This window comes from Streptomyces kurssanovii (assembly GCF_040677245.1).
In the GTDB taxonomy this organism is placed as follows: Bacteria; Actinomycetota; Actinomycetes; order Streptomycetales; family Streptomycetaceae; genus Streptomyces; species Streptomyces kurssanovii.
Genome location: NZ_JBFAQK010000025.1, coordinates 1 through 56,680 on the forward strand (window position 1 = coordinate 1; position 56,680 = coordinate 56,680).

The 56,680-nt window shown below is 72.5% G+C and carries 53 protein-coding genes (1 of these 53 cut by a window edge); 39 read left to right on the forward strand and 14 right to left on the reverse strand.

What is annotated here, in order from left to right:
• Positions 1-259 precede the first annotated feature (259 nt).
• The 5 genes from pcaDC (at position 260) to AB0K36_RS19040 (ending at position 4,398) form a co-directional block, all read left to right on the forward strand.
• Positions 260-1,555: a bifunctional 3-oxoadipate enol-lactonase/4-carboxymuconolactone decarboxylase PcaDC gene (pcaDC, locus tag AB0K36_RS19020; protein ID WP_364595465.1), complete on the forward strand. Its 1,296-nt coding sequence runs from the start codon at positions 260-262 to the stop codon at positions 1,553-1,555.
• Positions 1,556-1,567: 12 nt separating this feature from the next.
• The gene (locus AB0K36_RS19025) at positions 1,568-2,200 is read left to right on the forward strand and encodes an MBL fold metallo-hydrolase (RefSeq protein WP_364595468.1); all 633 of its coding nucleotides are present in this window, start codon (positions 1,568-1,570) and stop codon (positions 2,198-2,200) included.
• 54 nt (positions 2,201-2,254) lie between these two features.
• Entirely contained in the window at positions 2,255-3,034 is a 780-nt protein-coding gene (locus AB0K36_RS19030) for an exodeoxyribonuclease III (RefSeq protein ID WP_364595471.1), read from the forward strand.
• 58 nt (positions 3,035-3,092) lie between these two features.
• Positions 3,093-3,539 carry a DUF6278 family protein gene (locus AB0K36_RS19035; RefSeq protein ID WP_189464432.1) on the forward strand — a complete coding sequence of 149 codons (447 nt, stop codon included), beginning with the start codon at positions 3,093-3,095 and terminating at the stop codon, positions 3,537-3,539.
• A gap of 115 nt (positions 3,540-3,654) precedes the next feature.
• Positions 3,655-4,398, forward strand: coding sequence for an amino acid ABC transporter ATP-binding protein (locus tag AB0K36_RS19040; protein WP_189464433.1), 744 nt, complete (start codon positions 3,655-3,657; stop codon positions 4,396-4,398).
• A gap of 227 nt (positions 4,399-4,625) precedes the next feature.
• Here the strand turns inward: AB0K36_RS19040 and AB0K36_RS19045 are convergent, their stop codons facing one another.
• A complete protein-coding gene (locus tag AB0K36_RS19045) occupies positions 4,626-6,233 on the reverse strand; it encodes a CocE/NonD family hydrolase (protein WP_364595475.1) in 1,608 nt (535 codons plus the stop codon).
• A 187-nt stretch (positions 6,234-6,420) separates the two neighbouring features.
• On the opposite strand from AB0K36_RS19045, the gene AB0K36_RS19050 reads away from it, so the two are divergent.
• The 11 genes from AB0K36_RS19050 to AB0K36_RS19100 all read left to right on the forward strand — a co-directional run bounded on the left by AB0K36_RS19050 (position 6,421) and on the right by AB0K36_RS19100 (position 18,935).
• Complete coding sequence (locus AB0K36_RS19050) at positions 6,421-7,164, forward strand: hypothetical protein (RefSeq protein ID WP_364595478.1); 744 nt, start codon at positions 6,421-6,423, stop codon at positions 7,162-7,164.
• 83 nt (positions 7,165-7,247) lie between these two features.
• Positions 7,248-9,059, forward strand: a complete 1,812-nt coding sequence (gene ggt / locus AB0K36_RS19055) for a gamma-glutamyltransferase (protein WP_364595481.1) — start codon at positions 7,248-7,250, stop codon at positions 9,057-9,059.
• 100 nt (positions 9,060-9,159) lie between these two features.
• A complete protein-coding gene (locus tag AB0K36_RS19060) occupies positions 9,160-9,879 on the forward strand; it encodes a glycoside hydrolase family 75 protein (RefSeq protein ID WP_364595484.1) in 720 nt (239 codons plus the stop codon).
• Positions 9,880-10,006: 127 nt separating this feature from the next.
• On the forward strand, positions 10,007-10,297 hold the full coding sequence (locus AB0K36_RS19065; protein WP_364595487.1) for a helix-turn-helix domain-containing protein: 291 nt from the start codon (positions 10,007-10,009) through the stop codon (positions 10,295-10,297).
• A gap of 30 nt (positions 10,298-10,327) precedes the next feature.
• Positions 10,328-10,708: a PPOX class F420-dependent oxidoreductase gene (locus tag AB0K36_RS19070; RefSeq protein ID WP_364595490.1), complete on the forward strand. Its 381-nt coding sequence runs from the start codon at positions 10,328-10,330 to the stop codon at positions 10,706-10,708.
• Positions 10,709-10,804: 96 nt separating this feature from the next.
• Positions 10,805-12,634 (forward strand): hypothetical protein, encoded by a 1,830-nt coding sequence (locus AB0K36_RS19075; protein WP_364595493.1) that lies wholly within the window; start codon positions 10,805-10,807, stop codon positions 12,632-12,634.
• 158 nt (positions 12,635-12,792) lie between these two features.
• A complete protein-coding gene (locus AB0K36_RS19080; protein ID WP_364595496.1) occupies positions 12,793-13,635 on the forward strand; it encodes a nitrilase-related carbon-nitrogen hydrolase in 843 nt (280 codons plus the stop codon).
• Positions 13,632-14,912, forward strand: coding sequence for an aspartate aminotransferase family protein (locus tag AB0K36_RS19085; RefSeq protein ID WP_364595499.1), 1,281 nt, complete (start codon positions 13,632-13,634; stop codon positions 14,910-14,912). Before AB0K36_RS19080 ends, AB0K36_RS19085 begins: the two co-directional genes overlap by 4 nt.
• Positions 14,913-14,951: 39 nt before the next feature.
• Positions 14,952-16,355: a dihydropyrimidinase gene (hydA, locus tag AB0K36_RS19090; protein ID WP_364595502.1), complete on the forward strand. Its 1,404-nt coding sequence runs from the start codon at positions 14,952-14,954 to the stop codon at positions 16,353-16,355.
• An 11-nt stretch (positions 16,356-16,366) separates the two neighbouring features.
• On the forward strand, positions 16,367-17,368 hold the full coding sequence (locus AB0K36_RS19095; RefSeq protein WP_364595505.1) for a TIGR03842 family LLM class F420-dependent oxidoreductase: 1,002 nt from the start codon (positions 16,367-16,369) through the stop codon (positions 17,366-17,368).
• Positions 17,369-17,393: 25 nt separating this feature from the next.
• On the forward strand, positions 17,394-18,935 hold the full coding sequence (locus tag AB0K36_RS19100) for an NCS1 family nucleobase:cation symporter-1 (protein WP_364595508.1): 1,542 nt from the start codon (positions 17,394-17,396) through the stop codon (positions 18,933-18,935).
• A gap of 98 nt (positions 18,936-19,033) precedes the next feature.
• Here AB0K36_RS19100 and AB0K36_RS19105 read toward each other — a convergent pair whose 3' ends face one another.
• Positions 19,034-19,825: an SDR family NAD(P)-dependent oxidoreductase gene (locus tag AB0K36_RS19105; protein WP_364595510.1), complete on the reverse strand. Its 792-nt coding sequence runs from the start codon at positions 19,823-19,825 to the stop codon at positions 19,034-19,036.
• Between the two features lie 70 nt (positions 19,826-19,895).
• On the opposite strand from AB0K36_RS19105, the gene AB0K36_RS19110 reads away from it, so the two are divergent.
• Together AB0K36_RS19110 and AB0K36_RS19115 are read left to right on the forward strand one after the other, a co-directional pair.
• Entirely contained in the window at positions 19,896-21,311 is a 1,416-nt protein-coding gene (locus tag AB0K36_RS19110; protein WP_364595671.1) for an amidase, read from the forward strand.
• A 5-nt stretch (positions 21,312-21,316) separates the two neighbouring features.
• On the forward strand, positions 21,317-21,919 hold the full coding sequence (locus tag AB0K36_RS19115) for a TetR/AcrR family transcriptional regulator (RefSeq protein WP_364595513.1): 603 nt from the start codon (positions 21,317-21,319) through the stop codon (positions 21,917-21,919).
• On the opposite strand, the gene AB0K36_RS19120 is transcribed toward AB0K36_RS19115, so the two are convergent.
• Together AB0K36_RS19120 and AB0K36_RS19125 are read right to left on the reverse strand one after the other, a co-directional pair.
• Positions 21,897-22,742: a class I SAM-dependent methyltransferase gene (locus AB0K36_RS19120; protein ID WP_364595516.1), complete on the reverse strand. Its 846-nt coding sequence runs from the start codon at positions 22,740-22,742 to the stop codon at positions 21,897-21,899. The two genes, AB0K36_RS19115 and AB0K36_RS19120, sit on opposite strands and share 23 nt — an antisense overlap.
• Entirely contained in the window at positions 22,739-23,698 is a 960-nt protein-coding gene (locus AB0K36_RS19125) for a carboxymuconolactone decarboxylase family protein (RefSeq protein ID WP_364595519.1), read from the reverse strand. The genes AB0K36_RS19120 and AB0K36_RS19125 overlap by 4 nt, the downstream gene beginning before the upstream one ends.
• Positions 23,699-23,865: 167 nt before the next feature.
• Between AB0K36_RS19125 and AB0K36_RS19130 the strand changes: the two genes are divergently transcribed.
• From AB0K36_RS19130 to AB0K36_RS19150, 5 genes are all read left to right on the forward strand, one after another.
• Complete coding sequence (locus AB0K36_RS19130; RefSeq protein ID WP_364595522.1) at positions 23,866-25,077, forward strand: sensor histidine kinase; 1,212 nt, start codon at positions 23,866-23,868, stop codon at positions 25,075-25,077.
• Complete coding sequence (locus AB0K36_RS19135; RefSeq protein WP_364595525.1) at positions 25,074-25,742, forward strand: response regulator; 669 nt, start codon at positions 25,074-25,076, stop codon at positions 25,740-25,742. Before AB0K36_RS19130 ends, AB0K36_RS19135 begins: the two co-directional genes overlap by 4 nt.
• Positions 25,743-25,809: 67 nt before the next feature.
• Positions 25,810-27,501 (forward strand): FUSC family protein, encoded by a 1,692-nt coding sequence (locus AB0K36_RS19140; RefSeq protein WP_364595528.1) that lies wholly within the window; start codon positions 25,810-25,812, stop codon positions 27,499-27,501.
• On the forward strand, positions 27,498-28,004 hold the full coding sequence (locus AB0K36_RS19145) for a MarR family winged helix-turn-helix transcriptional regulator (protein ID WP_364595531.1): 507 nt from the start codon (positions 27,498-27,500) through the stop codon (positions 28,002-28,004). Before AB0K36_RS19140 ends, AB0K36_RS19145 begins: the two co-directional genes overlap by 4 nt.
• Before the next feature lie 55 nt (positions 28,005-28,059).
• Positions 28,060-28,716: a M15 family metallopeptidase gene (locus tag AB0K36_RS19150; RefSeq protein ID WP_364595534.1), complete on the forward strand. Its 657-nt coding sequence runs from the start codon at positions 28,060-28,062 to the stop codon at positions 28,714-28,716.
• Between the two features lie 63 nt (positions 28,717-28,779).
• Here the strand turns inward: AB0K36_RS19150 and AB0K36_RS19155 are convergent, their stop codons facing one another.
• Complete coding sequence (locus AB0K36_RS19155; RefSeq protein ID WP_364595537.1) at positions 28,780-29,691, reverse strand: oxidoreductase; 912 nt, start codon at positions 29,689-29,691, stop codon at positions 28,780-28,782.
• Positions 29,692-29,776: 85 nt separating this feature from the next.
• Here AB0K36_RS19155 and AB0K36_RS19160 point away from each other — a divergent pair, with 85 nt between their 5' ends.
• On the forward strand, positions 29,777-30,316 hold the full coding sequence (locus AB0K36_RS19160; protein WP_364595539.1) for a TetR/AcrR family transcriptional regulator: 540 nt from the start codon (positions 29,777-29,779) through the stop codon (positions 30,314-30,316).
• 117 nt (positions 30,317-30,433) lie between these two features.
• Here AB0K36_RS19160 and AB0K36_RS19165 read toward each other — a convergent pair whose 3' ends face one another.
• Positions 30,434-32,593, reverse strand: a complete 2,160-nt coding sequence (locus AB0K36_RS19165) for a DUF1996 domain-containing protein (protein ID WP_364595542.1) — start codon at positions 32,591-32,593, stop codon at positions 30,434-30,436.
• A gap of 170 nt (positions 32,594-32,763) precedes the next feature.
• Here AB0K36_RS19165 and AB0K36_RS19170 point away from each other — a divergent pair, with 170 nt between their 5' ends.
• The gene (locus AB0K36_RS19170) at positions 32,764-34,551 is read left to right on the forward strand and encodes a gamma-glutamyltransferase family protein (RefSeq protein ID WP_364595545.1); all 1,788 of its coding nucleotides are present in this window, start codon (positions 32,764-32,766) and stop codon (positions 34,549-34,551) included.
• Between the two features lie 41 nt (positions 34,552-34,592).
• Positions 34,593-35,411 (forward strand): inositol monophosphatase family protein, encoded by an 819-nt coding sequence (locus AB0K36_RS19175; protein WP_364595548.1) that lies wholly within the window; start codon positions 34,593-34,595, stop codon positions 35,409-35,411.
• 151 nt (positions 35,412-35,562) lie between these two features.
• Here AB0K36_RS19175 and AB0K36_RS19180 read toward each other — a convergent pair whose 3' ends face one another.
• On the reverse strand, positions 35,563-36,372 hold the full coding sequence (locus AB0K36_RS19180; protein WP_364595551.1) for a nucleotidyltransferase domain-containing protein: 810 nt from the start codon (positions 36,370-36,372) through the stop codon (positions 35,563-35,565).
• 87 nt (positions 36,373-36,459) lie between these two features.
• Here AB0K36_RS19180 and AB0K36_RS19185 point away from each other — a divergent pair, with 87 nt between their 5' ends.
• The 5 genes from AB0K36_RS19185 (at position 36,460) to AB0K36_RS19205 (ending at position 42,024) form a co-directional block, all read left to right on the forward strand.
• Entirely contained in the window at positions 36,460-37,875 is a 1,416-nt protein-coding gene (locus tag AB0K36_RS19185) for a phytoene desaturase family protein (RefSeq protein WP_364595554.1), read from the forward strand.
• Positions 37,876-38,015: 140 nt separating this feature from the next.
• Complete coding sequence (locus AB0K36_RS19190; RefSeq protein ID WP_364595557.1) at positions 38,016-39,299, forward strand: M48 family metallopeptidase; 1,284 nt, start codon at positions 38,016-38,018, stop codon at positions 39,297-39,299.
• A gap of 8 nt (positions 39,300-39,307) precedes the next feature.
• The gene (locus AB0K36_RS19195) at positions 39,308-39,841 is read left to right on the forward strand and encodes an O-acetyl-ADP-ribose deacetylase (protein ID WP_364595560.1); all 534 of its coding nucleotides are present in this window, start codon (positions 39,308-39,310) and stop codon (positions 39,839-39,841) included.
• A gap of 82 nt (positions 39,842-39,923) precedes the next feature.
• Positions 39,924-41,399 carry an AlkA N-terminal domain-containing protein gene (locus tag AB0K36_RS19200; RefSeq protein ID WP_364595563.1) on the forward strand — a complete coding sequence of 492 codons (1,476 nt, stop codon included), beginning with the start codon at positions 39,924-39,926 and terminating at the stop codon, positions 41,397-41,399.
• A 49-nt stretch (positions 41,400-41,448) separates the two neighbouring features.
• Entirely contained in the window at positions 41,449-42,024 is a 576-nt protein-coding gene (locus AB0K36_RS19205) for a methylated-DNA--[protein]-cysteine S-methyltransferase (protein WP_364595566.1), read from the forward strand.
• On the opposite strand, the gene AB0K36_RS19210 is transcribed toward AB0K36_RS19205, so the two are convergent.
• Positions 41,943-42,689, reverse strand: a complete 747-nt coding sequence (locus AB0K36_RS19210; RefSeq protein ID WP_364595569.1) for an SIR2 family NAD-dependent protein deacylase — start codon at positions 42,687-42,689, stop codon at positions 41,943-41,945. The genes AB0K36_RS19205 and AB0K36_RS19210 overlap by 82 nt on opposite strands.
• Before the next feature lie 147 nt (positions 42,690-42,836).
• On the opposite strand from AB0K36_RS19210, the gene AB0K36_RS19215 reads away from it, so the two are divergent.
• Positions 42,837-43,037 (forward strand): type II toxin-antitoxin system VapB family antitoxin, encoded by a 201-nt coding sequence (locus tag AB0K36_RS19215; protein ID WP_189464463.1) that lies wholly within the window; start codon positions 42,837-42,839, stop codon positions 43,035-43,037.
• Between the two features lie 16 nt (positions 43,038-43,053).
• On the opposite strand, the gene AB0K36_RS19220 is transcribed toward AB0K36_RS19215, so the two are convergent.
• On the reverse strand, positions 43,054-43,548 hold the full coding sequence (locus tag AB0K36_RS19220; protein WP_364595573.1) for an NUDIX domain-containing protein: 495 nt from the start codon (positions 43,546-43,548) through the stop codon (positions 43,054-43,056).
• A 119-nt stretch (positions 43,549-43,667) separates the two neighbouring features.
• Between AB0K36_RS19220 and AB0K36_RS19225 the strand changes: the two genes are divergently transcribed.
• From AB0K36_RS19225 to AB0K36_RS19255, 7 genes are all read left to right on the forward strand, one after another.
• Positions 43,668-44,801 (forward strand): glycerate kinase, encoded by a 1,134-nt coding sequence (locus AB0K36_RS19225; RefSeq protein WP_364595576.1) that lies wholly within the window; start codon positions 43,668-43,670, stop codon positions 44,799-44,801.
• 1,388 nt (positions 44,802-46,189) lie between these two features.
• Positions 46,190-46,990: an ABC transporter ATP-binding protein gene (locus AB0K36_RS19230; protein ID WP_364595579.1), complete on the forward strand. Its 801-nt coding sequence runs from the start codon at positions 46,190-46,192 to the stop codon at positions 46,988-46,990.
• Positions 46,987-47,781 (forward strand): ABC transporter ATP-binding protein, encoded by a 795-nt coding sequence (locus AB0K36_RS19235; protein WP_189464466.1) that lies wholly within the window; start codon positions 46,987-46,989, stop codon positions 47,779-47,781. The genes AB0K36_RS19230 and AB0K36_RS19235 overlap by 4 nt, the downstream gene beginning before the upstream one ends.
• Entirely contained in the window at positions 47,778-48,668 is an 891-nt protein-coding gene (locus AB0K36_RS19240; protein WP_005309543.1) for a branched-chain amino acid ABC transporter permease, read from the forward strand. Before AB0K36_RS19235 ends, AB0K36_RS19240 begins: the two co-directional genes overlap by 4 nt.
• 211 nt (positions 48,669-48,879) lie before the next feature.
• Entirely contained in the window at positions 48,880-49,953 is a 1,074-nt protein-coding gene (locus AB0K36_RS19245) for a branched-chain amino acid ABC transporter permease (RefSeq protein WP_364595674.1), read from the forward strand.
• Positions 49,950-51,209, forward strand: a complete 1,260-nt coding sequence (locus AB0K36_RS19250; protein WP_364595583.1) for an ABC transporter substrate-binding protein — start codon at positions 49,950-49,952, stop codon at positions 51,207-51,209. The genes AB0K36_RS19245 and AB0K36_RS19250 overlap by 4 nt, the downstream gene beginning before the upstream one ends.
• A 412-nt stretch (positions 51,210-51,621) precedes the next feature.
• A complete protein-coding gene (locus AB0K36_RS19255) occupies positions 51,622-52,458 on the forward strand; it encodes a helix-turn-helix transcriptional regulator (RefSeq protein WP_364595586.1) in 837 nt (278 codons plus the stop codon).
• Between the two features lie 101 nt (positions 52,459-52,559).
• Here the strand turns inward: AB0K36_RS19255 and pssA are convergent, their stop codons facing one another.
• From pssA to AB0K36_RS19280, 5 genes are all read right to left on the reverse strand, one after another.
• Complete coding sequence (gene pssA / locus AB0K36_RS19260) at positions 52,560-53,414, reverse strand: CDP-diacylglycerol--serine O-phosphatidyltransferase (RefSeq protein WP_364595589.1); 855 nt, start codon at positions 53,412-53,414, stop codon at positions 52,560-52,562.
• Entirely contained in the window at positions 53,401-54,057 is a 657-nt protein-coding gene (locus AB0K36_RS19265) for a phosphatidylserine decarboxylase (protein WP_189464470.1), read from the reverse strand. The genes pssA and AB0K36_RS19265 overlap by 14 nt, the downstream gene beginning before the upstream one ends.
• Positions 54,058-54,226: 169 nt before the next feature.
• Entirely contained in the window at positions 54,227-55,432 is a 1,206-nt protein-coding gene (locus tag AB0K36_RS19270) for an acyl-CoA dehydrogenase family protein (protein WP_005309527.1), read from the reverse strand.
• Positions 55,433-55,434: 2 nt separating this feature from the next.
• Entirely contained in the window at positions 55,435-55,947 is a 513-nt protein-coding gene (locus tag AB0K36_RS19275) for a MaoC family dehydratase (protein WP_189464471.1), read from the reverse strand.
• Between the two features lie 5 nt (positions 55,948-55,952).
• Positions 55,953-56,680: the 3' portion of an HpcH/HpaI aldolase/citrate lyase family protein gene (locus AB0K36_RS19280; protein WP_307709261.1), read on the reverse strand. 247 nt of this gene lie beyond the right edge of the window; the window shows 728 of its 975 coding nt (coding positions 248-975); the start codon falls outside the window, past its right edge — the gene reads right to left on this strand; it ends in the stop codon at positions 55,953-55,955.

A 56,680-nucleotide genomic window follows, 5' to 3' on the forward strand; every position in this document is an offset into this window, starting at 1 on the left:
CGGCATGGCTCCGCCATGCCTCCTTCCTCCGCCTTGCGATCGCACGCACCAGACCCCGCTCGCTGATCCGGCCTGATCCAAACGAAAGGCCCTAGCACCTTCACGAGAGCATGCAACCCCGGTCCACCGTGGGCCCGTACGCGTCCCTGAAGGGTGCCGACTGTGACCAGGGACGTGCCGGTCCCGCTGCTGTGTCCGGCGGCGGAAGCCTGGGGAGGTTCGGCCGGCGTCCCGACCCCCCTCGGTGGGAAATTGTGAGATGTGGGAGCGTGAGCGGGTGAGCACGACGACGACACACACCCTGCAATACCGCGTTGACGGGCCGGAAGACGCCCCGATCCTGGTCTTGGGACCATCTCTCGGTACGACTTGGCACATGTGGGACCGGCAGATCGCCGAGCTCTCCGAGCGGTGGCGGGTGATCCGGTACGACCTGCCCGGCCACGGCGGCGCGCCCGCGCACCCCGCCGCGTCCGTCGGCGACCTCGCGGAGCGGCTGCTCGCCACCCTGGACCAGCTCGGCGTGCAGCGGTTCGGCTACGCCGGCTGCTCGGTCGGCGGCGCGGTGGGCATCGAACTGGCGCTGCGCCACCCGCAGCGCGTGGCGACGCTGGCGCTCGTCGCGGCGTCCCCCCGGTTCGGTACCGCGGACGAGTTCCGCCAGCGCGGAGTCGTCGTCCGCACCAACGGGCTCGACCCGATCGCCCGCAGCGCGCCCGAGCGTTGGTTCACCCCGGCGTTCGCCGCCGCCCAGCCGGCGATCGTCGAGTGGGCCGTGCAGATGGTCCGCACCACCGACCCCGGCTGCTACATCGCCGCCTGCGAGGCACTGGCCGCTTTCGACGTCCGCGCCGGCCTCGGCCGTATCCAGGTCCCCACCCTCGTCGTGGTCGGCTCCGAGGACCAGGTCACCGGGCCCGCGGAGGCCCGCACCCTGGTCGCCGGGATACCGGACGCCCGGCTCGCGCTGGTCCCCGGCGCCTCCCACCTGGCGCCGGTCGAGCAGCCCGCCGCCGTCACGGATCTGCTCGCCCACCACTTCGCCACCGCCTGGCACGACACTCTCGCGGCCTTCCCGGCCCCGTCGGCTCCCGTGACCTCGCCGCCCGTCGCGCCGGTCGCCGAGATCGCGCCCGCCGCCACGGAGCAGCCGCAGGCCACCGGTCCGGGCAGGGCCGACCCGTACCAGGCGGGGATGAAGGTGCGCCGTGAGGTGCTCGGCGACGCGCATGTCGACGACGTGCTGGCCGACGGTGACGACTTCACCGGCGATTTCCAGGAGCTGATCACCCGCTTCGCCTGGGGCGAGGTGTGGACGCGTGAGGGCCTGGACAGACGCATGCGCAGTTGTGTGACGCTGACCGCGCTGGTGGCCGGGGGGCACCTGGAGGAACTGGCCTCGCACACCAGGGCGGCGCTGCGCAACGGCCTGACCCCCTCGGAGATCAGGGAGATCCTGATCCACACGGCCGTCTACTGCGGCGTCCCCGCGGCGAACTCCGCTTTCCGGGTGGCGCAGGCGGTGATACAGGAGGAGACGACGCCCCGGGCGTAGCAGGATGGTGGCATGAGGCTCACCAAGCGGATCCACGCCTGCGTCCAGCTCGAGAAGGACGGGCGGCGTCTGGTCATCGACCCCGGCGGCTTCAGTGAGCAGGACGCCGCCGTGGGGGCCGACATCCTGCTCGTCACGCACGAGCACCCCGACCACTTCGACGAGGGCAGACTGCGCGCGGCGCTCGAGGCGAACCCGTCCGCCCGGCTGTGGACCCTGCGCAGTGTCGCCGAGCGGCTGTCCGCCGCGTTTCCCGGGCGCGTGAGCACCGTGGGGCACGGCGACACCTTCACCGCGGCGGGCTTCGACGTCCAGGTGCACGGCGAGCTGCACGCGGTGATCCATCCGGACATCCCGCGGATCACCAATGTCGGCTACCTGGTGGACGGGTCCGTCTTCCACCCTGGCGACGCGCTCACCGTCCCGGGCCGGCCGGTGGACACGCTGATGCTGCCGGTGCACGCCCCGTGGAACAAGATCTCCGAGGTCATCGACTACGTCCGCGAAGTGGCGCCACGCCGGGCCGTCGACGTCCACGACGCCCTGCTCACGGACCTCGCCCGGCCGATCTACGACCGGCAGATCGGCGAGCTCGGCGGCGCCGGGCACGAGCGACTGGCCGCCGGGCAGACGCTGGAGCTGTGAGGGTCCCGCGGCGGGACCGGACGACTGTCACACCCCGCCGTTAGGCTTTGGGACATGCGTATCGCCACGTGGAACGTCAACTCGATCACCGCCCGGCTGCCCCGGCTGCTGGCCTGGCTGGAGAGCAGCGGCACGGACGTGCTGTGCCTCCAGGAGACCAAGTGCACCGAGGAGCAGTTCCCCGCCGCGGAGCTGCGTGAGCTCGGCTACGAGTCCGCGGTCAACGCCTCCGGCAGGTGGAACGGCGTGGCGGTGATCTCCCGGGTGGGCCTCGACGACATCGTGCGCGGGCTGCCCGGCGCCCCGGACTACGAGGGCGTGCAGGAGCCGAGGGCGATCTCCGCGACCTGCGGGCCCGCCCGCGTCTGGTCGGTCTATGTGCCCAACGGCCGCGAGGTCGCCCACGACCACTACGGCTACAAGCTGCGCTGGCTGGAGGCGTTGTCCGTCGCGGTGACCGAGGACGCCACCGCCGGGCGTCCGTTCGCCGTCCTCGGCGACTTCAACATCGCCCCGACCGACGACGACGTGTGGGACCCGTCCTTCTTCGACGGCATGACGCATGTGACGCCGCCCGAGCGCGCGGCCCTCGAGGCACTGCGCAAGCGCGGGCTGGCCGATGTGGTGCCGCGCCCGCTGAAGTACGAGCACGCCTTCACCTACTGGGACTACCGCCAGCTCTGCTTCCCCAAGAACCGCGGCATGCGCATCGACCTCGTCTACGGCAACGAGCCCTTCACCACGGCGGTCAAGGACAGCTTCGTCGATCGGGAGGAGCGCAAGGGCAAGGGTGCCTCCGACCACGCACCGGTTGTTGTCGATCTCGACATGTGATGTTGGTGGACGCGCGCCCTGTGGTGCGTTCGGGTGCAGGGATGCGAGGCTTTGCAGTATGAACATCCCCTTCTTGGATCACTGGCTGGGACGCCACGGCGAACGTGACAAGGGCGATGCGGCCGCCGCCGGGCACGACCCGGAGCGCGCGGCGGCCATTACCGAGCTGCTGTCGGAGTGCGAACTGCTGCGTTCCAGAGCGGCCCAGGCCGGACTGGAACTGGACGACTCCCCGGGGTCCTTGACCGCGCTGGACCAGCTTCCGCCGCGCTGGCGCGACGATCCGGAGGAGCTTCCCTGGCTGGGGAACGACGCGGGTCTCTACCTCGGCACGGTGATCGTGCGCACCGTGCCCGGGGCGGCCTGGCACATCTGGCCGGGCGGCCATCCGGTGGTGCGGCTCGCCTCCGGACGGGAGATCGGTGTGGTCGAGGCCGGTGTGGAGTGGGCGTTCAACGGGGCTCCGGAGCTTTCGCAGGTGTACGCGGAGGCGTCGGAGGCCTAGATTCCGTATTAGTACGGCTTTTGATCCGCCTGTGCGTGTCGGTTGTGAACCCCCTTGGCGGCCCGGTTAGTTTGCGCTGGCCACGACACACAGCTGAGAGTGGGTAGAGCAGCGTATGGCCGTCGATCCGTTGATCGAGCTGCGCGAGGTCAACAAGCACTTCGGGCAGTTGCACGTACTCCAGGACATCCACCTCACCGTCGGCCGCGGGGAGGTGGTGGTGGTCATCGGCCCGTCGGGCTCCGGGAAGTCGACGCTGTGCCGGGTCATCAACCGGCTGGAGACCGTCGAGTCGGGCGACATCCTGATCGACGGACAGCCCCTCCCGGCGGAAGGCCGTGAGCTCGCGAAGCTCCGGGCGGACGTCGGCATGGTCTTCCAGTCGTTCAACCTCTTCGCGCACAAGACCGTGCTGGCCAATGTCTCGCTCGGCCCGGTCAAGGCCCGAGGCCGCAAGAGGGAGGAGGCGGACCGCCGCTCCCGCGAACTGCTCGAGCGGGTCGGGCTCGCCGACCAGGCGGACAAGTATCCGGCCCAGCTCTCCGGCGGTCAGCAGCAGCGCGTGGCCATCGCCCGCGCGCTCGCCATGGATCCCAAGGTCATGCTCTTCGACGAACCGACCTCGGCCCTCGACCCTGAGATGATCAACGAGGTGCTGGAGGTGATGCAGCAGCTCGCCGCCGAGGGGATGACCATGGTCGTCGTCACCCACGAGATGGGCTTCGCCCGCTCCGCCGCGAACCGGGTCGTCTTCATGGCCGACGGCCGCATCCTCGAGGACCGGTCCCCGGACGACTTCTTCACGCGCCCGGAGACCGACCGCGCCAAGGACTTCCTCTCCAAGATCCTCAAGCACTGATGGGGCCGCCCGCACCGATGGGGCCGTTCACGGAACACAGGGAACACCGGGTCCGGACCCGTCCGCACGGCGCAAGGAGATGCCGCGTGCGGACGGGCTCGACCGGGAACGCCGCTGCCGAAAGCTCCCCGAGCCCCCTAGCGGGCGCGAGCGGGCCGGCGCAGTGGCGCATGGAGCACCACTCGGCCCCTGCTTGAGTGAGGGGCCCAGCCGGCAGCGGCCGGTGATCACTTCTGGCGCAGCGGGACCGAGAGGTACGACGGGTCGGCCGCGGGCGAGGAGAAGGTCAGCTGCGCGCCGGTCGGGTTGTGCTCGATGTAGAGCGGGTCGACGGTGTCGACGACCACGGCGAGACGGTGGCCGGCCGGTACGTCGTAGGCGGTGGAGTACAACTCCAGGTCGACGGCGAACGGCTGACCCGGCGTCCTGCCGTGGAACGTGTACGGCGCGTTCGCGACCAGCTTGCCGAGGCCGAGCGGGCCCACGTCGTAGAGGTACGCGACGAGGGTGCCGCTCCCCTTGGTGCTCGTGACCGTGGTGTGCAGCTTCGCGGTGCCGCGCACCTGCTGCTCGGTCCCGTACCGCTCGGACCGCCACACGGCTGTGACGGAGCGCGGCAGCAGCGGGATCGACGCCATGGGGGGCAGCTCGGCGAACTGGTCGAGCAGGCTGGAGAGGAAGATGAGCCCCCCGTTCGCCCCGGAGTCGACGCCGGTGCGGATCTGCTGCGTCCCGCCGAGACCGATCTTCTTCCGGTCCGCGCCCACCGACTTCCAGTCGGGGTAGTTCTCGTAGACGCCTCCCGAACGGGTCTTGATGCGTACGGGCTGCTCACGGTCCACGCCGTTGTCGGCGCCCTTGAGGTGGTGGTCCAGCCACCGGTGGGCGCTGGTCCAGGTGTCGTTGGGCAGCCCGAGCAGGCCGGTGCCCTCGGTCGTGGCGTGGTCGCCGGGGCGGAACTCCAGGCGCTTGGGGCCGCTGAGCCGCTCGTAGAAGTCGGCGTACTGGTTGGGCGGGAAGAGCGAGTCGCCCCACGCGTTGCCGAGCATGATCGCGGCGCCGTTGGCGTTGATCTCGTCGACGTAGCTCGCGGGGGAGCGCTTGCGCCCCCACTCGATCATCTCCTGCTCCTTGGCCAGATCGGAGGTCAGGAAGGCGGTCATGATCTGCTGGAGCTCGGCGCTGGGGCGGCCCGTGAGATGGCCGGCGCCGCTGAGCAGGGCAGCGGCCTGCAGATGCTGCGTGCGGCCGCTGTAGATGGAGTCGATGAGGTCCGCCCAGCCGCTGAGCGCGGCAACCGCCTTGATGCGCTTGTCCTTCGCGGAGGCGAGCAGACTGATGCCGGCGCCGTAGGAGACGCCCGCCATGCCCACCCTGTCCGGGTCGGCCGGGGTGTTGGCCAGCGCCCAGTCGATCACCTTGGACGCGTCGGCGATGTCGGGCGGTCCGGCAGTCTCGATCTCGCCGCCGGACTGCCAGAAGCCGCGGGAGTTGTAACTCACCACCACGTAGCCGGAGTCGGCGAGCTTCTTCGCCTGGGCGAGGTACTCGATCTGCGGCATCGCCCAGCTGGTGGGCAGCACGACGAGGGGATACGTCCGCCGGCCGTCGGCGCCGGCCGGTGTGACGACGTTGGCCTTCAGCACGATCCCGCCGTCACCCTCGATGTCGACGAAGCGGACGTCGGGGGAGGTGGTGGCGGCGCTGTTCCGCGGGGTCGCGGCCGGGGCGGCCGGGAGGGCGGAGGGGGCCGCGGCGGTGGCGGAACCGGCGAGCAGCGCGGCCGAGACCGTACCGATGGCGGTGGTGCGCAGAGCCTTGCGAGGAAGTCCCACAGGTCACTCCTGACTCATCTGTCCCAACGAAGTGACCCGACGGTAAGGTCGCGGAGCTACCCGAGGTAACTCCCCGGTAAGTTACGCCACCGTAACAATTGCTGGACGTTGTGTCAGCGGGATGCGCGGCAGTCTCCGAAGGGACCGGCTCGAACGGACGTCTGCGGCACCGCTAACATGCGCGCCCATGACTGACGACGTACGCAACATCGTGCTCGGTGTGCTGGCCGCGGGAATCAGTGCCGCGATCGGCTGGCTCGCCCGCACCTACCTCTGGCGCCGCCGGCTGCGGCGCAAGCAGGGCTTCTTCGGCCTGCCCGGGAACTCGGAGTCCCTGCTCGTCGTCAACCGCGAGGCGGGCCGCGACGGTTCGGTGCACCGCTTCGACGTCTTCGCGCTGCTGGAACTGTCCGCGCTCATCAAGGACTGCGGGGCGAACGCGCAGATCGTCTGGCACGACACGGCCCAGCAGGGTTTCGGCGAGCGCACGGAGTTCTGCGTGGGCGGGCCGGTGTCGAACCGCCGTATGGCAGCTCACCTGCACTCCATGCTGCCCGGGGTGAAGGTGAACACCGACCCCGAACCGGGGCCGGACCAGGGCGCGTTCCAGATCGGCTCCGAGCGCTACCGCATGGAGCCCGGCGCGGCCGAGTACGTGCTGCTCGCACGCCTGACCGCGGGTGAGGACGCCCGGCCCGTGTTCCTGTTCTGCGGGCAGCGCGCCATCACCAACCAGGCGGCCACCCGCTACCTGGCCCGGCACCACGAGAAGCTCGCCCGCAAGCACGGCAACGGTTCCTTCTGCCTGCTGCTCAAGGTGGTCAACTCGCAGGCGTACGGCCCCGATGTGGTCGAGCTGGTCGCCGACGTGACCAGGCCGGCCCGCACCGCCGTGCCGCAGGCGCGCAGCTCGCACCGGGCGGCCGGCTGAGCCGGCGACGCGCCCGTCGGCACCCACGACTCCCGCCCCGGGAACCGTTACGCTGCGCCGACACCGGCTGACTGGAGGTACGAATGCGTCGCTCCGCCGCACGGAAAGTATCGGTCGTGGCCCTTGCCGCGGCCGTCGTCTCGATCGGCGCCGCAGCACCGCCCACGCCCCCCACCGCCCCTCCCACGACACCACCCGCCAAGACCCCGGTGGCCGTCGGCCACGGCGGGGCGGTCGCGAGCGTCGACGCCGACGCCTCGGCGGCTGGCATCGAGGTGCTCCGCAACGGCGGCAACGCCGTCGACGCGGCGGTGGCGACCGCCGCGGCGCTCGGCGTGACGGAGCCGTACTCCGCCGGCATCGGCGGCGGTGGCTACTTCGTCCACTACGACGCCAGGACCCGTACGGTGCACACGGTCGACGGCCGGGAGACCGCCCCGCGTTCGGCCGACGCCTCCCTCTTCCTCGAGAACGGCACGCCCGTACCGTTCGCGGAGGCCGTGACCAGCGGCCTCGGCGTCGGCACGCCCGGCACCCCCGCCACCTGGGACACCGCCCTCGAGGAGTGGGGCAGCCGCCCGCTGGGCGAACTGCTGAAGCCCGCGGAGCGCCTGGCGGAACACGGGTTCACCGTCGACGACACCTTCCGCTCGCAGACCGCGGCCAACGAGGCGCGCTTCCGTGACTTCCCCGCCTCCGCCGAGCTGTTCCTGCCCGACGGGCGTCTCCCGGTCGTCGGATCGGTCATCAGGAACCCCGACCTGGCCCGCACCTACAAGGAACTCGGCAGAAAGGGCGCCGGCGCGCTCTACGAGGGCGCCCTCGCCAGGGACATCGTCGACACCGTGCGCAACCCGCCCGTCGACGAGGACGCCACCCGGGTGGTCCGGCCCGGCGACCTGACGAAGCATGACCTGCGGGCGTACGAGACGGTGCGCCGTGAACCGGCGAAGGTGTCGTACCGGGGCCTCAACGTCTACGGCATGCCCCCGTCCTCCTCGGGCGGCACCAGCGTCGGCGAGGCGCTCAACATCCTGGAGCGCACCGACCTGGCGGACGCCTCCCCGGAGCGGTATCTGCACCGGTTCATCGAGGCGAGCCGCATCGCGTTCGCCGACCGGGGGCGATGGGTCGGCGACCCGGCGTTCGAGGACGTGCCGACCGCCGGTCTGCTGTCCCAGCGATTCGCCGACTCGCGGGAGTGCCTGATCAAGGACGACGCGGTGCTCACCAGTCCGCTGGCGCCGGGCGACCCGCGCCGGCCCGAGCGCTGCGGGTCGGCGGGCGCGGCGGCCCCGACGACGTACGAGGGCGAGAACACCACCCATCTGACGACTGCCGACAAATGGGGCAACGTCGTCGCCTACACGCTCACCATCGAGCAGACCGGCGGCAGCGGCATCACCGTCCCCGGGCGCGGCTTCCTGCTCAACAACGAGTTGACCGACTTCTCCTTCCGGCCGGCCGACCCCGCGGTCCACGACCCGAACCTGCCCGGCCCCGGCAAGCGGCCGCGTTCGTCCATTTCGCCCACGATCGTGCTCGACCATCACGGGCGTCCCGTGCTGGCGCTCGGCTCACCGGGCGGCGCGACCATCATCACGACGGTCCTTCAGACCCTGACGGGCCATCTGGACCGCGGACTGCCGCTGGTGGACGCGATCGCGGCGCCCCGGGCCAGCCAGCGCAACCAGCCGACGACCGAGCTCGAACCGGCCCTGTGGAACAGCCCGTTGAGGCAGCGTCTTGAGGCCGTCGGGCACGAGTTCCGGCTGAACCAGGAGATCGGCGCCGCGACGGGCGTCCAACGGCTGCCGGACGGCCGGTGGCTCGCGGCGGCCGAGAAGCAACGGCGCGGCGGCGGCTCCGCGATGGTGGTCCGCCCGTCCCGCTGACGAGGCCCGGGAACGCCCCGGCGGGTAACCCGTCCGGCGGTGCGGCTGTGGCTGTTCGCGCATGTACGGGTAGGGAGCCTTTCGAACAGAAAGGCTCCCTGTGCGCATTCGAAACACCGCTCTCACTGTGGCAGTCGGTTCGGTCCTGCTCGGCACGGCGGCGCTCCCGGCGGCGGCTCAGCCCGGCCCCGTGCCACCGCCGCCCGCGCCGGGCCACTACCGCACGGCACCCGCGGCGGGTGTCGATGCGGCAGCGCTGCTGGCCGAGGTGGAGCACTGCAACCGGATCTCCAAGGGCGACTACAGCACCGACCGGGGCAGGGCGGCGAACATCCCCGTCTGCGAGCACGACGGGGCCGTCTTCTGGCAGGCGGACATGGACATCGACTGCGACGGCCGGCGCAGCGCGCGGTGCAACAGCCGCACCGATCCCTCGTTCCAGCCGACCACGGCCTTCACCGGCTCGGACGGGAAGTATCTCGACGCGGCGGAGTTGCCGTTCGTGGTCGTGCCGGCCCCCGGCCCGGTCTGGAACTACTGGGCGTCGGGCATCCGCGGCGGTTCCGCCGCCGCGATCGTCCACGACGGCAAGGTCGTGTACGGGGTGGTCGGCGACACCGGGCCGAGCGGGATCATCGGCGAGGCGTCCTACGCGGCGGCGGAGGCGCTCGGGATCGATCCGGACCCGGCGACGGGCGGCGTCCCCTCCGGAGTCACCTACATCGTCTTCAAGGACTCGCAGGTGTCACCGATCGAGAGCCGTGCCGCGGCGGAGGAGCTGGGCGGGGAACTGGCCCGGCGGTTCGTCGGCGGAGGCTGACGGGACGGGTCGGCTCGGGGACGTGGGCGCCGGCCGCTTCGAGCGCCACGGGGGTGGTCAGGCCTCTGCCCCCCCCGGGAGTGGTATTTGAATACCGGTATTGGAATACCGGCATTAGAATGGGCACATGGTGCGCACCCCTCTCACCGCCGAAGAGCGCGAACGCGGCGAACGGCTCGGCCGGCTCCTCCGACAGGCGCGCGGCGACCGCAGCATGGTCGAGGTGGCCGCCGTCGCGGGCATCTCCCCGGAGACACTGCGCAAGATCGAGACGGGACGGGCCCCCACTCCGGCCTTCTTCACCGTCGCCGCGCTGGCCGTGGCCCTCGGCCTGTCGATGGACGAGCTCGCCGTCCACTGTGCACCGGGCTCCGTGCCGGTGCCGGTGCCGGCGCCCTGGCCGGTACCGGCGGCCTGAGCCGGCGGACGGGGGCGTAGTCTCGCGGGCGTGAGTGCCGAGATGTTCGCCAGCGCCAGGTACGTCAGTGTCACCACGTTCCGCAAGGACGGGACCGGAGTGGCCACACCCGTGTGGTTCGCGGTGGACGGCGGTGAGTTGTTCCTCTGGACCCGCACGGACTCGTGGAAGGTCAAGCGCCTGCGCAACGACAGCCGGGTCGTCGTGACCGTCTGCGACGTACGGGGCAAGATCGAGGAGGGCGCCCCCACCGCGGAGGGAACCGCCCGTCTCCTGGACGGGGCCGAGCTGGGCGTGGTCCGCCGGCTTCTGTCACGCAAATACACCTGGCAGTTCTGGGCCGTCGACTGGCCGGCGATGATCGTGCGACTGGGCAAGCGCCCGCACACCGGTATCGCGGTCACTTTCTGAAAAGGCGCCGTAGCAGCCCTGTAACACCCCTGCGGTCGAATGCCTGCGGTGCCCTCGGAGCGGAGGGCTCCATTCGGCAGCGGGGCAGGGGCGGCGATGACGGTGCATCAACTCCCGGCGGAAATCGGGATGTTCGCGCGGTACTTCGGGGAGCTGGTGGAGCGGCTCGACCCGGCCGGGGGCTGGTACGCGATCTTCCTGTGGCGTGACCCGGAGGGCATGCGGGCCTGCCTCGACGGCAGCGAGATCCCGCCCTGGGACGTGGTCGAGTCCCTGCTGCACGATCTGCCCGCGCGGGACGCGGCGGAGTCCGCGCGGGCGGCCGGACTGCACGCGGCGGCCGCCGCCGCGCACGACCGGCTGCCGGGCGGTCGTGAAAGGCTGGCGGAGCGGGTCGAGTTCATGAGCCGGGAGCGTCTGCGCGCACAGGGCCGGGCCGAGGAGCTTCTGCGGCTGCTGGCCGGGTGCGCACAGGGCTCGGCCGAGGCGGAACGTCTCACCCATGAGCTGGCGTGGACCAGGGACGACCACCGCCGGGCGGTGCGCCGCCTCACGGAACTGAACGCCCGCCTGGGCGACTTCGCCGCGAGCGGTCCCGGCCCGGGTCCTGGCAACGGTCCCGGCCCGGCCGCTCCCGGCCCGGCCGGACCCGGCCCGGCCGGACCCGGACGCGGTCCCGCGTACGGCCCGGGCCAGGATTCCGCTGCCGCGTACGGTCCCGCTTCCGCGTACGGCCCGGGCGGGGGTTCCGCTCCCGGGGACGGTCCGGGTCCCGGCCCGGGCCAGGGTGCCGCTCCCGGCCCGGGCCGGGGTCCCGCTCCTGCGTACGGTCCCGGTCCCGGGGACGGCTCGGGTCCTGCTTCTGCGTACGGTCCCGGTCCCGGGGACGGCCCGGGTCCCGGCCCGGGCCAGGTTCCCGGTCCCGGGGACGGTCCTGGCCAGGTTACCGATCCCTGGGACGGCTCGGGTCCTGCTCCTGCGTACGGTCCCGCCTCCGCGTACGGCCCGGGCGGGGGTTCCGCTCCCGGGGACGGCCCGCGTGCCGCTCCTGCGTACGGTCCCGGTCCCGGGGACGGTCCCGTTTCTGCACACCGGCCCGGTCCCGAGCGTGGCCCCCGTCCTGCGGATGCCGTCGCCGGGAGGCAGTCCCCGGAGCCGCGGCCGCCCCAGGATGCGGCGCCACCCGCGCACGTCCCGCAGGGCGACGGGAAGAAGCGCGGCGCGGGGAAGAAGCGCCGTCCTCGCGGCGGCGCCCGGTTCGCCGGCATGGAGGACGCGGGGGACGACGCCGTCGCCGTGCCCCTGCTGCCGGTCGCGGGCGACGTGCCGCGCGGGGCCCGCTACGGCGGCGCCGCCGCCGCCGAGGCCGCCCCGGAGGCGCTGCCTGTGCCGGAGGGCGCGTACCGCGCCGCCAGGGACACCGTCGCCGCGCTCGGCCGGCTGCGCGCCGAGGGCCGCGGCGGCGAGGCGCATGCCCTGATCTGCGAGGCCGCCGCGCGGCCCGCGGCCTGGCTGCCGGCGCTCGCCGACGAACTGAACCGCTCCGGGCCGGCGGCGGACTGGGCCACCCTGCTCTGGGAGGTGGCGTCGCAGCCGGCCTTACGGCTCGCCGCCGCCGCGGAGGCGCTCGTCGCGGCGGGCCGGGGCGACGACGGCGGGCAGTTGCTGCGCCAGGGCGTGTTCCGTTCCGCCGACGAGATCGCGGACGCCGTCCTCACGCTCGAGGAGGCGGGTACGCCGCACCGCGCCCGTACCCTGCTGGCCGCGTTCGTCCAGGTCCGCACCGCCGCGGACACCGCGGCCTGCGTGGCACGGGACCCCGCCCGACTGGTGCCGATGCTGCTCGACGCCGCCCGGGACGTCTCGCCGGCCAGGGAGCGGGACGTCGTCCACGCACTGCGCGTGGCCGGACACCTCCGCGGCTGAAAATGATCGATGTCGACCGCTCGGGTGCGAAACAAGATCGACTCAGCGGGTTCACGACGATGGTCTTGCCCCCGTGTGTGACGAGGCTTACGTTCTCCTCCTACGCACTGTGTCTACGTGCGTAGAAGCTCTCGGACGTCCTGTCGAAGGAGCAGCTCATGGCCACTGTCGTACGCGCCGCACTCGTCCAGGCCACCTGGACCGGCGACACCGAATCCATGATCGCCAAACATGAGGAACACGCCCGGGAGGCGGCCCGGCAGGGCGCCAAGGTCATCGGCTTCCAAGAGGTCTTCAACGCCCCCTACTTCTGCCAGGTCCAGGACCCCGAGCACTACCGCTGGGCGGAGCCGGTTCCGGACGGTCCGACGGTCCGGCGGATGCAGGAGCTCGCTCGCGAGACCGGCATGGTGATCGTGGTCCCGGTCTTCGAGGTCGAGGGCGCGGGCTTCTACTACAACACCGCCGCCGTGATCGACGCCGACGGCAGCTACCTGGGCAAGTACCGCAAGCACCACATCCCCCAGGTCAAGGGCTTCTGGGAGAAGTACTACTTCAGGCCCGGCAACGCCGGCTGGCCCGTGTTCGACACCGCGGTCGGCAAGGTCGGCGTCTACATCTGCTACGACCGCCACTTCCCGGAGGGCTGGCGGCAACTGGGGCTGGCCGGAGCCCAGTTGGTGTACAACCCGTCCGCCACGCACCGCGGACTGTCGTCCTACCTGTGGCAGCTGGAGCAGCCCGCCGCCGCCGTCGCCAACGAGTACTTCGTCGCCGCCATCAACCGCGTCGGCATCGAGGAGTACGGCGACAACGACTTCTACGGCACCAGCTACTTCGTCGACCCGCGCGGCCAGTTCGTCGGCGACGTCGCCAGCGACAAGGAGGAGGAGCTCGTCGTACGGGACCTCGACTTCGACATGATCGAGACGGTGCGGCAGCAGTGGGCGTTCTACCGCGACCGCCGGCCCGACGCCTACGAGGGGCTGGTGCAGCCGTGACCGACCTCTACGAGCGGCACCGTGCCGTCATCCCCGACTGGGTGGCGCTCTACTACAAGCAGCCGATCGAGATCACCCATGGCGAAGGACGCCATGTGTGGGACGCGGACGGCAACCGCTACCTGGACTTCTTCGGCGGCATCCTCACCACCATGACCGCGCACGCTCTGCCCGAGGTCACCAAGGCGGTGAGCGAGCAGGCGGGACGGCTCATCCACTCCTCCACGCTCTACCTCAACCGCCCCATGGTGGAGCTCGCGGAACGGATCGCCGCCCTGTCCGGCATCCCGGACGCCCGCGTCTTCTTCACCACCTCCGGCACGGAGGCCAACGACACCGCTCTGCTGCTGGCGACCGGCCACCGCCGCTCCAACCAGATCCTGGCGATGCGCAACAGCTACCACGGCCGCTCGTTCTCCGCGGTCTCGATCACCGGCAACCACGCCTGGTCGCCGACCAGCCTCTCGCCGCTCCAGACGCTGTACGTGCACGGAGGTGTCCGCAGCCGCGGCCCCTTCGCCCACCTCTCCGACGCCCGGTTCATCGAGGCGTGCGTCGCCGACCTCGAGGACCTCCTCGGCCACACCCATGACGTGGCCGCGCTGATCGCGGAGCCTGTGCAGGGCGTCGGCGGCTTCACCTCACCGCCCGACGGTCTGTACGCCGCCTTCCGTGAGGTCCTGGACCGGCACGGCATCCTGTGGATCTCCGACGAGGTGCAGACCGGCTGGGGCCGCACCGGCGAGCACTTCTGGGGCTGGCAGGCCCACGGCCGGAGTGGTCCGCCCGACATCCTCACCTTCGCCAAGGGCATCGGCAACGGCATGTCCGTGGGCGGCGTCGTCGCCCGCGCCGAGATCATGAACTGCCTCGACGCGAACTCGATCTCCACCTTCGGCGGCAGCCCCGTCACCATGGCCGCCGGCGTCGCCAACCTCTCGTACCTCCTGGAGCACGACCTCCAGGGCAACGCCCGCCGGGTCGGCGGCCTGCTGATCGAGCGGCTGCGCGGCATCGCGGCGAGCGTGCCCGCGGTGCGGGAGGTACGGGGCCGGGGACTCATGATCGGCATCGAGCTGGTCAGGCCGGGCACCGACGAGGCGGACCCGCAGGCGGCGGCGACCGTCCTCGAGGCGGCCCGCGAGGGCGGGCTGCTGATCGGCAAGGGCGGCGGCCACAGCACCAGCGTCCTGCGCATCGCCCCGCCGCTCTCCCTGACCGTCGCGGAAGCGGAAGAGGGCGCCCAGGTCCTCGAACGCGCCCTGCGCAGCCTGTAGTTGCCACGCGACCGCCGCCCTTTCCCACGCGAGGAGACCATGAGCAACCGGACCCTGATCCGCGGCGGACTCGTCGTGACCGCCGCCGACGAGATGCACGCCGACGTGCTCGTCGAGGACGGCCGCATCGCCGCGCTCGCCGCGCACAACTCGCCCGTCTCGCAGACGTGGACGGCGGCCCGCACCATCGACGCGACCAACAAGTACGTCCTGCCGGGCGGCGTCGACGCCCACACCCATATGGAGCTGCCGTTCGGCGGGACCTTCGCCTCCGACACGTTCGAGACGGGCACCCGCGCCGCCGCCTGGGGCGGCACGACCACCATCATCGACTTCGCCGTTCAGTCGGTGGGGCGGGCACTGCGGGAGGGCCTCGACGCCTGGTACGCCAAGGCCGACGGCAACTGTGCCATCGACTACGGCTTCCACATGATCCTCTCCGACGTCAACGAGCAGTCGCTGAAGGAGATGGACCTGCTGGTGGAGGAGGGCATCACCTCCTTCAAACTCTTCATGGCCTACCCCGGCGTCTTCTACAGCGACGACGGACAGATCCTGCGCGCGATGCAGCGCTCCGCCGTCAACGGCGGCCTGATCATGATGCACGCGGAGAACGGCATCGCCATCGACGTGCTGGTCGAGCAGGCGCTCGCCGAGGGCCGCACCGATCCGCGGTACCACGGCGAGGTCCGCAAGGTCCTGCTGGAGGCGGAGGCCACCCATCGGGCCATCCAGCTCGCCCGCGTCGCCGGCGCCCCGCTGTACGTGGTGCACGTCTCCGCGGAGGAGGCCGTGGCGGAGCTCGCCACCGCCCGCGACAAGGGACTGCCCGTCTTCGGCGAGACCTGTCCGCAGTACCTCTTCCTGTCCACCGACAACCTCGCGGAGCCGGACTTCGAGGGCGCCAAGTACGTCTGCTCCACACCGCTCAGGCCGCGCGAGCACCAGGCGGCACTGTGGCGGGGCCTGCGCACCAACGACCTCCAGGTGGTCTCCACCGACCACTGCCCCTTCTGCTTCACCGGGCAGAAGGACCTCGGCCGGGGCGACTTCTCCAAGATCCCCAACGGGCTCCCGGGCGTGGAGAACCGCATGGACCTCCTCCACCAGGCCGTCGTCGACGGGCACATCAGCCGCCGCCGCTGGATCGAGATCGCCTGCGCAACGCCCGCCAGGATGTTCGGCCTCTACCCGAAGAAGGGCACCATCGCCCCCGGCGCCGACGCCGACATCGTCATCTACGACCCGCACGCCGAACAGACCCTGTCCGTCCGGACACACCACATGAACGTCGACTACTCGGCGTACGAGGGCAAACGGATCACCGGTCAGGTGGAGACCGTGCTGTCCCGGGGCGAAGTGGTCATCGACGGGCGGACGTTCACCGGTCGCGCCGGCCACGGCGTGTACACCCCCCGCTCCACCTGCCAGTACCTGAACTAGGAGGCCATGCCGTGGACTTCGGACTCGTCCTGCAGACCGACCCGCCCGCGTCCGCGGTCGTCGGACTGATGCGGCGCGCGGAACGCAACGGCTTCCGCTACGGCTGGACCTTCGACTCCGCGGTGCTGTGGCAGGAGCCGTTCGTCATCTACAGCCGCATCCTGGAACACACGACCAAACTCACCGTCGGCCCCATGGTGACCAACCCAGGCACCCGCACGTGGGAGGTGACCGCCTCCACGTTCGCCACCCTCAACGAGATGTACGGCAACCGCACGGTGTGCGGCATCGGGCGCGGTGACTCCGCCATGCGGGTGGCCGGACGCAGCCCCAACACCCTCGCCAGGCTCGGCGAGGCGATCGACGTGATCCGCGACCTCGCGGAAGGGCGCGAGACCGTCGTCGACGGCCAGCCGCTGCGGATCCCGTGGGTGAGGGACGGGAAGCTGCCGGTGTGGATGGCGGCGTACGGGCCCAAGGCCCTGGCTCTCGCCGGGCGGAAGGCCGACGGCTTCATCCTCCAACTGGCCGACCCGTATCTGACGGAGTGGATGGTGAAGGCCGTGCGCACCGCGGCCGCCGACGCCGGACGCGACCCGGCCTCCGTCACCGTCTGCGTCGCGGCGCCCGCGTACGTGAGCGACGACCTGGCACACGCCCGGGAGCAGTGCCGGTGGTTCGGCGGGATGGTGGGCAACCATGTCGCGGACCTCGTCTCCCGCTACGGCGAGCACTCCGAGATGGTCCCGGAGGCTCTCACCGCCTACATCAAGGGGCGGCACGGCTACGACTACAGCCACCACGGCCGTGCCGGCAATCCGTCCACCGATTTCGTCCCCGACGAGATCGTCGACCGCTTCTGCCTGCTCGGGCCGGCCGAGGCGCACATCGAGAAGCTCCAGGCGCTGCGCGACCTGGGCGTCGACCAGTTCGCGCTCTACAACATGCACGACGCGAAGGAAACGACGATCGACGCGTACGGCGCGGAGATCATCCCGGCACTGAACCGCTGACCTCCTCCGAAGGGCCCTCGCCGCCATGACCGCGACCGTCCCGCCCGTCCCGTCAGAAGAACCGATACAGGACCCGGCGGGACGCGTCGAACTCCCGCCGGGCACCACCCTCGCGGACAGCCGTTTCGTCAACGACGACCTGCTGCCCGTGCCGGTCGCACGCCGCCGGTGGACCACCTACAACTTCGCCGCCCTGTGGGTCGGCATGGCCCACAACATCCCCTCCTGGCTGCTCGCCTCCGGGCTCGTCGCGCTCGGCATGGACTGGAAGCAGGCGGTGTTCACCATCGCCCTGGCCAACGTCATCGTGCTGCTGCCGATGCTGCTGACCGGCCACGCCGGCCCCAAGTACGGCATCCCCTTCCCCGTGCTCGCCCGCGCCTCGTTCGGGCTGCGCGGCGCGAACCTGCCCGCGATGATCAGGGCCGCGGTGGCCTGCGCCTGGTTCGGCATCCAGACCTGGATCGGCGGGCAGGGCATCTTCGTCCTGCTCGGCAAGATCTTCGGCGGCTGGGCGGAGGCCGCCCAGGTCGGCGGGCAGCCGTGGACGCTGTGGGTCTGCTTCGTCCTCTTCTGGGCGCTGGAACTCGCCATCATCTACCGGGGGATGGAGGCGCTGCGTCGGTTCGAGAACTGGGCCGCGCCGTTCGTCATCGTCGGCGCGGTGGTGCTGCTGGTGTGGGTCACCGCCAAGGCGGGCGGTGTCGGCCCGCTGCTCGACCAGCCGTCGAAGCTGGGCTGGGGCGCGGACTTCTGGCCGGTCTTCTTCCCGTCCCTGATGGGGATGATCGCCTTCTGGGCGACCCTCTCGCTGAACATCCCCGACTTCACCCGGTTCGGGGCGGGCCAGCGCGCACAGATCTGGGGCCAGACGCTGGGCCTGCCCACCACGATGACGCTGTTCGCGCTGCTGTCGGTGTTCGTCACGTCCGGGTCGCAGGCGGTGTACGGGGCCGCCGTGTGGGACCCGGTCGCGCTCGCGGCCAAGACCGACAACGTCTTCGGTCTGCTCTTCGCCCTGGTCACCGTGCTCGTCGCGACGATCTCGGTGAACATCGCGGCCAACGTGGTGTCACCGGCGTACGACCTGGCGAACCTGGCGCCCAAGTTCATCAACTTCCGTACCGGCGCGCTCATCACCGGCGTCGTCGGCGTGCTGATCATGCCGTGGAAGCTGACCGAGACGCCCGAGCTGTACATCTTCACCTGGCTGGGGCTCGTCGGCGGGCTGCTGGGCACCGTCGCCGGCATCCTCATCGCCGACTACTGGCTCGTGCGCCGGACCGTCCTCGACCTGACCGCGCTGTACACGCCCGGCGGCGCGTACTGGTACACCTCGGGCTGGAACCTGCGTGCCGTGGCCGCCTTCGCGGTCGGCGGGGTGCTCGCTGTCGGCGGCTCGCACTCGGCCCCGGGCAAGGGCCCGTTCCCGGAGGACGGCCTGATCCCGTTCCTGCGGCCCCTCGCGGACTACGGCTGGGCGGTGGGTCTCGCGGCCTCGCTCGTGCTGTACGTGGTGCTCATGCGGGTCGGCGGACCGCCGCGACCAGCGGCGCGAGGGCGCTGACCAGCCGCGACTCACGCCGCCCGGCGGGCGCCGTGCACGGTGACCCTCCTCCTCGACAGGGGGAGACCGTGGCGACGCCCACCGGCAACGCCGCCGCGTCAGCGGCGGTCGCGCTGGGCCGCGACCACCTCGCGCAGAGTCCGCTCGCCCGGTCCGCCGCGCTGGAGACGCTCGGCGAAGCCGGGGAACTGGCCCCCGATCGCGCTCAGCAGCCGCATCTCGATCGGAGCCACGTTGACCTCCGCGACGTCACGTTCCACGGCCCGCACGACGCCGTCCACGACCTGACGCGGCGACACCGTCCGTATGCCCGCCGGGGGCTTCGCGCCGGTCACGGCGAACATGCCGGCGTCCCGTACGAAACCGGGCTGGACGATCGACACGCCGACGCCCGTGCCGTGCAGATCCTGGCGCAGCCCCAGAGCGAAGCCGCGCAGGCCGAACTTGCTGCCGCTGTAGAGCGACATCGACCTCGTGGTCACCTTCCCCGCGAGGGAGCCGACGAAGGCGAGGTGGCCGCCGCCGGCGTCGACCATGGAGGGGGCGAGCAGCCGGGCGAGCATGGCGGGGGCGCGCAGGTTGACGGCGAAGGCGCGGTCCATCTGTTCGGGAGTCCAGTCCAGCAGATCGCCGCTACCGGGCAGGGCGGCGTTCGATATGAGGATGTCCGTGCCGGCGGCTTCGGCGGCGAGCCGTTCCACATCGGCCGCGTCGGCCAGATCGGCGACCACCGTACGGGCGCCGTAGCGCTCCGCCAGCGGTCCGAGAGCGTCGGCGCGCCGACCGCTGACGGTCAACTTGGCACCAAGGGAAGCTAGTCCGGCCGCGAGCGCGCCACCTAGACCGCCGGTCGCCCCGGTGAGCAGAACGCTTGCTCCGCTGATCCGCATCTGGTTACCCTCCAGTCCTGTTCGTTCGAACGAACAATAGGGAGGCAGGTGCGGCGTGTCCAGAGAAGAGATGGGCGAACTGACCGGATATCACGGGGCGTTGGAAGCAGGAGACACGACGTCGGAGGCGCTCGTCGCGGAGACTCTCGCCCGCATCGAGGCAACCCGTAGCAGTATCAACGCCTTCAGGACCGTCCGGGGTGAACAGGCACTCGAGGAGGCGCGGGACGCGGACCGGAGGCTCGCGGCGGGGGAGAGGCTGCCGCTGCTCGGGGTGCCGATCGCCGTCAAGGACGACACCGATGTCTCCGGGGTCCCCACCTACTTCGGCTGCCCCGGCGACCTCCCGCCGGCCACGGCCGACGGCGAGGCCGTACGCAGGCTCCGGGCCGCCGGAGCGGTCATCGTCGGAAAGACCAACTCCTGCGAACTCGGCCAGTGGCCCTTCACGGAGGGCCCCGCCTTCGGTGCCACCCGCAACCCCTGGTCCACCGCCCACACCCCGGGTGGTTCCTCCGGCGGCTCGGCGGCCGCCGTCGCCGCCGGGCTCGTGCCCGCCGCCCTCGGTTCCGACGGCGCCGGTTCCATCCGCATCCCCGCCGCCTGGACCCATCTCGTCGGCATCAAGCCCCAGCGCGGCCGGGTCTCCGTCCACCCCTATACCGACTGCTTCCAGGGCCTCACCGTCAACGGCCCCCTCGCGCGGACCGTCGCAGACGCGGCGCTGCTGCTGGACGCGGCCTCCGGAGCGCACCCCGGCGAGCGGTACCACCCGGAGGCCATCGACGCCTCGGCCGCCGCCCGTCGCGAACCGGGCAGGTTGCGCATCGCGCTCGCCCTGCGCCCGCCGCTCACCCTCACCGGCACCCGCCCCCACCCCGAGGTGCGCCGGGCGGTCGCCGCGCTCGCCGAGACGCTCGCGAAACTCGGGCACGACGTCGAAGAGGCCCGCCCCCGCTACGGCCTCATCGGCCTGAGCTTCCTGCCCCGCGCCGCCACCGGCATCGCCGAGTACGCCGACCGGCACCCCGACCCGTCGCTCCTCGACCCGCGCACCCGCGCCTCCACCCGCTCCGGCCACCGGCTCGGCGGACGCGTCGTGCGCGCCGCCCGCGCCCGTGAGGCCGCGCAGCAGAGCAGGATCGGCGCCTTCTTCGACCAGTACGACGTCCTGCTCACCCCCAGCACGGCGACGCCACCCCCGCCCGTCGGCGCCTTCGACGGAAAGTCCGCCGGGGCCACGGACATCGGCATCGCCGCCGCCTGCCCCTACGCCTGGCCGTGGAACGTCCTCGGCTGGCCCGGCGTCGCCGTCCCGGCCGGGCTCACCGGCGACGGACTGCCGGTCGGGGCCCAACTGCTCGGCCCCGAAGGCACCGAGGAACGCCTGATCTCCCTCGCCGCCCAGCTCGAGGCGGAGCTGCGCTGGTACGAGAAGCGCCCGCCCACCCACGTGACCAGCGGAAGTGCCCCGATGGGACAATGAGGGCCATGCCCACCGCCGCCCGTTCCGCGCCCACCAGGCAGCGCATCATAGAAGCCGTCCTGCACATCATCGGCAGGGACGGGGTGGCCGCGGTGACCAATCGCCGGATCGCCAAGGAGGCGGGCGTGTCGCTCGGCTCCGTCACGTACCACTTCGCGACGCAGCACGAACTGCTGCGCGAGAGCCTGCTGCACTTCGTACGGGACGAGACCCGCCGCTTCACCGAGATGGCCGACGAGTGCCGGAGCGACGGTATCGACATCGCGGGCGCCGCGGCCCTCGCCGGCCAGGTGGCGGGCGGCACCGGTTTCGACAGCGGGCACATCGCGACGTTCGAGCTGTACGTCGAGGCAGGCCGGGACGAGCGGCTGCGGGAGGCGGCGGCGGAGGCGTTCGCCGCGTACGACCGGCTCGCCACGCAGATCCTGACCGGGCTGGGTGTCCCGGACGCGGAGGGCCTCGCGGCGACGACGGTGGCGCTGGTGATGGGCCTTCAGCTCCGCCGGCTCGCCACGGGAAGTCCGGCGGAGGACCTGGTGGACGCGCTGCTGCTGCTCGCGCGTGGTGCCGTCGCCCCCGGGACGCTCAGCCGTCCCGGCGGGCAGTGACCACCCACACGCCCGCGCTCAACAGGACGCCCCGGTCCGTCTCGTAGGGCCGCAGGGCGGCACGCATGGCGTCCAGGGTCTCCTCGGGGACCTCGGCGCGCGGTCCGCGCGAGACGTAGAAGTCCACGGCGTCCCCGGCGTCCCGCCCCCAGCAGGTGGGCGCGTCGACCGGTGTGACGGCGACCGACCCGAACGCGGCCTGCTCCAGTACCTTCCGGGTCCGGTCGGGGTCCGCCAGGGAGGCCATGGCCGTGGCGAGGTCGGCCTTCGTGGACGGCTGCGGGGCGGGGACACGCGGGGAGGACGCGGTCAACAGGGACGCCAGCAGGCCGAGGACGCGACCCTCCTCCCCGTCCGGGGCGGCCGGCCGCGGGCAGACGAACGCCAGCCGCCCGCCCGGCCGCAGGGACCGGCCGATGTTCGCGAACGCGGCGGTGTGGTCGGCGAAGAACATCACTCCGCCCCGGCTGATCGCCACGTCGTGGCGGCCGGCCGGGAACGGGTGCACCTGGGCGTCGCCCCACTCGTAGGAGACGTTCTTGATGCCCGCGGACACCGACCGCGCCCGCGCCAGCATCGGCTCCGAGATGTCGACGCCGACCACGTGCCCGCGTGCGGCAAGCCGTGCGGCACGCCGCGTCGTCGACCCGCTGCCGCATCCGACGTCCAGGACGCGGTCCCGTTCCCCGATCCCCGCCGCCGCGAACAGCGCCTCGTCGAAGGATGCGAGCATCCCGTCGTAACGCTCGTGGTGGTCCGCCCAGTGCTGCCCGACCGGGCCGTTCCACGCGTCGGCCTGACCGGTGTTCACGATCGTGCTCACAGCTGCTCCTCGATCCGTTCGACGGCGGTGATCGCCCCGTACGCGGTCAGATGGACCAGGCAGTGGTCCGTGTGCTGCGGCGTGCGCCAGGCCCGCACGTCCTCCTCGGTGATCCGGTACGGGGCGAGGGCCGCGAGCAGCGCCAGCCGGGCCCCGGGGCGCTCCTCGCGGCCGGGCAGCCAGCCGGCCGACAGCGGCGGATGGGCGACGCCGTCATGGGCGGCCACCGTCCTGCGCACCAGCGCCCGGTCGTCCTCCGACAGCAGCCCGGCGCCCATGAGCGCCGCCTCACGCAGCGCCCCGTACGCCGTGCCGACGGGCGTGCCCGCCGCCCACGCCGGCTCGGCGCCGGAGGTCAGCAGAAGCTCCAGGCTGTCACCCGGCCGCAGTCGCCGGCGTACCGTGCGGGCGAGGGAACGGCCCGCCGCGCTGCGCACCAGCCGGTACTTCTGCGCACCGCCGGGCAGCATGTTCTCGTTCAGCAGCGCCGAGACGATCCGGTTGATGAAGTGGAACGCGAGCGCGGTCCCCAGGTGTTCGGGGGTCTGCTCCGCGGGGAACGGCCGCGATCCGCGGATGTCCTTGCCCCAGGCCAGCAGCCGCCGGTGCGCCGGGTCGGCGGGCTCCTTGCCGCGTGCGATCGTCTCGGCGAGCGCGTGGTCGCCGGTGGCATGCAGCAGGACGGTGTGCGCGTCGACGCAGAACGGGCAGCGGTTGGCCAGTGACACACCCGCGGCGACGACCTCCTTGTCCGTCCGGGAGACCCCGCCGGCCAGCAGGGACTCCCGCAGCAGTGCCCACGCGCCGGTCAGCAGCGGGGGAGAGTCGGACAGCACCACGAACGTCGCGGCCCGCTCGATGCCGAAGTCGCGGGCGAGTTGGGCGTACACGTCGGCGGTCACGCCGGTGGCCGCGGAGGTCGGCGGAGGATCGGTGAAGCGGAAGGCTCTGGTCATGCCCCGATGCTGGCCCGGGGCAGGTGTCCCGGTCGTCGTACGCCCGAAGGCATCGGCGGCCGGTCGCGGCGGGTGGGAACGGGCGGCGACTACTGCGCCGGGAGTAGCGGGAAAGGGGTCTCGCGGGACGAGGCGCCGGCCCGGCGCACCGTCATAGGCTGCCGTCCATGCAGGCGGATCCGGGGCTGAGGCACGCCCTGCTCGACACGGTGCTCGCGGCGCTGATCGCGGGGGCGGTGACCGTCGCCGCGTACGCCGGCGGCCCGTCCCCCGGTGTGCCGGACGTGATGCTGATCGCGGGGGGTTCGCTGGCGCTCGCGGGCCACCGGCGCGCACCCCGTACGGTCCTCGTCGTCACCACGCTCTGCATGGCCGCCTACGTCGTCCATGACCGGCCCGGTTCCTGGGCCGCATTCCCGGTACTCGTCGCCGTGCACGCGGCGGCGCGAGGGGGACGCCGCAGGGCGGGTGTGGTGGCGGGCGCGTTGTTCCTGGCGGTCTTCTTCGCCGTCGACACCGCCCGTTCCCTGGAGCACGGCGTCGAACGCTCGCTGCTGCTGCTCGGCTGGTTCCTGTGCGCCGGGGTGACCGGCCTGATCGACAAGAACTGGCAGGCGTACCTTCGCCAGACCGAACAGCGGGCCCTGGAGGCCGAACGCGGCAGGGAGGAGGCCGCGTTGCGCAGGGCGGGGGAGGAACGGCTGCGGATCGCCCGGGAGTTGCACGACACGCTCACCCACTCCATCTCGATCGTCAAGCTCCAGGCGGGGGTCGCCGTGCACCTGGCCAGGAAGCGGGGCGAGGACGTGCCGCCCGCGCTGCTCGCCATCCAGGAGGCGAGCGGGGAGGCCATGCGGGAGCTGCGCTCGACCCTCGAGGTCCTGCGGACGGAGGAACGCGAGCCTGCCGCCGGCCTCTCGCGCGTCGGCGAACTGGCCGACCGCGCCCGTGCGGCGGGCATCCCCGTCTCCGTGACCGTGAACGGCGACCGGCGCGCGCTGCGGCCGGACGTCGACCGTGCGGCCTACCGGATCGTGCAGGAGGCGCTGACCAACGTGGCCCGGCACGCCGACCGGGCCCCGACCGGAGTCCGCCTCGATTACGGCGCCGACGAGGTCGCCGTCACCGTCGAGGACGACGGCCCCGCCGCATCCGGCAAGCCCGTCGTGCCGGGCACCGGCCTGACCGGCATGCGGGAACGCGTCACCGCCCTCGGCGGCACGCTGGACACGGCGCCACGGCCCTGCGGCGGCTTCTCGGTGCACGCCCGTATCCCGCTCGAGGGGAGCCGGGCGTATCCCGACGGCCGGGGCGGCGGCGCCGCGGACGGCGCCGGTCCGGCCGAGGCGGCCGACCCGGCGGCCGTGGAGGCGCTGTGATCCGGGTCCTGATCGTGGACGACCAGGCGCTCATGCGTGCCGGGTTCCGTGCCCTGCTCGACGCGGAGGACGGCATCGAGGTCGTGGCCGAGGCCGCGGACGGCCGGCAGGGCCTCGAGCAGGCCCGCCGCCATGTCCCCGACGTCGCGCTGGTCGATGTGCAGATGCCGGTGATGACAGGGATCGAGACCACCCGGCACATCGCCGCCGATCCGCTCCTCGCGGACGTGCACGTCGTGATCCTCACCAACTACGGCCTGGACGAGTACGTCTTCGACGCGCTGCGCGCGGGGGCCGCGGGCTTCCTGCTCAAGGACACCGAGCCCGCCGAACTGCTGCACGCCGTGCGCGTCGCCGCCCGCGGTGACGCGCTGCTGTCGCCCGCCGTCACACGGCGTCTGATCGGCGAGTTCGTGGCGCGGCCGCCGGACCGGTCCACCGCCCCCGGCATGGAGAACCTCACCCGGCGGGAACGGGAGGTGACGGCACTGGCGGCCCGTGGGCTGACGAACGAGGAGATCGCCGCCCACATGGTGATCAGCCCCTTCACCGCCAAGACCCACATCAGCCGGGCCATGACCAAGCTGGGCGCCCGGGACCGCGCCCAGCTGGTCGTGTTCGCGTACGAATCGGGGCTGGTGGAACCGCGCGACCCGCTGCGCTGAGAGCCGCGGCTCCCGTGTCGTCCCTCCTGAATTCGTTTACTGGTGTAATACTTGTTAACGTAAATAGGTGAGCGATACAAGCATTCGATTCCGGCGGCCGTCGGCACCGCCGCTCCCGGTCTCCGCCGCGCTGCGTCTCGCCAGGCCCTCCGACCAGTGGTTCAAGCCGGCCCTGAGCGTCGTCTGCGCGGCACTGGCGCCGAATCTGACCCTCCTCGTCCTCGGACGGCTCGACCTGGTCATGTACACGATGGCCGGATCGCTCTGCGCGCTCTACGGCCACGGCCTCCCGTACGCCCGCAGGGCCGGGACCGTGGCCCGCGTGGTGCTCGGCATGGTGGCGGGCCTCGCCGTCTCCCTGGTCACGGCCTCGCTCACCGACTCGGTGGTCGTACTGGTCGCCGTCGGCGCCCTGATCGCGGCCGTGCAGAAGGCGCTCTGCGACGCCGGCCGGATCGGGCCTCCCGGAAACGTGATCTTCACCTTCGTCGCCACGGCCGCCCTGTTCGTTCCACAGCGGCTCACCGAGGTCCCCGGTCATCTCGCGCTCGCCCTCGGCGCCGGAACCGTCGCCTGGCTGGTCACCGCCGGCCCCGCCCTCCTGCGGAGGGAGGGCCCCGAACGGCGCGCCACCGCCCGCGCGCTGGACGCCGCGGCCGCCTGCGCGGCCGAACCCGGCCACCGCGGCCGGCACACCGCGGCGGCGGCCCTGCACGCCGCCCGGCAGACCCTCCTCGACGCCGGCCGCCCCACCCCGGTGCACCGACAGCTCGAACGCCTTCTCGTGCACGCGGAGGCGACCCTCACCGGCGGGGCGGTGGCCGAGGGCCGGGCGGACACAGACCGTGCCGCCCGGCTCCGTGCCTGGGCCGCCCTCACCCGCGCCCGGGGACCCGTACCGGCCGCGCCGCCGACCCCCGGCGCGGCGGCCGAGGCGCCCGGCGCCTGGCGGGCCGTGCGGCGGACCCGCCGCCGCGAGGCCCGCCGCACCCTGCTGCGCGGCCTCGGTCCACGCTCACCGCACATGCCCATCGCGCTGCGCACCCTCGTCGGCTGCGCGCTCGCCGGCTACGCCGCCGTCGCCCTGGGCGTCGACCGGCCGTACTGGGCCGTCGTCACCGCGGCGTCCGTCTTCCAGGTCAACGTCACCCTCAGCTGGAACCGGGCGCTTCAGCGCACCCTCGGCAACCTGCTCGGAGTCCTCGCCTTCGCCGCCGTCGTCCCGCTGATCAGGACCGGACCGGCGGCCCTCCTCGGGTGCCTGCTGTTCTTCAGCTTCGGCGCGGAAGCACTGATCACCCGCAACTACTGGCTCGGCTCCGTCGCCGTCACCCCGATGGCGCTGCTCCTCGTCGAGGCGGGCGGCAGACACCCGGCGGGCACGCTCATCGGCGACCGGGTGCTGGACACCCTGATCGGCGTCGCCCTCGGACTCCTCGCCGCCGTCGCCGTCACCAACCGCCGGGCGGCCGGCCGGGTGGACAGGGCGCTCGCCGCCGCCGTGGGCGCCCGCGCCGCCGCGGAGCGGACCCTGGCGGGACCGGCCTCCGCGGCCGCCCTCGACGCCGACGGCCGCCGGCTGGCCGCCGCCCTCGTGGACCTGCGCGACGCGCGGGACGCGGCGGCGGGCGAATGGTGGCAGCGGACCCTCCCGGAGGAAGAGGTCCTCGAGGCCGAGCGCGCAGGACACCGTACGCTCGCGGCGACAGCACAACGGCGTGGGCTGCACGGCCCCGCCCCCACGATCGGAGCGGTGTGACCGACGACGTCGTCGCCTCGGTGGTACGGCAGTGGCAGGCCGTGCACCCCGGCCTGGACACCGGGCCGATGGAACTCATCGGCCGCATCAACCGCTGCGCCGCGCTCCTGCAACAGGCGGAGGACGCGCCGCTGCGCTCCGCAGGGCTCACCCGCGCCGAGTTCGACCTCCTCGGCGCGGTCCGCCGCAACGCCCGCGAGCTCACCCCCGGCGAGCTGGCCCGCGAGACGTTCTCCTCCGGGGCGGCCGTCACCAAACGGCTGCGCACCCTCCAGGAACGGGGCCTGATCGACCGTCGCGGCGACGACCGGGACCGGCGCGTCGCCCACGTCCGGCTCACCGACGACGGGCGCGCACTGGTCGACCGGCTGCTGCCCGAGCAGCTCGCGTACGAGAGCGCCGTCCTCTCCGGCCTCGACGAACAGGCACGCGCCGGCCTCGCCGCGCACCTCAGTGACCTGCTGGTCCAGCTGGAGGGCCGCCTCGGCACGCCCCGGCGCTGACCTGGGTCCCGCGCGCGGAGCGGCCGACAGGCCGCGATGTCCTTAACCTGAAAGGGTGAACGTCGCGCGCCGGGCCGCCGCGCCCGTCCTGGCCCTCGGGCTCACACTCGGCGCCGTGCCCGCCCAAGGTGCCACGGCCGGCGCCCCGCAGTTGTCGGCCACCGTCAGCGACGTACCCCCGTCCAAACTCGGTGCGAGCTACGAACCGGGCTGCCCTGTGCCCCCGTCCCGGCTGCGGCTGCTCACCATGAACCACTGGGGTTTCGACGGCCGTGTCCACCGAGGAGAGCTGATCGTCCATCAGGACGAGGTCCGGCCCCTGCTGCACGTGTTCGAGAAGGCCTTCGAGGAACGTTTCCCCATCCGCCGTATGCGGGTCATGGCCGAGTACGGCGGCGACGACGCCAAGGCGATGGCCGCCGACAACACCTCCGCCTTCAACTGCCGCCGGGTGACGGGCGACGCCCGCCACCTGTCGCGCCACTCCTTCGGGGACGCGGTCGACATCAACCCCGCTGAGAACCCGTACGTCGACCGCTCAGGACGGGTGCACCCGCCGGGCGCGGAGGACCACCTCGACCGGGACCGGCCCGCCGAAGGCGTGATCACTCCGGGCGACGCCGTCACCACGGCGATGGACGACGCCGGCTGGGAGTGGGGCGGCCGCTGGTCGCCCCCGGACTACCACCACTTCTCCGCCGACGGCACCTGACCTCGTTCCGTGCCGACGGCACCTGCCCCGAGCGCCGGGGCCACGGCGAGCCGGTGGACCACGTCAGGCCAGCGGGTCGGTGACCTTCGCGGGCGAGAGCAGGTCGAGTGAGAGGTCCCACAGACGGGCGGCGAGGTCGGCCCGGCGTGCCGTGCGGCTCGGGGTCTCCTGGACGGCGGCGCCCGACACCAGCCGTCGGGGGCCGTACAGAGCGCCGTTGACCGGGGCCGGGTCGGTCGCGGCGCGCAGCGTCGGCCAGGCCCCGGAGGCGGACGGCTGGGCGGCGATCCTGTCGGCGACCGAGAGGAGCCGTGCCTGGATCCCGGTGTCCTTGCCGAGTTCGGTGGCGGCATAGCCGGGGTGGGCGGCCAGCGAGAGTGCGCCGCGGCCCTCGTTGCGCCTGGCGAGCTCGGCGGCGAAGAGCATGTTCGCCAGCTTGGACTGGAAGTAGGCCGTCCAGCGGTTGTAGCGGCCGCGCCGGAAGTTCGGGTCGTGCAGGCGGATGCGGCCCGGGCGGTGGCCCATGCTGGTGAGGGTGACGACCCGGGCGCCGGGCGTGGTGTTCAGCCGGGGGAGCAGACGAAGCGTCAGAGCCATGTGGCCGAGGTGGTTGACCCCGAACTGGGTCTCGAAACCGTCGACGGTGCTGGACCGGGGGACCGCCATCAGGCCCGCGTTGTTGATCAGAAGATCGAGACGGCCGTCCGGCAGTCCGTCGGCGAACCGCGCGATCGACGTCTGGTCCGCGAGATCCAGGGACGCCGTGCGGAGGCGGCCGGGGTCGATTCCGCGGTCGACGAGCGACCGGCGGGCAGCGGCGGCCTTGTCCTGGTTGCGGCAGGCCATCACGACGGTGGCGCCCCGCTGGGCGAGCACGCGTGTCGTGTCGAGGCCCAGCCCGGTATTGGCCCCGGTCACCACGGCGAGGGTGCCCTCGGTGACGGGGGGCACGTCTTGTTCTGTCCAGCCGGTCATGGCACATCTCCCTAACCTGAACATCGGTTCACCATTTATAGTGAACCTGGGTTCATCTTTGGTCAAGTGGAGACGAGGAGCGGCCATGGTCCGCGCCGATTCGGCACGCAATCGGAAGAGCATCCTGGACGCCGCGGGGACGCTGCTCGCCGAGCAGGGCGACGGGGTCGGGATGGACGAGATCGCCGCAGCGGCCGGAGTGGCGGTGGGGACGCTCTACCGCCACTTCCCCACCAAGGCGGACCTGATCGCCGCGGCGGTGGCCGAACTCACGGAGCGGCTCGTCGCCGACGTCCGGACAGCGGCGGACCGGGTCGACGACGGCGCCGACCCGGTCGCGGAACTGCGTGGGCTCCTCGAATGGCTCATCCGGAAGCCTGCCTCCGACAAGGCGATCAAGGCGGCGGCCACCGGCCTGGCCGCGGACGCCCTTCAGGAGATGGAGAGCCGCGGCTTCGCCGAGCTCGACCGCATCACCGCCGTGGCCCACGCCCGCGGACTTCTCCGCCCCGACATCACCACGGCGGACTTCGCCCTCATTGCCGCGACCGCGCCCGACGACTCGCTGCCGGAGGCGGCCCGCGACCGCTGGATCGAGCTGGCGCTGCGTTCCGTCCTGGCCTGAGGCAGCCCGGCCGACCGCCCGGGCTCGTGCGCGCACGGCCCCGACCGCGGTCGGCGGCGTGCGCCGCGCGACCGCGATCGGACCGTACTCACATGAGACGGAGCGTCGGGGACCACGTCACCGTCGACGTGTGACCGCTGGACGGGGGCGCATGCGGAGGAGCACCACACCCACGATCAGCAGCACGGCTCCGGCGGCCGACGGCCACAGCTGGGCGCCGGTCTCGGCCAGGCCGCCTTCCACGGCCTGCGGCGCGGCGTCGCCGTTCGGCAACGGGACGTTCGACCCGTCCGCCGTGGGTGCGGAGGCAGCTGTCCCGGCCGGGGCCTCCGGGCTCTGCCGGTCGCCGGCGGTGGCCGGCTCGCTCTGCGCGGGCGCGGGTGGGACGGCCGGGTCGGCGGGGGCGGCCGGCGGGGCGGTTGCCTCTGCCGCTTCGGGCCGCGCCTGCTCCGCGTCGGGTGTTCCGGGCGCCTGCTCGGCCTCGGACGTGGGCCTCTGGGCGGCGGGCTTCTCGGGTGCGGGCTTCTCCGCGGGGGGCTGCTCGGTCGGGGGCGTAGCCGGTGTCCCCTGCGTCGCGGGGGCCTGGGGGGCCTGGGGGGCCCGGGGGGCGTCGGGGGCCTCGGGCGCCGGCTCCGGATCGGTGGTGGGCGCGTCCGGACGCGTGGGCGCTTCCGGCTTCGGCTGCGCGGGGGCGGGCGAGCCGGTCGGAGCCGCGGTTGCCGTCGCCGGGGCGTCCTTCGGCTCGGGGCCGTCGCCGCCGGGTGCCTGCGCCGTATCGCCGGGGCCGCAGCGGCGCCCCTCGTTGAGACAGCCCACCAACTCGCGCATGAGCTTCTCGTCGAAGACGTTGATGAAGTCACCGTGGTCGGTGATCGGCTTGTGCAGCTGCTCGGGGAACGAGTCGAGCGCGAAGACGGCGGCGTCCGCGCCGTCGAAGACCGGTGGCGGCACGTCGTAGACGATCCGCTGGACGAGCTGGGGAATGGGGAGGAAACCGCCCGGACAACGGCCGCTCGCGTCCGTGAAGGCCACATGGGTGCGGTGGTTGGCGCTGTCCGTGTTCCGGCCGTCCCAGCAGCTCTGGAACCTGAAGCTGCGCACCACCTTGCTGCCCTGGGGACAGAGGGGGTACTTGTCCTTCAGCTGCCGGTCCTCGAAGCCGGTGCAGCTCCAGGAGGCGTTGGCGTTCGCATCGCCGTTGACGAAGGCCTTCGCGTCTCCGGTGATGATCCGCAGGAAGCGCGGCATCGCGGTGACCTTGCCGCGCGGGTTGCCGACGAAGTCGAGCGTCACCTGTGACGGGGTCAGGATCTCGCCGACGTTCTGGTCCTTGCCGCCGCCGTCGGCCTGGGCGTCGTCCTCCGCCTGACCGTTCTGGAGCCGCAGCACGGGCCAGTAGTACGTCGACCGGTCGCCCTGGTCGCGGCACGTCGTTGCGCCCGCCGCGAGATCCTCGTCCGAGGCGAACGCGTCGTTGGCCTGGTTGCCCACGTAGTCGTGCATGTGGTGGGCGCCGTTGCTCACCCCAGGAGCGACGATGACGTTGTCCGGGTTGAACTTGCCGTTCGCGTTGACACCGCAGTCCGTGGTGAACGTGCCGCGGGAGGCGCCGCGCAGTCGCGGGGGATCCTGCACGTTCGGGGACACGGTGCGGATGTCGGCGAAGTCGGACGCCTCGGGGCCGTTGCCCGCCTGTCCTCCGTTGCCTCCCTGCCCGACGTCGCCGTCGCCGTTGCCGCCGCCGTTCTGATCGTCCTTGCCGCCGCCGTCCTGGCCGGGTTCGTCCGCGCCGTCGGTCTGCAAGGTGCAGGGAGCAAGGGACCGCAGGTCCTGCGGACGTTGCCCGGTGATCCGGCCGATGGCTTCCGCGATGCGGTCGAGGCCGGCTTCCCGCTTGCTCCGCAGAGGCCCGAGAATCGCGTTCTGAGCGAACTGCGGGTCCCGTTCGATCTGCTCCTGCTCGTCGGCGAACCGCTGGTAGGCCTCGGTGATCCCACTGTCCATCGTCGCCAGTTCGCGGTCGACCTCCGCCCTGGCCGCCTCCGGCACCTCCGGCAGCCCGTTCGCCACCTCCGGGCACTTGACCGTCGCCGGGGCCGGTCCGGCGCCGAGGGTTTCCGACTGCGTGGTCCCGCCGCCCGGCCAGGGGCCCTGTCCCTCACCGGCGGCGGCATAGGAGTTGACCGCGATGAGACCGCCGCCGGCGAGGATGAGGGCGATCGAAGCGGCAGCCGTGCGTCTGCCTGCTCTCGGACGTCTTCGCGTTGTTCGTCCCATGGAGAACTCCATCTGCTGCATGGTCAAGTGGGGGCATGACGGCGTCCGGAAAGGGGCACGTCCAGTTCCATACGCGCGGGACGGGCAACGTGTTCAACGCCGCCTGAACCTCGTTCCCGACCAGGGCGGTTCTGGTCGGTCCGGACGAACAAGGATGGGGAGGGGGCCCTATGTTCACGACCCGGCCGACGCTCCAGGGGACCTTCGGGATGGTGTCCTCCACGCACTGGCTCGCCTCGCAGTCCGCGATGGCCGTGCTCGAGCGGGGTGGCAACGCCTATGACGCGGCTGTCGCCGCCGGGTTCGTGCTCCACGTCGTCGAGCCGCATCTGTGCGGGCCCGCCGGCGAGGTGCCGGTCATCGTCGCCCCGGCCGGCGGCGAGGTGCGCGTGCTCTGCGGCCAGGGCGTCGCGCCCGCCGCGGCCACCATCGGGCACTACCGCTCGCTCGGCCTCGAACTCGTCCCCGGCACCGGGCCGTTGGCCGCCGCCGTGCCGGGCGCGTTCGACGCGTGGATGGTCCTGCTGCGCGACCACGGCACCAAGTCCCTTGCCGAGGTGCTGCATTACGCCATCGGCTACGCCGAGCACGGACACCCTCCCGTCGAACGGCTCTGCGAGACCGTGGAGACCGTACGCGGCCTCTTCGAGACCGAATGGACCTCGTCCGCCGAGGTGTACCTGCCCGGCGGGCAGGCGCCCGCCCCCGGCACGCTGTTCCGCAACCCCGCCCTCGCCGCCACCTGGCGGCGGCTGATCGCGGAGGCGGAGGCCGCCGCGTCCGACCGGACCGGGCAGATCGAGGCGGCGCGGGAGGTGTGGCGCACCGGTTTCGTCGCCGAGGCGCTCGTCCGCCAGGCCGGGCGGCCCACGATGGACACCAGCGGCACCCGCCACACCGGCACCCTCACGGCGGCGGACCTGGCCGCCTGGTCGGCCACGTACGAGGCACCCGTCACCTACGACTGGAACGGCTGGACCCTGTGCAAGGCGGGCGGTTGGAGCCAGGGGCCGGCGTTCCTCCAGCAACTGGCCCTGCTGCCGCCCGAACTGCCCGCCTACGGCTCCGCCGAGTACGTCCATCTGCTCGTCGAGGGCTGCAAGCTGGCGATGGCGGACCGGGAGGCCTGGTACGGCGACGCGGCCGAGGTCCCCCTCCGTGATCTGCTGTCCGAGCCCTACAACAGGGCCCGCCGCGCGCTCGTCGGCGACAAGGCCTCCTACGACCTGCGGCCCGGCAGCCCAGGCGGCCGCACCCCCGTCATGAGCCGCCGCGCCGCCGACGTGCTGGACGACGGCGCGGGCGCCGGCGCGCCGGGCGCGGGGGAGCCGACCGTGGCACGGGACGGCGCGGTCCAGGGCGACACCTGCCACCTCGACATCGTCGACCGCTGGGGCAACATGGTCGCGGCCACCCCCAGCGGCGGCTGGCTGCAGTCCAATCCCGTCGTGCCGGAGCTGGGCTTCCCGCTCGGCACGCGACTCCAGATGACGTGGCTCGAGCCGGGCCTGCCGAACTCCCTCACCCCCGGCCGCCGCCCGCGCACCACCCTGACGCCTTCGCTGGCGCTGCGCGACGGCGTGCCCGTGATGGCCTTCGGCACCCCCGGCGGCGACCAGCAGGACCAGTGGCAGCTCCACTTCTTCCTCGCCGTCGCGCTGCGGCCACCGGTCCGCGGCGGTTATGACCTCCAGGGCGCCGTCGACGCTCCCAACTGGCACAACGACGCCTTTCCCGGCTCGTTCTACCCGCGCGGCATGCGGCCCGGCAGCGTCACCGTCGAGTCCCGCACGCCCCCGGACGTCGTCGCCGGGCTGCGCGAGCGCGGACACGACGTCACCGTGGGCGGGCCCTGGTCGGAGGGCAGGCTGTGCGTGGTCGCACGCGACCCTCGCACCGGTGTGCTCTCCGCCGCGGCGAACCCCAGGGGAATGCAGGGTTACGCGGTGGGACGCTGAACGCCTCCCTCGATGTCCGCCGGGCATGATTGTCTGGAGACATGATCGATGACTTTCTGACCGGTGATCTGTCCGATGTCGAGGAGGCGGTCCGCAAGGCGGCGGCCGCCGAGATCGTGCCGCGCTACCGCCGGCTCGCCGCGCACGAGGTCGACGAGAAGACCGGCCCGCACGACCTCGTCACGATCGCCGACCGCAGCGCGGAGGAGCACCTCACCGCCTCGCTCACCGCGCTCGTGGCGGGCTCCGTCGTCGTCGGCGAGGAGGCCGTGCACGCGGACCCGGCCGTCGCCGACGCGCTGCACGGCGACGCGCCCGTGTGGATCGTCGACCCGGTCGACGGCACCCGCCAGTTCGTGCGCGGCGAGCCCGGGTTCTGCACGCTCGTCGCGCTCGCCGTGCGCGGCGAGGTGCTCGCGTCCTGGACGTACGCGCCGGTGCTCGACGAGTTCGCGGTCGCCGTGCGCGGTGGCGGCGCCCGGCTCAACGGCGAGCCGTTGAGGTCCGGTTCGCCCGCCCCCGGCTCGGTGCTGCGGGTCGCGATGTCCCACCCCGACTACACCACCCCGGAGCAGAAGCGAGCGCTGCTCGGCCTCGCCGAGCCCGGCGTCGAGGCCAGACCCTGCGGCTCGGCGGGCCTCGAGTACCTGGACGTCGCACGCGGCGACCTGGACGCGGTGGCGTTCTCATGGGAGCTCGCGTGGGACCACGCGGCCGGTCTGCTCCTGGTGACGGAGGCGGGCGGCGCGCATCTCACCGTCGCCGGCGAGCCGTTCCGCATAACAGGCCCCAACGTCCTCCCGTTCACGGCCGCCCGCGACGAGGCCACGGCCCGCCGTATCCGCGAACTCCTGACCTGACGCGACGGGCCGCGACCCCGGCCACCGGTCCCGGCGGGGTCGCCGGGGGCCCGGCTCCGCCCGGGCCGCGCCGGGCCCGGCCCACCCGCCGGGGCCCCGCCGGGGGCCCGCCCGACCGCAAGGCGGGACCGACCCCGTCGGCCGGCCCCTCTCAGGCCGGGGCGTCCGCTGTCAGCAGGGTCCTGGTCTCCCGGACCAGCGTGCCCGCGGACGCCACCGCGGCCCTGTCCAGGCCGGTCAGCGCCGCGGACACACGGGCGGCGAAGTCCGCGGGCACGCCAGGAAGCGCCGCGGCCGCCGCCAGCGCGCCCTTCTCGTTGAGGCACCACACCCGGTGGTGGGCGTGCACGGCCTGGACCAGCACACCGAACGCGCGTGACAGGCACAGCGCCACATGCAGCGTGTCCGCCGCCCCCGCGGACTTCGCCGCGGCGGCGACCGAGAACTCCGCCTCCCACGCCGCGTCGACCAGCGCGCGGCGCAACGGCTCCGGATACTCCCGTGTCCGCTCCCGCAACGACGTCAACTCGCCCGCCGGGTCGGCCAGTACGCGGCACAGCGCCACCTCACCCACGTACGCGGGCGACCAGAAGCCCAGCGGGTGCCCGGGCTGGATCCCCGTCTCGAACCGCCCGGCCCAGCAGTCCGCCCGGACCCGTTCGACCCGGTCCAGGTCGCGCAGGATCCAGTCCACCGGCACGCCGTCCACCGAGAGCCACGCGCCGCCGTTCACCCACGGTCCCCAGCCGCCGGGTCCGGCGACCTCCACCGGCTCTCCGGTCACGTCCGACGCCAGCGCCGCCAGGGCCGGGACGTCGACCTCGCCCCGGTAGTAGACGCCGAGATCCCAGTCGGAGTCGGGCCGGTGCGTGCCCCGCGCCCGGCTGCCGCCGAGCGCCACCGCACGCACACCGGGCACCCCGGCGAGCCGCGCCGCCATGTCCTCGATCATGTTGTTCATCGCGCACGGACGGTACTCCGCCCGCGATGACGGTGCCCGGGAATATCCTTGGGTCTCTTGGCCGTCGGCTGACGAAGGAGTCCGAAGGTGCCGTCGATGCTCGATGCCGTCGTCGTGGGAGCCGGCCCCAACGGGCTGACCGCCGCGGTCGAACTGGCCCGCCGCGGCTTCTCGGTCGCCGTCCACGAAGCCCTGGACACCGTCGGTGGCGGTGCCAGGACGGAGGAACTGACCCTCCCCGGCTTCCGTCACGACCCGTGCTCCGCCGTCCATCCGCTGGGCGTCGGCTCGCCCGCCTTCCGCGGGATGCCGCTCGAGCGGCACGGCCTGACCTGGCTGCACCCCGAACTGCCGCTCGCCCATCCGTTCCCGGACGGCACGGCGGCCGTGCTCAGCCGCTCGGTCGGCGAGAGCGCCATGTCTCTGGGCGCGGCGGACGCCGGCGCGTACCGCCGCCTCCTCGCCCCCTACCTCGGCCACTGGGACACCATCGCCGCGGACTTCCTGCGCACCCCCTGGGACGGGCTGCCCACAGACCCGTACCGCTACGCACGCTTCGGCGTGGACGCGATCCGGCCCGCGAGCATGCTCGCCCGCCGCTTCCGCGGCGAGAAGGCCCGCGGTCTGCTCGCCGGGCTCGCCGCGCACGCCATCGCCCCCACCAGCGGCATCGCCACCGGAGGCATCGCCCTGCTGTTCGCCCTGGCGGCGCACGAGGTCGGCTGGCCCGTCCCGCGCGGCGGCTCGCAGGCCATCGCCGACGCCCTCGCCTCCTACCTGCGCTCCCAGGGCGGCACCATCCACACGGGCACAGCGGTCCGGCGGCTCGACGAGCTCCCGCCGGCCCGGGCGTACGTCTTCGACACCTCACCGACCGCTCTCGCCAGGATCGCCGGTCTCGGCCAGGCGTACTGGCGCTACCGGTACGGCGCCTCCGCGTTCAAGGTCGACTACGCCCTGTCGGCGCCGATGCCGTGGCAGGCCAAGGAGGCCAGGGCCGCCGGGACCGTGCACATCGGACCCACGGCGGCCGAGATCGAGAGCGCCCTCGGCGCGGCGGTCTCCGGCCGCGCTCCAGAGGTCCCGTTCCTGATCACCGCCCAGCCGAGCGTGACCGACCCGACCAGGGCGCCGGACGGCAAGCACGTCCTGTGGGCGTACGGCCATGTCCCGGCCGGCTGGGAAGGCGACGCGACCGAGGTCGTCGAACGCCAACTGGAGCGCTTCGCACCGGGCTTCCGCGACCTGGTCCTGGCCCGCGCCGTCGCCGGTCCTCCCGAGATCGCCGCGCGCAACGCCAACTACGTGGGCGGTGACATCGCGTGCGGCGCCTTCTCCGGACTCCAGACCGTCATCCGCCCCAAGCTGGCCCGCGTTCCCTACGCGACCGCCCACCCCGCCGTCTTCATCTGCTCCTCGGCGACCCCGCCCGGCCCCGGCGTCCACGGCATGTCGGGCCACCACGCGGCGAAGGCGGTGTGGCGCCGGCTGCGGCAGCGCTGAGCCGAAAGGGGCTGGTCAGCGCAGTAGCGGACGGTTTACGCTGCGGCGCCGACGTGATCACTCCTCGCCCGTTCGACGGGTCCGGTCGCGTCGTACAAGTGGCGGCCTCTGGTGAGCGGCCGCGGGAGGGAAGCCACGGCGTGGACACCGCGATGGAGACCGCACAGCCATGCCCCGGGTGCGGGGCCGAGGTCCGGACGGACCGCCGCTTCGCCGCATGGTGCGCGGCATGCGACTGGAACGTCGACCCCCGAGGTCCCGAACGGCAGCACGGCGCGCTGGAGCGGCTGCGGCGCGGGCTGGCGCTGCGGCACGGGGAGAAGCTGCTCGCCGAGGTGACGTCCGGGACCACGCTGAAGCCGCAGAACGACGCCGCGACCGTGCTCGCGTACACCCTGTCCCTCGCCGTTCACGGGACCACCGTCGCCCTGCTCGTGGCCGGAGTACTGCTTGCCGTGCTCGGCTGGGGCACGGCCGGCCCGCTCTTCGGCGTTCTCCTGCTGCTTCTGGCCTGGCTCCTGCGGCCCCGTTTCGGCGGACTGCCCGACGACCTGCCGATACTGCACAGGGCCGACGCGCCCCAGCTCTTCGCCATGATCGACGAGGTCGCCGACGTCGCCGGCACGGCAGGTGTGCACGTGGTCGTCGTCAGCGACGACGTCAACGCGAGCGTCACGACGTACGGGATCCGGCAGCGCCGCATGCTGAACATCGGGCTGGGACTCTGGGAGATCCTCACACCACAGCAGAGAATCGCCCTCGTCGGCCACGAACTCGGCCACTACGCGGGCGGCGACACCCGCCGCAGCCTGATCACCTACAACGCCCTTCGCTCCCTCGGTACCTGGCACTTCATGCTGCAACGCGTGCCGAGCCCGACCATCGGCGAGATGTTCCTCAACGCCGTGTACTTCCTGCCCCGCTGCGCGGTCTTCGGACTGATCATGCTGCTCGACCAGTTGACACTGCGGGCGGCGCAGCGCGGCGAGTACCTCGCCGACGCCACGGCGGCGCGGGCGGGATCGACCGAGGCCGCCGTCGGTCTGATGGACCGGCTCCTCGTCGCGGACTCCGCCGAATCCGCCCTGCTGCGCGAGTCCAACGCCGGCCAGATGCGGCGGGCCGGTGACAAGTCGTACCTGGAGACGTGGCGCGGGCTCTGGGAGCGGCTGGCCGCCCAGATCGAGTCGATCCCGGAGAGCGAGATCGAACGGCAGCGCCGAGCGAGCGCGCTGCGCGGCCACACCGTCGACGCCACCCATCCGCCGACACACCTGCGGCGCGCCTGCCTGCTCACCGGTGAGCCGCTCACGGCGCGGGTCGTGCCCGGCGACGCGCGCCTCGCCGCGGTCGCCGACGAACTGGCCGGGCCCCGGGAGCGGCTCGCGCGCCGGATCGTCAAGGGCGGGCGCCGGGAAGGATGATGGGACCCATGACGCAGACCGCACCGACCGTCACCCTCGTCCGCGGCGACATCACCGAGCAGCGCGCCGACGCGATCGTCAACGCCGCCAACTCCTCGCTTCTCGGCGGCGGGGGAGTCGACGGCGCGATCCACCGCAAGGGCGGCCCCGAGATCCTCGCAGAGTGCCGGGCCCTGCGCGCCTCCCACTACGGCAAGGGGCTCCCGACCGGGCAGGCCGTCGCCACCACGGCCGGACGGCTCGGCGCGGAACACGTCATCCACACCGTCGGGCCGGTCCACAGCACCTCCGAGGACCGCTCCGCGCTGCTCGCCTCCTGCTATCGAGAGTCGCTGCGCGTCGCGGCGGAGCTGGGCGCCCGGACCGTGGCGTTCCCGGCGATCTCCACGGGCATCTACGGGTGGCCCATGGGCGACGGCGCCAGGATCGCGGTCCGCACCGTCCGTGAGGCCGCCGTGGCACCGGTCGAAGAGGTGCGGTTCGTCCTGTTCGACGACAGCGCCTACGCGGCCTTCGAATCGGCCCTTCAGTCTCCCGCCTGAGCCGCGCGGAGGCCCAGGCAGCCGGACGCTGATGTCGGATTCCTGCCAGCCACCCGTCCCCGGCACCCGCCATCCTTGAGGCATGCACACCGACACCGAGCGTTGCGTGCGCGCCGTCCGTTCCAAGGACGCGCGGTTCGACGGATGGTTCTTCACCGCCGTGCTGACCACCCGGATCTACTGCCGTCCCAGTTGCCCGGTGGTGCCGCCGAAGGCCGAGAACATGGTCTTCTACCCGAGCGCCGCCGCCTGCCAGCAGGCCGGATTCCGGGCGTGCAAGCGCTGCCGTCCCGACACCAGCCCCGGCTCGCCCGAATGGAACGCCCGCGCCGACGCCGTGGCACGGGCCGTCCGGCTCATCCAGGACGGTGTCGTCGACCGTGAGGGCGTGCCCGGCCTGGCGGCCCGGCTCGGCTATTCGGCCCGGCAGGTCGAGCGCCAGCTGCTCGCCGAGCTCGGCGCGGGGCCGCTCGCCCTGGCCCGGGCGCAGCGCGCGCAGACGGCGCGCCTCCTCATCGAGACGACGCCGCTGCCGATGGCGGAGGTCGCCTTCGCGGCGGGCTTCTCCTCGATCCGGACGTTCAACGACACCGTCCGCGAGGTCTTCGCGCTCGCCCCGGGCGAGCTGCGGGCGAGGGCCGCCCGCGGTCGTGCGGCTCCCGCGCCCACACCCGGCGTGATCGCGCTCAGGCTCCCGTACCGCGCACCGCTCGAGCCCGGCAACCTCTTCGGGCATCTCGCGGCGACCGGCGTACCCGGCGTCGAGGAGTGGCGGGACGGCGCGTACCGGCGCACGCTCTCGCTCCCGTACGGGCACGGCATCGTCTCCCTCACCCCGCTGCCCGACCACATCGCCTGCCGGCTGTCGCTGACCGACCCCCGCGATCTCACCATCGCGATCAGCCGATGCCGCTGGATGCTCGACCTGGACGCCGACCCCGTCGCCGTCGACGACCAGTTGCGCGACGATCCGCTGCTGGCGCCGCTGGTCGACAAGGCACCCGGCCGGCGCGTGCCGCGCACCGTCGACGCGGCCGAGTTCGCCGTACGGGCCGTGCTCGGCCAGCAGGTCTCCACGGCCGCCGCCCGTACCCACGCGGGGCGTCTCGTCCGGGCGCACGGCGTGCCCGTGGAGGACCCGGAGGGCGGCCTGACCCACCTCTTCCCCGCGCCGGAGGCGCTGGCGTCCCTCGACCCGGAGGCCCTGGCGCTGCCCCGCAGCCGTCGGACGACCCTGACCACGCTCGTCGCCGCCCTCGCCGACGGCACGCTGACGCTCGATCCCGGCAGCGACTGGGACAAGGCGCGCGCCCAACTCGCCGGCCTGCCCGGTTTCGGACCGTGGACCGTGGAGGTCGTCGCGATGCGCGCCCTCGGCGATCCCGACGCCTTCCTCCCCACCGACCTCGGCATGCGGCGTGCCGCCGCCGCACTCGGCCTGCCGTCCACGCCCGCCGCCCTCACCGCACGCGCCGCCGCCTGGCGGCCGTGGCGGGCCTACGCGGTCCAGTACCTGTGGGCGTCGGACGACCACCCCATCAACCACCTTCCCGCGTAACCCGTGTAACCCGCGTAACCGCGTAACCGCGTAAGGAGACCGAACAGACATGACGATCCGTCAGTACACCGTCGTCGACAGCCCGTACGGCCCGCTCACCCTCGTCGCCACCGACGGCGTGCTCAGCGGGCTGTACATGACCGAGCAGCGGCACCGCCCCGCGGAGGAGACCTTCGGCGAGGAGGACGAGCGGCCGTTCGGCGAGACCGTCCGCCAGCTCGACGCCTACTTCGCCCGCGAACTCACCGAGTTCGACCTGCCGATGCACTTCACGGGCACACCCTTCCAGCGCAGCGTGTGGGAGCAGCTGTGCCGGATCCCGTACGGGCAGACCCGCACCTACGGCGAACTCGCGGAGAACCTCGGCAACCGGGGCGCGTCGCGCGCCGTGGGGCTCGCCAACGGCAAGAACCCGATCGGCATCATCGTGCCCTGCCACCGCGTCATCGGCTCGTCCGGCAGCCTCGTCGGCTACGGCGGCGGCCTCGACCGCAAACAGCGGCTGCTCTCCTTCGAGCGCGGCGGCTTCGACGACGCCCTCTTTCAGCCCGCGAGCCGCTCCAGCAGCGCGGGCAGCGCCGTCCCGATGGGCTCCCGGACGACCTCGTCGGCCATCTCGTCGTAAGGCGTCGGTTCGGCGTTCACGACGATCAGCCGGGCGCCGTGCTCGGCCGCGACACCGGCGAGGCCCGCGGCCGGCTGGACCTGAAGGCTGGTCCCGACGGCGACGAACACCTGGCAGGCCTTGGTGACCGCGACGGCCTGACCCAGCACGACCGGGTCGAGGCGCTGGCCGAACATCACGGTCGCCGACTTCAGGATCCCGCCGCACTCCAGGCACGGCGGGTCGTCCTCACCGTCCTCCACACGGGCGAGGGCGTCCTCCATCGGCCCGCGCGCGTGGCACACGGTGCACACGAAACTCCGTGCGCTGCCGTGCAGTTCGAAGACCTTGCGGGCGGGCAGCCCGGCGAGCTGGTGCAGCCCGTCCACGTTCTGAGTGATCACCCGCACCGGCACCCCGGACCGCTCGAGCGCGACGACCGCCCGGTGCGCCGCGTTCGGCTCGGCCTTCAGCGTCCGGTTCTCACGCCGCATCTGCCACGACCGCCGCCGGATCTCCGGATCAGCCATGTAGTACTCGTACGTGACCAGTTTCTGCGCCTCAGGATCCCGCCGCCACAGCCCGTTGGGGCCGCGATAGTCAGGGATCCCGGAATCGGTGGAGACACCGGCGCCACTGAGGATGGCGACAAGGGGCCGGTCATGGCGCGAGGTCACTTCTGCCATTGCTCTGCTCCATGGGGTACCGGCGTCCCCTCACGACCGCGCCTGCCTGTGCCACGCCCGGATCGCGAGGGCTCTCATATGACCGAATGTACGCAGACGGCACCACCGGTGGCGAACGGTTTGCGCGCCGGTGCTACCGTCCCGCCCATGGCGAAGGTCACGATCAGTCTGGATGCCGAACTCGTCGTCGAGGTCATGGTGCTGGCGGGCGTGGGCAGTCCGCAGGACGCCGTCGAGCTGGTCGTGCGCGACTACATCGCGCGGGGCCACCGCACGGAGGCGCGGGTGGCCGCACGCGACGAGCCCCAGGGCAAGCGCGACGTCCAGCCGCCGGATCCCCAGGCGTGACCTCCGGGGCGACCGGTCAGTACACCGGCGGCAGTCCGTTGACCAGCTCGACCGTCCCGGTTCCCGCCTCCAGCGCGTCGAGGGCGGCCAGAACCCGGTGCGCGAGCGAACCGAGCAGAAACCGGGGAAGGTCCTCTCTGGCCACCAGCCGCCAGGAGAGCAGCTCCTCCTCCTGGAGCCGGATCGCCTTGAGGCGTTCCTCGGTGAGCACGCCGCCGTCGTACACGTACGCGGTGATCGGCGGCCGGCCCTCGCCCGGCACCCAGTCGACGGCGAGCAGCGCCCCCGGCTCGACGTCGAGCCCGATCTCCTCCGCGGCCTCCCGCCGGGCGGCCTGGCGCGGAGTCTCGCCCAGATCGGACTCGATGGTGCCGCCCGGCAGCCCCCAGCCCTCGCGGTAGTTGGGCTCCACGAGCAGCACGAGGCCCTCGTCGTTCCGCAGCAGCACGGCGGCACCGGCGAGCACGCGGGGCAGGGAAGCGATGTACGCGGCGTAGTCGGAGGTCGTCACGGCACGCAGCGTAGGCCATTCGGCGTACGGAGCCGGACGATGTGGGACTGGCATGCCCTCCGGTGCTGCCGATAAGGTCGGGGCGGCGCGACTGCCTGTTCGATAGCAAGGGATACAAGGTGACGGACGGAGCAGTTACTCAGCCCGCGCGGGTGCTCGTCGCGGCTGACAAGTTCAAGGGCTCGCTCACGGCCGTACAGGTCGCGGAGCGGGTGACGGCCGGCCTGCGGCGGGTCCTGCCCGGGCTGGAGGTCGAGGCCCTGCCCGTCGCCGACGGCGGCGACGGCACGGTCGCGGCGGCGGTCGCCGCTGGCTTCGAACGCCGCGAGGTGCCGGTCACGGGGCCGCGCGGCGAGTCACTGACCGCGGCGTACGCCCTCCGGGACGGCACCGCGGTGGTCGAGATGGCCGAGGCATCCGGCCTCCAGCACCTGCCGGCCGGTGTCTTCGCGCCGCTGAACGCCACGACGTACGGCTCCGGGGAACTCCTGCGCGCCGCGCTCGACGCGGGCGCGCGCACGATCGTCTTCGGCGTCGGCGGCAGCGCGACCACCGACGGCGGCGCCGGAATGCTCGCCGCGCTCGGCGCACGCTTCCTCGACGCGTCCGGAGCGCCGGTGCCGCCCGGCGGGGGAGGCCTGCGCGAACTGGCGACGGCCGACCTGTCAGGGCTCGACGCCCGCCTCAAGGACGTCGAACTGATCCTCGCCAGTGACGTCGACAACCCGCTGACGGGTCCGAAGGGCGCGCCGGCGGTGTACGGGCCGCAGAAGGGCGCCACGCCGGACGACGTTGCCCTCCTCGACGAGGCCCTCGCGCACTACGCCTCCGTCCTCGGCCCCGAACACGCGGACTCGCCCGGCGCGGGCGCGGCAGGCGGCATCGGCTACGGGGCGCTGGTCGCGCTCGGCGCGAGCTTCCGGCCCGGCATCGAGGTCATGCTCGACGTCCTCGGTTTCGCCCCCGCGCTGGCGAGGGCGACGCTCGTCATCACCGGCGAGGGCTCCCTCGACGAGCAGACCCTGCACGGCAAGGCCCCGGCGGGCGTCGCGGCGGCGGCCCGCGCCCGCGGCATCGAGGTCGTCGCGGTCTGCGGCCGCCTGGCCCTCCCCCCGGAGGCCCTGGGCCACGCGGGCATCCGCCGCGCGTACGCCTTGTCGGCGCTCGAACCGGACCCGGCGGCGTCCATGTCCCAGGCGGGCCCCCTCCTGGAACGCGTGGCTGAGTCGATCGCGCGGGACTTCCTGATCTGACCGTCGCCCGGGGCGCGTCCCGCTGCGCGGGACGTTGCCTCCACCCCCACCGGGGCTCCGCCCCCGGGTCCCGTGGGGGCTGACGCCCCTCCCGGCGAGGGCGAATCAGCTCTGGAGGGACGCCCCCGTGCGCGGGCTCGGTCCCGCCACGCCGCACCTCCCGTGCGGGGGTTCGGACCCGCCACGCCGTGCCGCTGCGCGGAGCCTTTTCCCCACCCCGCCCCTTCCCGCTGTATCAATGTGCGGCTCCGCCGCGGGATGGGGGGCAAGCCCCGGCCTCCCTGTGGGGGCTGACGCCCCAGTTCCCTCCTCGGGGAGGGGAGGGTTGGTGGGGGTGGCGCCCCCACGCCCACAGGGCGGCAGCTTCGCGCCGCGCGAGGCCCCTGCAGTCCCCGGCTGCGCACCGCCCGGGACGGACACGTCCTGGGGCCCGTCCGGGCCCGGTCGGGTGGCGGCCCGCCCCCCAACGGGGCCCTCCCGGGAGGCGGCGTGGGGGCCTGGCGCCTGCACGCCGCCAGGGCGGCAGCTTCGCGCCGCGCGAGGCCCCTGCAGTCCCCGGCTGCGCACCGCCCGGGACGGACACGTCCTGGGGCCCGTCCGGGCCCGGACGGGCCTCGGTCGGGTGAGGGCCCGACCCACCAACGGGGCCCTTCCAGGGGGCGGCGTGGGGGCCTGGCGCCTGCACGCCGCCAGGGCGGCAGCTTCGTGCCGCGCGAGGCCCCGCGGTCTCCGGCTGCGCACCGCCCGGGACGGACACGTCCTGGCGGCGTCCGGGCCGGGACGGACACCGGTCCGGGCGGGGACGGGCTACACCGCGCGCGGTCCGACTTGGGCTGCCGTCACCCCACGTCAGGACCGCTGTCCCGCATGGAGCGACCACCGGCCTGACGGATCTGCACGCCGCGACGCACCCCTGCGGGACACGCCCCGGGGGCCCAACCCGGGGACGTCACGCACTCGACCGGGCAACGCCCGCGGGCGCAACGCATTCGACCGGGCCCGCCGCCCCCGAGTCGGGCACGCCCGGACGGAGCGCCCACCCCTGGCCGGGCCGGCCCCAGGGCCGTAGCGCCCCGTCCCGGACGTCCGCAGGGCGCATCGCCCCCGAGCCGGCCCGCCCGCTGGGCGCTCCAGCCCGGTGCCGTGCGCTGCCCGCTGGGCACACCACCCCGTGCCGGACGGGGCTCGCCCGGGGACCGGCCCGCGCTGGGCGGAGCGCGACGCCCCCGGGCACGGCGTGTCGGCTGTGCCGGTGCACAGCGTGGGTGTCCCGCCGCTGGTCAGGCGCAGCGAGTCCCGTGACAGCCGTGGACCCCGCGGGCCGCCCGGTGCTGGTGTAGGCCCCGAGAGGCGAGCCGACCGTTGGTGAGCCGGACAAGGGGTTGCGTATGGCCGCCGCGTTGGAGGTGCGGGCGCTGTCCGTGGGGTACGGGCCCGTACGGGCGTTGCGGGACGTCTCCGTCGAGGTGCCCGAGGGTGCCGTCGTCGCCGTACTCGGCGGCAACGGCGCCGGCAAGTCCACCCTGCTGCGAGCGGTGTCACGCACACTGCCGTTCCAGCGTGGGCATGTCACCGCCGGAAGCATCAGTTTCGAGGGCCGCCCGCTGGACGGCCTCAGCGCCGCCGGGGTCGTGGCGGCCGGAGTCGTCCAGGTGCCGGAGGGCCGCCAGGTCTTCGCACGGATGACCGTGGCGGACAATCTGCGGGCCGGCACCCTAGGGGTGCGCGGGCGGCGGGAGTCCGCCGCCGCGCTCGCCCGGGTGCACGAGCTGTTCCCCGTGCTGGCCGACCGCGCCCAGCAGAAGGCCGGTCTCCTGTCCGGCGGTGAACAGCAGATGCTCGCGATGGGCCGGGCGCTGATGGCCCGTCCCCGGCTGCTGCTCCTCGACGAGCCCTCGCTGGGCCTCGCCCCGCTCATGGCGGCGCGGATCGCCGAGACGATCAAGGAGATCAACGCCGCCGGCACACCCGTGATGCTCGTCGAGCAGAACGCGGCGATCGCCCTGCGACTGGCTTCCCGGGCCTACGTCCTGGACGTCGGCGAGGTCGCCCTCGAGGGGCCGGCCGACGAACTGGCGGCCTCGGACGAGGTCCGGCGCCGCTATCTCGGGGTCGTCGACGAGGAGGCCGCACAGGACGCCGTGCAGGCGCAGAACGCGGCGCCCACGCTGCGGAGGTGGTCCGCATGAGCGCGACGACGACCACGGCGATCGCACCGCTCGTCGTCGAGGAGGTCACGGTCCGCTTCGCCGGGCTCACCGCACTCGACGGGGTGTCCTTCACCGTCGAGCCGGGCAGTGTGCACGCCGTCATCGGGCCGAACGGGGCCGGCAAGTCCACCACGTTCAACGTGCTCTCGGGTGTGTACAGGGCGACGGAGGGCAGCGTCCGCTTCGGCGACGACGAGCTGACCGGCCTCCCGCCGCACCGCATCGCGGCGCTCGGCGTGGCCCGGACGTTCCAGAACATCGCCCTCCCGCCCCACGTCACGGTCGCCGACAGCCTGCTGCTCGGCCGGCACCGGCTGACCCGTACCGGGTTCGTCGCGGCGGGACTGCGGCTGCCGTCGGCGGCCCGCGAGGAACGCCGGCACCGCGAACGCGTCGCGGAGATCGCCGAGTTCGTCGGCCTCGCGGACGACCTCGACCGGCCCGCCGGTGAACTCCCTTACGGAAAGCAGAAGCTCGTGGAACTGGCCCGCGCCCTGTGCATGGAGCCGCGGATCCTGCTCCTCGACGAGCCCGTCGCGGGCATGACCGCCGACGAACGGCGGCAGACCGCCGCGGTCGTCGCGGGCGTACGCGACAGCCTCGGCATATCGATCGTGCTCGTGGAACATGACATGGGGGTGGTGATGCGGCTCGCGGACGCCGTGACCGTGCTCGACTTCGGACGCCGTATCGCGGGCGGCACGCCCGCCCAGGTACAGGGTGATCCGGCGGTAGTGCAGGCGTACCTCGGTACGGAGGCCACGCCATGACCACGTTCACAGAACTTCTCCTGGGCGGGCTGTCCATCGGCTCCGTCTACGCCCTGATCGCCCTCGGTTTCGTCGTCATCTTCAAGGCGACGGAGGTGGTCAACTTCGCCCACGCCTCGCTGCTCCTGGCGGGCGGTTACATCACCGCGGTCCTCCACGACGACCTCGGCTTCTGGCCGGCGCTGGCCGTCGGGATCGCCGGCGCCGCGGTCGTCGGCTCCGCCGTCGACTTCCTGGTCATGCGCCGTTACCGGGGCTCGGACCACAGCGTCCTCGCCATCGTCACGATCGGTGTGGACATCCTCCTCACGACGGAGCTCACCCGGCTGATCGGCACGGACGTGATGGCGCTCGGCGACCCCTGGGGCGACCGGGTGGTGAACCTCGGTGAGATCACGATCGCGCAGACCCGGATCGCGGCGTTCGTCGCCGCCGCGCTGCTCATCACGGCGTTCCTGCTCGCCTTCCGCTACACCTCCTGGGGCGTGGCGATGCGGGCCGCGGCCGAGAACCCGCAGACGGCCGCGCTGATGGGCGTACGCCTCGGACGGGTCTCGATGTCGGCCTGGGCGGTCGCCGGCGCGCTCGCCGCGGTCGCGGCGCTGTTCCTGACCGTCTTCCCGACGCCCGGCCTGGAACGGGCCACCTCCCTCGCCGCCCTCAAGGCGTTCCCGGCCGCGATCCTCGGCGGCCTGGACTCGACCACGGGTGCGTTGGCGGGCGGTCTGATCGTCGGGGTCACGGAGTCGTTCGCTACGGGCTACCAGAGCGAACTGACCTTCCTGGGCGGGGGGATCGGGGATCTCGCCCCGTACCTGGTGATGCTGCTCGTGCTGTTGGCGCGGCCCGCCGGACTCTTCGGCACGAAGGAGCTCGCCCGTGTCTGACACCGACCGCCCCGGCTCCGCGGAGCGCTCAGAGCGCGTCGAGACCGCGAAGCCGTCCGTCCCCGCCCCCACGGGGGAAGCCGCGAAGCCGTCCGTCCCCGCTCCCGCGGGCGAGGCCGCCGTGCCGGAGAAGGCCGCCGACGCGGCACCCGTACCGCCCGGCGGTACGGAGCCCGCGAAGGCCGCTTCAGAGGCTGCCCGGCCCGGCCCGGTGGCCGGCGTACGGCAGGCTCCGCCGTGGCGGCGCCCCCGCGCGTACGTCTGGGTCGCCCTGTCGCTCCTCCTCCTCGCGCTGCCCTTCTATCTCGACCGCTTCTGGCTCCAGGCAGGCCTCTTCGCCATGGCCGCCGCGATCGGCGCCATCGGCATCAACCTGCTCACCGGCGCGACCGGGCAGCTCTCCATGGGGCACGCCTTCTTCCTGGCCATCGGCGCGTACGGCTACTGCGTCCTGGCCGGCGGCAACGACGTGGAGAGCGGTCACGAGCTGGCAGGTCTCGGCCTGCCGACATGGCTGGCGGCCGTGCTCGCGGTACTCCTCGCCGGTCTGGCGGGCGGGGTGTTCAGCCCCATCGCCGGCCGGCTGCGCGGGGCGTACCTCGGTATCGCCACGCTCGCGCTGATCTTCGTCGGCCAGCATGTGCTGTTCAACGCCCGTGACCTGACCGGCGGTTTCAACGGCCGCTCCGTGCCTCCGCTCTCCCTCTTCGGATTCGAGTTCGACGACAGCGAGCTCCTCGTCGCCGCCGTCCCGTTCCAGTCCATGGAGAAGCTCTGGTACGCCGCACTCGTCGCCCTCCTGCTGTGCGGCCTCTTCGCCCGCGGAGTGCTCCGCAGCCGGCCCGGCAGGGCGATGAACGCCCTGCGGGACCACCGCATCGCCGCCGGCGTGATGGGCGTGCCGGTCGCCCGCTACCGGGCCGCCGTCTTCGTCCTGTCCTCGATGTATGCGGGTCTCGCCGGCGTCCTGCTGGCCCTGATCTTCCAGCGGACCGTGCCCGAGTACTTCGGCATGATCCTTTCCCTCGAGTACCTGGCCATGATCGTCATCGGCGGTCTCGGCACGGTCGCGGGAGCCGTCGTAGGCGCGATCTTCGTCTCGCTGCTCCCCCAGGTCCTCACCCGCTGGAGCGACGCCCTGCCCCTGGTCTCCGCACCGGGCACCGGCGGCGTGTCCCCCGGGGAGGCCTCCCGCTATCTGTACGGCGCGGCTGTCGTCGCGGTCGTGCTGTTCCTGCCCGGCGGACTCACCCGCCTCGTTCCGTCCCCTCGGGAGAAGAAATGAAGTCAAGAACGTACGCGGCGGTCCTCGCCGTCCTCGCGCTGACGGTGACGGCCGGTTGCAGCAGCAAGGCCTCCAGCGGCGACGGTGACACCAAGGGCGCCGGGGGAGTCAAGACCGACAAGGGGGTCACCGACAAGGCGATCACGCTCGGCGTGCTCACCGACATGACGGGCGTCTACGCCTCCCTCGGCAAGAGCGTCACCCAGGCCCAGCAGCTGTGGGCGAAGCAGACCAACGCGGCCGGCGGCATCTGCGACCGGCAGATCGAGCTGACGGTCCGCGACCACGGCTACGACCCGCAGAAGGCCGTCGCCGGCTACACCGAGCTGGAGCCGAAGGTGCTCGGCTTCGCGCAGTTCATCGGCTCTCCGTTCGTCGCGGCCGTCAAGGAGCGCGTCAACGGCCAGGACAAGGGGCTCGTGCTGCCCCAGGCGTGGTCCGCGAACCTGCTGGGCAGCCCGTACGTCCGGGTCCTCGGCGCCACGTACGACGTCGAGACGATCAACGCCGTCGACTACCTTCTCGCCGAGAAGCGCATCGCCAAGGGCGACAAGATCGGTCACGTCTTCTTCGAGGGCGACTACGGCGAGAACGCGCTGGCCGGCTCCAAGTACGCGGCCGAGAAGGCGGGCCTCACGGTCGTCGAGCAGAAGATCAAGCCGACGGACAACGACATGACGGCGCAGGTCGCGGCCCTGAAGAAGGCGGGCGTCAAGGCGATCCTGCTCAGCGCGGGTCCGCGGCAGGCGGCGTCCCTGGCCGGTGTGGCGGCGGCGGGCGGCTTCAACGTGCCGATCGTCGGCAACAACTCCGCGTTCGCGCCGCAGCTGCTGGCGACGCCGGCGGGACCGGCGCTCACCAAGGACTTCTACATCGCCTCCTCCACGCTCCCGATCGGCGCGCCGGAGCCCGGCCCGTCGAAGCTCGCCAAGGAGTACGCGGCCGAGTACCCGAAGGACGGCCTCGACAACGGTGTGGTCGCCGGCTACACGGCGGCGACGGTCTTCGGCGAGGCGCTGAAGAAGGCGTGCGCCGACAAGGACCTGACCCGGGAGGGCGTCGACAAGGCGCTGCTGACGCTCAACGCGTACAAGAGCGACTTCGGCATCACCCACGACCTCTCGGACCCGGCGGCGCCGTCCACGCGTGAGAGCTTCATCATGAAGCCGGACAAGTCCGTGCCCGGCGGCCTGAAGGTGGTCCGTCCGGGGACGGCGTCGGAGGTGGCGAAGTCCTTCAAGCCCTCCGCGGGCTGACCCCACCTCGTCACTCGCCGCTCGCCCCTCGTCCCCGGCTCAGGGGGCGAGGGGCGAGGGCGTCCCGGGCAGCGGCTTCGGCCGCCGCGCCGGGGAGTCCTCGCCGGGGACGGCCGGGTCCGCCACCGGACGGCGCCGTACCCGACGACGCCGGCGGGGGTGACCGCACGCCTCCCCGGCGGGGCGCGGCGTGGCGCCCGTGATCCGAACCCCCGTGGCGGACCGCCGACGCGCCGGCCCCGCCAGAACTATGGCCGAGCCGGATCACGGTCACTATGGGGACAAGTGCGTATTGACGGCCGGACAGCCGCTGGCCACGGCCTCTTCCGCTGCGGCAAGCTGCTCCGTACGCCACGCTCGACCGCCGCGTGGCGCTCCCTGCTCCGGCAGGGGGACCGCGAAAGGCAGAGGGATGTCCGACCCGGCAGGAATCGATTACGCGCGCATGCTGGAGCTCGCCGTGAGCCTCCTCGAGACCAGGGACCCGGATCATCTGTGGCGTGCGGTGGCGGAGGAGCTGATGCGGGCGCTCGGCGGCGAGGTGGTCGTCGCCAAGGACTCCGAGTGGCTTGCCGACGACGGCCCCGTGCGGGTGTGGCGAAGGGGCGTGGGCAGCACGGACGTGCCCGCGGGCCGGGCCGCACGCCTGATCCGGGAGGGCTATCCCTTCGCCGGGCACTACGGCACCTTGCCGGACCGCGCACCCGGCACGGCGGCCCGGATCGCGGGTTCCCGCTGGCGGAACAGTGAGACCGCGAGCGTCCTCCGCCATTGCCTCGGGACCGACCAGATGCTGGGGCTGCCCCTGCCGGGCCGGAACCGTCCGGTGCGGGGCTTCGTGATCCACCGCGGCGGACCCGACTTCGACGAGCGGGCCCTGCGGTACGCGGCGGCCGTTCAGCCGCTGCTGCGGGCGGCCGCGGCCCAGCACGAACTGCTGACCGGTCGCGCGGCACCGGGCGCGGCGGGCGGACACCGCGGTGGGGCCGGCCCGTCCGGGGCGCAGGCGTCGGCGCTGGGCATCACCCCGCGCGAGTCGGCGGTCCTGCGGCTGCTCGCCGAGGGCCTGCCCGCGCAGGCCATCGCCCGCCGGCTCCATGTGTCGGTGCGTACCGTGCACAAGCATCTGCAGAGTGTGTACCGGAAGCTGGACGCCCCGGACCGCCTCAGCGCCGTGCTGCACGCCCAGCGGCTCGGTCTGCTCGACCCGGGCGCCCCGCGCGACGTGCCGGCGCCCGCGTGCGACTGAGGGCGCGGCTCCGACCGGCCCGGGGGGCATAGGGGCGCGGGAAAGCCCCAGGGGCCCGGACCGAATTCGGTCCGGGCCCCTGGGGCAACGTACGAGCAGGACTACGGGAGCTGTGCCGCCCGCGCCTCGCGGCTCTCACGCCGGTTGTCACGGAACGTGTTCACCCGGCGCGCCGTGGCGAACAGCGGGATCGTCGCCGCCATCACGATCTGCAGCGCGCAGCCCATCTGCAGCAGCACCTGGCCGCCCGGCGCGTCGAACGCCCACGCCGCCAGCATGCCCATGGCCGAAACGATCCAGCCGAGCATCGCCACCGCGAGGATGCCCCGCGGCTTCGGGTACTCGACCCGGCTCACCATCAGCCACGCGGTACCGACGACCGCCAGCAGTGTCGCCTCGAACGGCAGCTCGAGCAGCACGATCGAGACGACCGTGAGCGCACCGAACGGCGAGGGCATGCCCTGGAACGTGCCGTCCTTCACGGTGACGCACGAGAAGCGCGCAAGCCGCAGCACCACCGCCAGCAGCACAACGATCGCGCCCACCGCCGCGACCCGCTCGTGCGCGTCGCTCGCGACCATGCCGTACACCAGCACGAAGTACGCGGGCGCCAGACCGAAGCTGATCAGATCGGAGAGGTTGTCCAGCTCCGCACCCATCGGCGACGACCGCAGCTTGCGGGCGACGAGGCCGTCGAACAGGTCGAAGACCGCCGCGCACAGCATGAGGATCACGGCCGTGGCCGCGCTGTTGCGGGCCATGCCGGACTCGTCACCCGACAGGTGCGGGATGAGGATGCCGGTGGTGGTGAAGTACACCGCCATGAATCCGCACGTCGCGTTACCGAGTGTGAGGGTGTCCGCTATCGACAACCGCAGCGACAGCGGCATTTCCTCCGCGTCGTCGTCCTCGGCGACCCAGTTGGACGCCTGGGTTTCGGGATCAATCACGGTCAATTCGAGTCACCCCCGCAGTCGTGGTCTGACCGACCTCGACAGCGACGTCGACACCTTCCGGAAGGTAGATGTCAACGCGCGATCCGAAGCGGATCAGACCGATGCGGTCGCCCTGCTCGACCTTGGTGCCCTGCGGGATGTACGGGACGATCCGCCGCGCGACCGCGCCGGCGATCTGCACCATCTCGATGTCACCGAGCTCGGTGTCGAAGTGCCAGACAACGCGCTCGTTGTTCTCGCTCTCCTTGTTGAACGCGGGGACGAAACCGCCCGGGATGTGCTCGACCGACGTCACCGTGCCCGAGAGGGGCGCGCGGTTGACGTGGACGTTGAGCGGGCTCATGAAGATCGCGACACGGGTACGTCCGTCCTTCCACGGCATGATGCTCTGCACCACACCGTCGGCCGGCGAGATGACCCGGCCGTGCGCGATCTCACGCTCGGGGTCGCGGAAGAACCACAGCATGCCCGCCGCGAGCGCGGTGGTGGGCACGGCGATGGCCGCGGCACGCCGGGAGCGGCGCGAACGGGCCAGGCTGAGTGCAGCGGTGGCGACGGTCGGCAGAAGCCACGGCGATGCTCCGCGAGCGATACGTACGCCAAGGAGGCTGTCGCGAGGTGCAGAGGTTTGGCTGTGGGGCATGGATGACCTTCGTAGCGGATGATGCCGCGCTGGCAACGGGGGACGGCGGCTTTCCCGCGATCGTATCGGTTACGACCCGCAACTGGGAAAGGCAGAAGCCGAGTCGGCGGCCGGAAGATGATGACAGGGTGTGATCATCTTCCGGCCGTAACCGACTCAAAAGCGACAATCAACCCTGGAATCGGTACTCCTCGAGCAGCCGACGACCAATGATCATTTTCTGGATCTCGGCGGTACCCTCACCGATCAGCAGCATCGGAGCCTCACGGTAGAGGCGCTCGATCTCGTACTCCTTGGAGAAGCCGTAGCCGCCGTGGATACGGAAGGCGTCCTCGACGACTTCCTTGCAGTACTCGGAGGCGAGGTACTTCGCCATCCCTGCCTCCAGGTCGTTTCGTTCCCCGGAGTCCTTTTTGCGTGCCGCGTTCACCATCATCGCATGGGCGGCCTCGACCTTGGTAGCCATCTCGGCCAGCTTGAACTGGATCGCCTGGTGCTGGGCGATCTGCTTGCCGAAGGTGTGGCGCTGCTGGGCGTAGGAGACGCCCAGCTCAAAGGCACGCTGCGCGACACCGCAGCCACGCGCGGCCACATTCACGCGCCCGACCTCGACGCCGTCCATCATTTGGTAAAACCCTCGGCCGGTGGTGCCGCCGAGTACCCGATTGGCCGGAATGCGCAGTCCGTCCATGATGAGTTCGGTCGTGTCGACGCCCTTGTAACCCATCTTGTCGATCTTCCCGGGGATGGTGAGGCCGGGGCGGACCTCTCCGAAGCCGGGCTCCTTCTCGACCAGGAAGGTCGTCATCGACTTGTGCGGGGCGGTGCCCTCGGGGTGTCCTTCGTCACTCCGGCACAGGACGGCGACCAGAGTGGACGTGCCACCGTTCGTCAGCCACATCTTCTGGCCGTTGAGGACGTACTCGTCACCGTCCTTGACGCCCTTGGACGTGATGGCCGACACGTCGGAGCCGAGGCCGGGCTCGGACATCGAGAACGCGCCCCGCACCTCGCCCAGCGCCATGCGCGGCAGGAAGGTGTCCTTCTGCTCCTGCGTGCCGTGCTGCTTGAGCATGTACGCCACGATGAAGTGCGTGTTGATGATGCCGGAGACGGACATCCAGCCACGGGCGATCTCCTCCACGCACAGCGCGTACGTGAGAAGGGACTCGCCCAGGCCGCCGTACTCCTCCGGGATCATCAGGCCGAACAGGCCGAGTTCCTTCAGGCCCTCGACGATCTGCGTCGGGTACTCGTCCTTGTGCTCCAGCCCGGTGGCGACAGGGATGATCTCCTTGTCGACAAAGTCCCGCACGGTGGCGAGGATCTCCTGCTGAACATCGGTCAGACCGTGGGTCTGGGCGAGTCGCGCCATGACTACTTCTCCTGTGACTTCAGCTCGGGCCGGCCGGGCTGCTCGCCGCCGCGCTCCTTGATGTACGTCTCCGTCGGGACCATCACCTTGCGCCGGAAGACGCAGACGAGGGTGCCGTCCTGCTTGTAGCCCTTGGTCTCCACGTAGACGATCCCGCGGTCGCTCTTCGACCGGGAGGGCGTCTTGTCGAGGACGGTGGTCTCGCCGTAGATCGTGTCGCCGTGGAAGGTCGGCGCCACGTGCCGCAGCGACTCGATCTCCAGGTTGGCGATGGCCTTGCCGGAGACGTCCGGCACGGACATGCCGAGCAGCAGCGAGTAGATGTAGTTGCCCACCACGACGTTCTTGCCGAAGTCCGTCGTGTTCTCCGCATAGTTGACGTCCATGTGGAGGGGGTGGTGGTTCATCGTCAGGAGACAGAAGAGGTGGTCGTCGTACTCCGTGACCGTCTTCCCGGGCCAGTGCTTGTAGACCGCGCCGACCTCGAACTCCTCGTAGGTGCGTCCGAACTGCATGACGGTCAGGCCTCCGGGATCTCGAACTTGCTGGTGCGCTGCATGCCGGCCGCGCGCCCCTTGCCGGAGACGACGAGTGCCATCTTGCGGCTGGCCTCGTCGATCATCTCGTCGCCGAGCATCGCCGAGCCCTTCTTGCCGCCCGCCTCCGACGTGTAGTAGTCGTACGCGTCGAGGATCAGCTCCGCGTGGTCGTAGTCCTCCTGCGACGGCGAGAAGATCTCGTTGGACGCCTCGACCTGACCCGGGTGGAGCACCCACTTGCCGTCGAAGCCGAGAGCGGCGGCGCGCTGCGCGACGGCGCGGTAGCCGTCGATGTTGCGGATCTGCAGGTAGGGGCCGTCGATCGCCTGGAGGTTGTTGGCGCGGGCCGCCATCAGGATCTTCATCAGGATGTAGTGGTACGCGTCGGCGTCGTAACCGGGGGGCTGCTCGCCGACGACCAGTGACTTCATGTTGATGGAGGCCATGAAGTCGGCCGGGCCGAAGATGATCGTCTCCACGCGCGGCGACGCCTGGGCGATCGCGTTGACGTTGTTGAGGCCCTGCGCGTTCTCGATCTGCGCCTCGATGCCGATCTTGCCGACCTCGAAGCCCATCGTCTTCTCGATCTGGGTGAGCAGCAGGTCCAGCGCCACGATCTGCTGGGCGTCCTGCACCTTCGGCAGCATGATGCAGTCGAGGTTCTGGCCGGCGCCCTCGACGACCGTGACGACGTCACGGTAGGTCCAGT

Bases quoted from the DNA above. Each gene is read 5' to 3' on its own strand.
- AB0K36_RS19180 (WP_364595551.1), bottom strand. From the start codon at position 36,372: ATGAACAACATGATCGAGGACATGGCGGCGCGGCTCGCCGGGGTGCCC.
- AB0K36_RS19275 (WP_189464471.1), bottom strand. From the start codon at position 55,947: ATGCAGTTCGGACGCACCTACGAGGAGTTCGAGGTCGGCGCGGTCTAC.
- AB0K36_RS19255 (WP_364595586.1), top strand. From the start codon at position 51,622: ATGTCCGACCCGGCAGGAATCGATTACGCGCGCATGCTGGAGCTCGCC.
- AB0K36_RS19040 (WP_189464433.1), top strand. From the start codon at position 3,655: ATGGCCGTCGATCCGTTGATCGAGCTGCGCGAGGTCAACAAGCACTTC.
- AB0K36_RS19200 (WP_364595563.1), top strand. From the start codon at position 39,924: ATGCACACCGACACCGAGCGTTGCGTGCGCGCCGTCCGTTCCAAGGAC.
- AB0K36_RS19215 (WP_189464463.1), top strand. From the start codon at position 42,837: ATGGCGAAGGTCACGATCAGTCTGGATGCCGAACTCGTCGTCGAGGTC.
- AB0K36_RS19270 (WP_005309527.1), bottom strand. From the start codon at position 55,432: ATGGCGCGACTCGCCCAGACCCACGGTCTGACCGATGTTCAGCAGGAG.
- AB0K36_RS19155 (WP_364595537.1), bottom strand. From the start codon at position 29,691: ATGACCGGCTGGACAGAACAAGACGTGCCCCCCGTCACCGAGGGCACC.
- hydA (WP_364595502.1), top strand. From the start codon at position 14,952: ATGAGCAACCGGACCCTGATCCGCGGCGGACTCGTCGTGACCGCCGCC.
- AB0K36_RS19125 (WP_364595519.1), bottom strand. From the start codon at position 23,698: ATGACCAGAGCCTTCCGCTTCACCGATCCTCCGCCGACCTCCGCGGCC.
- AB0K36_RS19030 (WP_364595471.1), top strand. From the start codon at position 2,255: ATGCGTATCGCCACGTGGAACGTCAACTCGATCACCGCCCGGCTGCCC.
- AB0K36_RS19050 (WP_364595478.1), top strand. From the start codon at position 6,421: ATGACTGACGACGTACGCAACATCGTGCTCGGTGTGCTGGCCGCGGGA.
- pcaDC (WP_364595465.1), top strand. From the start codon at position 260: ATGTGGGAGCGTGAGCGGGTGAGCACGACGACGACACACACCCTGCAA.
- AB0K36_RS19080 (WP_364595496.1), top strand. From the start codon at position 12,793: ATGGCCACTGTCGTACGCGCCGCACTCGTCCAGGCCACCTGGACCGGC.
- AB0K36_RS19075 (WP_364595493.1), top strand. From the start codon at position 10,805: ATGACGGTGCATCAACTCCCGGCGGAAATCGGGATGTTCGCGCGGTAC.
- AB0K36_RS19230 (WP_364595579.1), top strand. From the start codon at position 46,190: ATGGCCGCCGCGTTGGAGGTGCGGGCGCTGTCCGTGGGGTACGGGCCC.
- AB0K36_RS19250 (WP_364595583.1), top strand. From the start codon at position 49,950: ATGAAGTCAAGAACGTACGCGGCGGTCCTCGCCGTCCTCGCGCTGACG.
- AB0K36_RS19105 (WP_364595510.1), bottom strand. From the start codon at position 19,825: ATGCGGATCAGCGGAGCAAGCGTTCTGCTCACCGGGGCGACCGGCGGT.
- AB0K36_RS19170 (WP_364595545.1), top strand. From the start codon at position 32,764: ATGTTCACGACCCGGCCGACGCTCCAGGGGACCTTCGGGATGGTGTCC.
- AB0K36_RS19165 (WP_364595542.1), bottom strand. From the start codon at position 32,593: ATGGGACGAACAACGCGAAGACGTCCGAGAGCAGGCAGACGCACGGCT.
- ggt (WP_364595481.1), top strand. From the start codon at position 7,248: ATGCGTCGCTCCGCCGCACGGAAAGTATCGGTCGTGGCCCTTGCCGCG.
- AB0K36_RS19205 (WP_364595566.1), top strand. From the start codon at position 41,449: ATGACGATCCGTCAGTACACCGTCGTCGACAGCCCGTACGGCCCGCTC.
- AB0K36_RS19265 (WP_189464470.1), bottom strand. From the start codon at position 54,057: ATGCCCCACAGCCAAACCTCTGCACCTCGCGACAGCCTCCTTGGCGTA.
- AB0K36_RS19025 (WP_364595468.1), top strand. From the start codon at position 1,568: ATGAGGCTCACCAAGCGGATCCACGCCTGCGTCCAGCTCGAGAAGGAC.
- AB0K36_RS19195 (WP_364595560.1), top strand. From the start codon at position 39,308: ATGACGCAGACCGCACCGACCGTCACCCTCGTCCGCGGCGACATCACC.
- AB0K36_RS19210 (WP_364595569.1), bottom strand. From the start codon at position 42,689: ATGGCAGAAGTGACCTCGCGCCATGACCGGCCCCTTGTCGCCATCCTC.
- AB0K36_RS19235 (WP_189464466.1), top strand. From the start codon at position 46,987: ATGAGCGCGACGACGACCACGGCGATCGCACCGCTCGTCGTCGAGGAG.
- AB0K36_RS19160 (WP_364595539.1), top strand. From the start codon at position 29,777: ATGGTCCGCGCCGATTCGGCACGCAATCGGAAGAGCATCCTGGACGCC.
- AB0K36_RS19035 (WP_189464432.1), top strand. From the start codon at position 3,093: ATGAACATCCCCTTCTTGGATCACTGGCTGGGACGCCACGGCGAACGT.
- AB0K36_RS19065 (WP_364595487.1), top strand. From the start codon at position 10,007: ATGGTGCGCACCCCTCTCACCGCCGAAGAGCGCGAACGCGGCGAACGG.
- AB0K36_RS19100 (WP_364595508.1), top strand. From the start codon at position 17,394: ATGACCGCGACCGTCCCGCCCGTCCCGTCAGAAGAACCGATACAGGAC.
- AB0K36_RS19115 (WP_364595513.1), top strand. From the start codon at position 21,317: ATGCCCACCGCCGCCCGTTCCGCGCCCACCAGGCAGCGCATCATAGAA.
- AB0K36_RS19175 (WP_364595548.1), top strand. From the start codon at position 34,593: ATGATCGATGACTTTCTGACCGGTGATCTGTCCGATGTCGAGGAGGCG.
- AB0K36_RS19240 (WP_005309543.1), top strand. From the start codon at position 47,778: ATGACCACGTTCACAGAACTTCTCCTGGGCGGGCTGTCCATCGGCTCC.
- AB0K36_RS19130 (WP_364595522.1), top strand. From the start codon at position 23,866: ATGCAGGCGGATCCGGGGCTGAGGCACGCCCTGCTCGACACGGTGCTC.
- AB0K36_RS19110 (WP_364595671.1), top strand. From the start codon at position 19,896: ATGGGCGAACTGACCGGATATCACGGGGCGTTGGAAGCAGGAGACACG.